General features: G+C 39.0%; 66 protein-coding genes and 1 pseudogene (1 of these 67 cut by a window edge). 41 read left to right on the forward strand and 26 right to left on the reverse strand.

Annotation, left to right across the window (positions count from 1 at the left end):
- The first annotated feature begins 189 nt into the window (after window positions 1-189).
- The 3 genes from FPV17_RS06525 (at window position 190) to FPV17_RS22375 (ending at window position 1,765) form a co-directional block, all read left to right on the forward strand.
- Window positions 190-1,329: an AimR family lysis-lysogeny pheromone receptor gene (locus tag FPV17_RS06525; protein ID WP_144558557.1), complete on the forward strand. Its 1,140-nt coding sequence runs from the start codon at window positions 190-192 to the stop codon at window positions 1,327-1,329.
- A gap of 4 nt (window positions 1,330-1,333) precedes the next feature.
- Window positions 1,334-1,480 (forward strand): hypothetical protein, encoded by a 147-nt coding sequence (locus tag FPV17_RS21795; protein ID WP_186370745.1) that lies wholly within the window; start codon window positions 1,334-1,336, stop codon window positions 1,478-1,480.
- 162 nt (window positions 1,481-1,642) lie between these two features.
- A complete protein-coding gene (locus FPV17_RS22375) occupies window positions 1,643-1,765 on the forward strand; it encodes a hypothetical protein (protein ID WP_281284335.1) in 123 nt (40 codons plus the stop codon).
- Between the two features lie 427 nt (window positions 1,766-2,192).
- On the opposite strand, the gene FPV17_RS06530 is transcribed toward FPV17_RS22375, so the two are convergent.
- Window positions 2,193-2,777: a DUF5067 domain-containing protein gene (locus tag FPV17_RS06530; protein ID WP_035393190.1), complete on the reverse strand. Its 585-nt coding sequence runs from the start codon at window positions 2,775-2,777 to the stop codon at window positions 2,193-2,195.
- A gap of 221 nt (window positions 2,778-2,998) precedes the next feature.
- Here FPV17_RS06530 and FPV17_RS06535 point away from each other — a divergent pair, with 221 nt between their 5' ends.
- Together FPV17_RS06535 and FPV17_RS06540 are read left to right on the forward strand one after the other, a co-directional pair.
- Entirely contained in the window at window positions 2,999-3,178 is a 180-nt protein-coding gene (locus tag FPV17_RS06535; protein ID WP_035393187.1) for a hypothetical protein, read from the forward strand.
- Window positions 3,179-3,217: 39 nt separating this feature from the next.
- Window positions 3,218-3,397 carry a hypothetical protein gene (locus FPV17_RS06540; RefSeq protein ID WP_035393185.1) on the forward strand — a complete coding sequence of 60 codons (180 nt, stop codon included), beginning with the start codon at window positions 3,218-3,220 and terminating at the stop codon, window positions 3,395-3,397.
- A 71-nt stretch (window positions 3,398-3,468) separates the two neighbouring features.
- Here FPV17_RS06540 and map read toward each other — a convergent pair whose 3' ends face one another.
- Both map and FPV17_RS22505 read right to left on the reverse strand, forming a co-directional pair.
- Entirely contained in the window at window positions 3,469-4,209 is a 741-nt protein-coding gene (map, locus tag FPV17_RS06545) for a type I methionyl aminopeptidase (RefSeq protein WP_144558558.1), read from the reverse strand.
- A gap of 134 nt (window positions 4,210-4,343) precedes the next feature.
- Entirely contained in the window at window positions 4,344-4,448 is a 105-nt protein-coding gene (locus tag FPV17_RS22505) for an SHOCT domain-containing protein (protein WP_367614636.1), read from the reverse strand.
- 103 nt (window positions 4,449-4,551) lie between these two features.
- On the opposite strand from FPV17_RS22505, the gene FPV17_RS06555 reads away from it, so the two are divergent.
- The 4 genes from FPV17_RS06555 to FPV17_RS06570 are packed head-to-tail and all read left to right on the forward strand — an operon-like array spanning window position 4,552 to window position 8,691.
- Window positions 4,552-5,361 carry a class I fructose-bisphosphate aldolase gene (locus tag FPV17_RS06555; protein ID WP_060705193.1) on the forward strand — a complete coding sequence of 270 codons (810 nt, stop codon included), beginning with the start codon at window positions 4,552-4,554 and terminating at the stop codon, window positions 5,359-5,361.
- A gap of 31 nt (window positions 5,362-5,392) precedes the next feature.
- On the forward strand, window positions 5,393-6,913 hold the full coding sequence (locus tag FPV17_RS06560; RefSeq protein ID WP_246117146.1) for an FGGY-family carbohydrate kinase: 1,521 nt from the start codon (window positions 5,393-5,395) through the stop codon (window positions 6,911-6,913).
- The gene (locus tag FPV17_RS06565; RefSeq protein WP_144558559.1) at window positions 6,910-7,665 is read left to right on the forward strand and encodes an SDR family NAD(P)-dependent oxidoreductase; all 756 of its coding nucleotides are present in this window, start codon (window positions 6,910-6,912) and stop codon (window positions 7,663-7,665) included. Before FPV17_RS06560 ends, FPV17_RS06565 begins: the two co-directional genes overlap by 4 nt.
- Window positions 7,666-7,686: 21 nt before the next feature.
- Window positions 7,687-8,691, forward strand: a complete 1,005-nt coding sequence (locus FPV17_RS06570) for a 2-hydroxyacid dehydrogenase (RefSeq protein ID WP_144558560.1) — start codon at window positions 7,687-7,689, stop codon at window positions 8,689-8,691.
- A 112-nt stretch (window positions 8,692-8,803) separates the two neighbouring features.
- Here FPV17_RS06570 and FPV17_RS06575 read toward each other — a convergent pair whose 3' ends face one another.
- The 3 genes from FPV17_RS06575 to FPV17_RS06580 form a co-directional block, all read right to left on the reverse strand.
- Entirely contained in the window at window positions 8,804-9,622 is an 819-nt protein-coding gene (locus tag FPV17_RS06575) for a phosphotransferase (protein WP_035393172.1), read from the reverse strand.
- A 221-nt stretch (window positions 9,623-9,843) separates the two neighbouring features.
- Window positions 9,844-10,014, reverse strand: coding sequence for a hypothetical protein (locus tag FPV17_RS21800; protein ID WP_158318498.1), 171 nt, complete (start codon window positions 10,012-10,014; stop codon window positions 9,844-9,846).
- A gap of 91 nt (window positions 10,015-10,105) precedes the next feature.
- Window positions 10,106-10,486 (reverse strand): hypothetical protein, encoded by a 381-nt coding sequence (locus FPV17_RS06580; RefSeq protein WP_144558561.1) that lies wholly within the window; start codon window positions 10,484-10,486, stop codon window positions 10,106-10,108.
- A gap of 121 nt (window positions 10,487-10,607) precedes the next feature.
- On the opposite strand from FPV17_RS06580, the gene exaC reads away from it, so the two are divergent.
- Both exaC and FPV17_RS06590 read left to right on the forward strand, forming a co-directional pair.
- Window positions 10,608-12,125 (forward strand): acetaldehyde dehydrogenase ExaC, encoded by a 1,518-nt coding sequence (gene exaC, locus FPV17_RS06585; RefSeq protein ID WP_144558562.1) that lies wholly within the window; start codon window positions 10,608-10,610, stop codon window positions 12,123-12,125.
- A 27-nt stretch (window positions 12,126-12,152) separates the two neighbouring features.
- Entirely contained in the window at window positions 12,153-12,503 is a 351-nt protein-coding gene (locus FPV17_RS06590) for a DUF779 domain-containing protein (protein ID WP_060705199.1), read from the forward strand.
- A gap of 22 nt (window positions 12,504-12,525) precedes the next feature.
- On the opposite strand, the gene FPV17_RS06595 is transcribed toward FPV17_RS06590, so the two are convergent.
- From FPV17_RS06595 to FPV17_RS06610, 4 genes are all read right to left on the reverse strand, one after another.
- Entirely contained in the window at window positions 12,526-13,449 is a 924-nt protein-coding gene (locus tag FPV17_RS06595; protein ID WP_144558563.1) for a class F sortase, read from the reverse strand.
- A 224-nt stretch (window positions 13,450-13,673) separates the two neighbouring features.
- Window positions 13,674-15,017, reverse strand: a complete 1,344-nt coding sequence (locus FPV17_RS06600) for a copper amine oxidase (RefSeq protein ID WP_186370746.1) — start codon at window positions 15,015-15,017, stop codon at window positions 13,674-13,676.
- Between the two features lie 128 nt (window positions 15,018-15,145).
- Window positions 15,146-15,919 carry an anti-sigma factor gene (locus FPV17_RS06605; protein WP_035393167.1) on the reverse strand — a complete coding sequence of 258 codons (774 nt, stop codon included), beginning with the start codon at window positions 15,917-15,919 and terminating at the stop codon, window positions 15,146-15,148.
- Entirely contained in the window at window positions 15,912-16,481 is a 570-nt protein-coding gene (locus FPV17_RS06610) for an RNA polymerase sigma factor (RefSeq protein ID WP_367614630.1), read from the reverse strand. The genes FPV17_RS06605 and FPV17_RS06610 overlap by 8 nt, the downstream gene beginning before the upstream one ends.
- Before the next feature lie 271 nt (window positions 16,482-16,752).
- Here FPV17_RS06610 and FPV17_RS06615 point away from each other — a divergent pair, with 271 nt between their 5' ends.
- Window positions 16,753-18,225 (forward strand): protein adenylyltransferase SelO, encoded by a 1,473-nt coding sequence (locus FPV17_RS06615; RefSeq protein WP_246117147.1) that lies wholly within the window; start codon window positions 16,753-16,755, stop codon window positions 18,223-18,225.
- 21 nt (window positions 18,226-18,246) lie between these two features.
- Here the strand turns inward: FPV17_RS06615 and FPV17_RS06620 are convergent, their stop codons facing one another.
- The gene (locus FPV17_RS06620) at window positions 18,247-18,546 is read right to left on the reverse strand and encodes a hypothetical protein (protein WP_035393165.1); all 300 of its coding nucleotides are present in this window, start codon (window positions 18,544-18,546) and stop codon (window positions 18,247-18,249) included.
- A gap of 187 nt (window positions 18,547-18,733) precedes the next feature.
- Here FPV17_RS06620 and FPV17_RS06625 point away from each other — a divergent pair, with 187 nt between their 5' ends.
- From FPV17_RS06625 to FPV17_RS21805, 5 genes are all read left to right on the forward strand, one after another.
- Window positions 18,734-19,144 (forward strand): hypothetical protein, encoded by a 411-nt coding sequence (locus tag FPV17_RS06625; RefSeq protein WP_035393164.1) that lies wholly within the window; start codon window positions 18,734-18,736, stop codon window positions 19,142-19,144.
- A 202-nt stretch (window positions 19,145-19,346) separates the two neighbouring features.
- On the forward strand, window positions 19,347-20,687 hold the full coding sequence (locus FPV17_RS06630; protein ID WP_144558564.1) for a hypothetical protein: 1,341 nt from the start codon (window positions 19,347-19,349) through the stop codon (window positions 20,685-20,687).
- A gap of 42 nt (window positions 20,688-20,729) precedes the next feature.
- Window positions 20,730-21,377, forward strand: a complete 648-nt coding sequence (locus FPV17_RS06635; protein ID WP_035393161.1) for a TVP38/TMEM64 family protein — start codon at window positions 20,730-20,732, stop codon at window positions 21,375-21,377.
- Complete coding sequence (locus FPV17_RS06640) at window positions 21,374-21,826, forward strand: GNAT family N-acetyltransferase (RefSeq protein ID WP_035393160.1); 453 nt, start codon at window positions 21,374-21,376, stop codon at window positions 21,824-21,826. Before FPV17_RS06635 ends, FPV17_RS06640 begins: the two co-directional genes overlap by 4 nt.
- 74 nt (window positions 21,827-21,900) lie before the next feature.
- Window positions 21,901-22,074, forward strand: coding sequence for a hypothetical protein (locus FPV17_RS21805; RefSeq protein ID WP_158331936.1), 174 nt, complete (start codon window positions 21,901-21,903; stop codon window positions 22,072-22,074).
- 20 nt (window positions 22,075-22,094) lie between these two features.
- Here the strand turns inward: FPV17_RS21805 and FPV17_RS06645 are convergent, their stop codons facing one another.
- From FPV17_RS06645 to FPV17_RS06655, 3 genes are read right to left on the reverse strand one after another with little or no spacing between them, the layout of a single operon-like run.
- Complete coding sequence (locus FPV17_RS06645; RefSeq protein ID WP_144558565.1) at window positions 22,095-23,573, reverse strand: tripartite tricarboxylate transporter permease; 1,479 nt, start codon at window positions 23,571-23,573, stop codon at window positions 22,095-22,097.
- Window positions 23,574-23,603: 30 nt separating this feature from the next.
- Entirely contained in the window at window positions 23,604-24,032 is a 429-nt protein-coding gene (locus FPV17_RS06650; RefSeq protein WP_035393159.1) for a tripartite tricarboxylate transporter TctB family protein, read from the reverse strand.
- A gap of 25 nt (window positions 24,033-24,057) precedes the next feature.
- The gene (locus FPV17_RS06655; RefSeq protein WP_035393157.1) at window positions 24,058-25,065 is read right to left on the reverse strand and encodes a tripartite tricarboxylate transporter substrate binding protein; all 1,008 of its coding nucleotides are present in this window, start codon (window positions 25,063-25,065) and stop codon (window positions 24,058-24,060) included.
- Window positions 25,066-25,321: 256 nt separating this feature from the next.
- Between FPV17_RS06655 and FPV17_RS06660 the strand changes: the two genes are divergently transcribed.
- From FPV17_RS06660 to aroD, 3 genes are all read left to right on the forward strand, one after another.
- Complete coding sequence (locus tag FPV17_RS06660; RefSeq protein ID WP_144558566.1) at window positions 25,322-26,155, forward strand: sugar phosphate isomerase/epimerase family protein; 834 nt, start codon at window positions 25,322-25,324, stop codon at window positions 26,153-26,155.
- Between the two features lie 123 nt (window positions 26,156-26,278).
- Window positions 26,279-27,007, forward strand: coding sequence for an IclR family transcriptional regulator (locus tag FPV17_RS06665; protein ID WP_035393156.1), 729 nt, complete (start codon window positions 26,279-26,281; stop codon window positions 27,005-27,007).
- A gap of 60 nt (window positions 27,008-27,067) precedes the next feature.
- Entirely contained in the window at window positions 27,068-27,832 is a 765-nt protein-coding gene (aroD, locus tag FPV17_RS06670) for a type I 3-dehydroquinate dehydratase (protein ID WP_144558567.1), read from the forward strand.
- 39 nt (window positions 27,833-27,871) lie between these two features.
- On the opposite strand, the gene FPV17_RS06675 is transcribed toward aroD, so the two are convergent.
- Window positions 27,872-28,204: a winged helix-turn-helix transcriptional regulator gene (locus tag FPV17_RS06675; RefSeq protein ID WP_144558568.1), complete on the reverse strand. Its 333-nt coding sequence runs from the start codon at window positions 28,202-28,204 to the stop codon at window positions 27,872-27,874.
- Window positions 28,205-28,333: 129 nt separating this feature from the next.
- On the opposite strand from FPV17_RS06675, the gene FPV17_RS06680 reads away from it, so the two are divergent.
- Both FPV17_RS06680 and FPV17_RS06685 read left to right on the forward strand, forming a co-directional pair.
- On the forward strand, window positions 28,334-29,392 hold the full coding sequence (locus FPV17_RS06680; RefSeq protein ID WP_144558569.1) for an LLM class flavin-dependent oxidoreductase: 1,059 nt from the start codon (window positions 28,334-28,336) through the stop codon (window positions 29,390-29,392).
- On the forward strand, window positions 29,389-29,955 hold the full coding sequence (locus FPV17_RS06685) for an NADPH-dependent FMN reductase (RefSeq protein WP_144558570.1): 567 nt from the start codon (window positions 29,389-29,391) through the stop codon (window positions 29,953-29,955). Before FPV17_RS06680 ends, FPV17_RS06685 begins: the two co-directional genes overlap by 4 nt.
- Window positions 29,956-29,981: 26 nt before the next feature.
- Here FPV17_RS06685 and pdxR read toward each other — a convergent pair whose 3' ends face one another.
- Window positions 29,982-31,385, reverse strand: coding sequence for a MocR-like pyridoxine biosynthesis transcription factor PdxR (pdxR, locus tag FPV17_RS06690; RefSeq protein WP_144558571.1), 1,404 nt, complete (start codon window positions 31,383-31,385; stop codon window positions 29,982-29,984).
- Between the two features lie 120 nt (window positions 31,386-31,505).
- Between pdxR and pdxS the strand changes: the two genes are divergently transcribed.
- The gene (gene pdxS, locus FPV17_RS06695) at window positions 31,506-32,393 is read left to right on the forward strand and encodes a pyridoxal 5'-phosphate synthase lyase subunit PdxS (protein ID WP_144558572.1); all 888 of its coding nucleotides are present in this window, start codon (window positions 31,506-31,508) and stop codon (window positions 32,391-32,393) included.
- A gap of 1 nt (window position 32,394) precedes the next feature.
- Window positions 32,395-32,970, forward strand: coding sequence for a pyridoxal 5'-phosphate synthase glutaminase subunit PdxT (gene pdxT, locus FPV17_RS06700; RefSeq protein ID WP_144560432.1), 576 nt, complete (start codon window positions 32,395-32,397; stop codon window positions 32,968-32,970).
- A 74-nt stretch (window positions 32,971-33,044) separates the two neighbouring features.
- Here pdxT and FPV17_RS06705 read toward each other — a convergent pair whose 3' ends face one another.
- Together FPV17_RS06705 and FPV17_RS06710 are read right to left on the reverse strand one after the other, a co-directional pair.
- On the reverse strand, window positions 33,045-34,541 hold the full coding sequence (locus tag FPV17_RS06705) for a glycosyltransferase family 2 protein (protein ID WP_035393152.1): 1,497 nt from the start codon (window positions 34,539-34,541) through the stop codon (window positions 33,045-33,047).
- Between the two features lie 289 nt (window positions 34,542-34,830).
- On the reverse strand, window positions 34,831-36,129 hold the full coding sequence (locus FPV17_RS06710) for a helix-turn-helix domain-containing protein (RefSeq protein ID WP_144558573.1): 1,299 nt from the start codon (window positions 36,127-36,129) through the stop codon (window positions 34,831-34,833).
- A gap of 154 nt (window positions 36,130-36,283) precedes the next feature.
- On the opposite strand from FPV17_RS06710, the gene FPV17_RS06715 reads away from it, so the two are divergent.
- Window positions 36,284-37,570, forward strand: coding sequence for an MFS transporter (locus tag FPV17_RS06715; protein ID WP_035393150.1), 1,287 nt, complete (start codon window positions 36,284-36,286; stop codon window positions 37,568-37,570).
- 81 nt (window positions 37,571-37,651) lie between these two features.
- Here FPV17_RS06715 and FPV17_RS06720 read toward each other — a convergent pair whose 3' ends face one another.
- Window positions 37,652-38,833 (reverse strand): MFS transporter, encoded by a 1,182-nt coding sequence (locus FPV17_RS06720; RefSeq protein ID WP_144558574.1) that lies wholly within the window; start codon window positions 38,831-38,833, stop codon window positions 37,652-37,654.
- Window positions 38,834-38,962: 129 nt separating this feature from the next.
- Between FPV17_RS06720 and FPV17_RS06725 the strand changes: the two genes are divergently transcribed.
- From FPV17_RS06725 to FPV17_RS06735, 3 genes are all read left to right on the forward strand, one after another.
- A complete protein-coding gene (locus FPV17_RS06725) occupies window positions 38,963-39,721 on the forward strand; it encodes a TrmB family transcriptional regulator (RefSeq protein WP_035393329.1) in 759 nt (252 codons plus the stop codon).
- Between the two features lie 308 nt (window positions 39,722-40,029).
- On the forward strand, window positions 40,030-40,488 hold the full coding sequence (locus tag FPV17_RS06730) for an NUDIX hydrolase (protein ID WP_035393149.1): 459 nt from the start codon (window positions 40,030-40,032) through the stop codon (window positions 40,486-40,488).
- Between the two features lie 84 nt (window positions 40,489-40,572).
- Complete coding sequence (locus tag FPV17_RS06735; RefSeq protein ID WP_060705218.1) at window positions 40,573-40,974, forward strand: hypothetical protein; 402 nt, start codon at window positions 40,573-40,575, stop codon at window positions 40,972-40,974.
- A gap of 183 nt (window positions 40,975-41,157) precedes the next feature.
- Here the strand turns inward: FPV17_RS06735 and FPV17_RS06740 are convergent, their stop codons facing one another.
- Window positions 41,158-41,343, reverse strand: a complete 186-nt coding sequence (locus FPV17_RS06740) for a hypothetical protein (protein ID WP_035396743.1) — start codon at window positions 41,341-41,343, stop codon at window positions 41,158-41,160.
- A 122-nt stretch (window positions 41,344-41,465) separates the two neighbouring features.
- Between FPV17_RS06740 and FPV17_RS06745 the strand changes: the two genes are divergently transcribed.
- Both FPV17_RS06745 and FPV17_RS06750 read left to right on the forward strand, forming a co-directional pair.
- On the forward strand, window positions 41,466-41,834 hold the full coding sequence (locus FPV17_RS06745) for a CidA/LrgA family protein (protein ID WP_060705219.1): 369 nt from the start codon (window positions 41,466-41,468) through the stop codon (window positions 41,832-41,834).
- Complete coding sequence (locus FPV17_RS06750; protein ID WP_144558575.1) at window positions 41,831-42,517, forward strand: LrgB family protein; 687 nt, start codon at window positions 41,831-41,833, stop codon at window positions 42,515-42,517. The genes FPV17_RS06745 and FPV17_RS06750 overlap by 4 nt, the downstream gene beginning before the upstream one ends.
- 73 nt (window positions 42,518-42,590) lie before the next feature.
- Here FPV17_RS06750 and FPV17_RS06755 read toward each other — a convergent pair whose 3' ends face one another.
- A complete protein-coding gene (locus FPV17_RS06755) occupies window positions 42,591-42,824 on the reverse strand; it encodes a hypothetical protein (RefSeq protein WP_035396741.1) in 234 nt (77 codons plus the stop codon).
- Between the two features lie 67 nt (window positions 42,825-42,891).
- The gene (locus FPV17_RS06760) at window positions 42,892-43,365 is read right to left on the reverse strand and encodes a GNAT family N-acetyltransferase (RefSeq protein ID WP_144558576.1); all 474 of its coding nucleotides are present in this window, start codon (window positions 43,363-43,365) and stop codon (window positions 42,892-42,894) included.
- A 142-nt stretch (window positions 43,366-43,507) separates the two neighbouring features.
- Here FPV17_RS06760 and FPV17_RS06765 point away from each other — a divergent pair, with 142 nt between their 5' ends.
- Together FPV17_RS06765 and FPV17_RS06770 are read left to right on the forward strand one after the other, a co-directional pair.
- Window positions 43,508-44,491 carry an HD domain-containing protein gene (locus tag FPV17_RS06765; protein ID WP_144558577.1) on the forward strand — a complete coding sequence of 328 codons (984 nt, stop codon included), beginning with the start codon at window positions 43,508-43,510 and terminating at the stop codon, window positions 44,489-44,491.
- A pseudogene (locus FPV17_RS06770) lies at window positions 44,488-45,412 on the forward strand (pyridoxal-phosphate dependent enzyme). The gene FPV17_RS06765 and the pseudogene FPV17_RS06770 overlap by 4 nt, the downstream one beginning before the upstream one ends.
- Window positions 45,413-45,457: 45 nt before the next feature.
- Here the strand turns inward: FPV17_RS06770 and FPV17_RS06775 are convergent.
- On the reverse strand, window positions 45,458-46,378 hold the full coding sequence (locus FPV17_RS06775) for a patatin-like phospholipase family protein (protein ID WP_144558578.1): 921 nt from the start codon (window positions 46,376-46,378) through the stop codon (window positions 45,458-45,460).
- Between the two features lie 215 nt (window positions 46,379-46,593).
- On the opposite strand from FPV17_RS06775, the gene FPV17_RS06780 reads away from it, so the two are divergent.
- On the forward strand, window positions 46,594-47,103 hold the full coding sequence (locus FPV17_RS06780) for a YhcN/YlaJ family sporulation lipoprotein (protein ID WP_186370747.1): 510 nt from the start codon (window positions 46,594-46,596) through the stop codon (window positions 47,101-47,103).
- Between the two features lie 63 nt (window positions 47,104-47,166).
- Here FPV17_RS06780 and FPV17_RS06785 read toward each other — a convergent pair whose 3' ends face one another.
- Window positions 47,167-48,018 carry a LysR family transcriptional regulator gene (locus FPV17_RS06785; protein WP_035396736.1) on the reverse strand — a complete coding sequence of 284 codons (852 nt, stop codon included), beginning with the start codon at window positions 48,016-48,018 and terminating at the stop codon, window positions 47,167-47,169.
- A 304-nt stretch (window positions 48,019-48,322) separates the two neighbouring features.
- Between FPV17_RS06785 and serS the strand changes: the two genes are divergently transcribed.
- Both serS and FPV17_RS06795 read left to right on the forward strand, forming a co-directional pair.
- Entirely contained in the window at window positions 48,323-49,600 is a 1,278-nt protein-coding gene (gene serS, locus FPV17_RS06790; RefSeq protein WP_144558580.1) for a serine--tRNA ligase, read from the forward strand.
- Window positions 49,601-49,678: 78 nt separating this feature from the next.
- Window positions 49,679-50,221, forward strand: coding sequence for a GNAT family N-acetyltransferase (locus tag FPV17_RS06795; protein ID WP_052008143.1), 543 nt, complete (start codon window positions 49,679-49,681; stop codon window positions 50,219-50,221).
- Window positions 50,222-50,321: 100 nt separating this feature from the next.
- Here FPV17_RS06795 and FPV17_RS06800 read toward each other — a convergent pair whose 3' ends face one another.
- Window positions 50,322-51,332 (reverse strand): LLM class flavin-dependent oxidoreductase, encoded by a 1,011-nt coding sequence (locus tag FPV17_RS06800; RefSeq protein ID WP_144558581.1) that lies wholly within the window; start codon window positions 51,330-51,332, stop codon window positions 50,322-50,324.
- 166 nt (window positions 51,333-51,498) lie between these two features.
- Between FPV17_RS06800 and FPV17_RS06805 the strand changes: the two genes are divergently transcribed.
- From FPV17_RS06805 to FPV17_RS06830, 6 genes are read left to right on the forward strand one after another with little or no spacing between them, the layout of a single operon-like run.
- Window positions 51,499-52,035 carry a sigma-70 family RNA polymerase sigma factor gene (locus tag FPV17_RS06805; protein ID WP_035396735.1) on the forward strand — a complete coding sequence of 179 codons (537 nt, stop codon included), beginning with the start codon at window positions 51,499-51,501 and terminating at the stop codon, window positions 52,033-52,035.
- On the forward strand, window positions 52,016-52,309 hold the full coding sequence (locus tag FPV17_RS06810) for a YxlC family protein (RefSeq protein ID WP_144558582.1): 294 nt from the start codon (window positions 52,016-52,018) through the stop codon (window positions 52,307-52,309). The genes FPV17_RS06805 and FPV17_RS06810 overlap by 20 nt, the downstream gene beginning before the upstream one ends.
- Complete coding sequence (locus FPV17_RS06815) at window positions 52,299-52,529, forward strand: hypothetical protein (RefSeq protein WP_052008142.1); 231 nt, start codon at window positions 52,299-52,301, stop codon at window positions 52,527-52,529. The genes FPV17_RS06810 and FPV17_RS06815 overlap by 11 nt, the downstream gene beginning before the upstream one ends.
- A gap of 1 nt (window position 52,530) precedes the next feature.
- A complete protein-coding gene (locus FPV17_RS06820) occupies window positions 52,531-52,737 on the forward strand; it encodes a PLDc N-terminal domain-containing protein (protein WP_052008141.1) in 207 nt (68 codons plus the stop codon).
- Window positions 52,727-53,608, forward strand: a complete 882-nt coding sequence (locus tag FPV17_RS06825) for an ABC transporter ATP-binding protein (RefSeq protein WP_144558583.1) — start codon at window positions 52,727-52,729, stop codon at window positions 53,606-53,608. Before FPV17_RS06820 ends, FPV17_RS06825 begins: the two co-directional genes overlap by 11 nt.
- Complete coding sequence (locus tag FPV17_RS06830; protein WP_052008138.1) at window positions 53,605-54,375, forward strand: ABC transporter permease; 771 nt, start codon at window positions 53,605-53,607, stop codon at window positions 54,373-54,375. Before FPV17_RS06825 ends, FPV17_RS06830 begins: the two co-directional genes overlap by 4 nt.
- Before the next feature lie 23 nt (window positions 54,376-54,398).
- On the opposite strand, the gene FPV17_RS06835 is transcribed toward FPV17_RS06830, so the two are convergent.
- Window positions 54,399-55,207 carry the end of a PAS domain-containing sensor histidine kinase gene (locus FPV17_RS06835; RefSeq protein WP_144558584.1) on the reverse strand. Its footprint extends 820 nt past the window's final position, so 809 of the gene's 1,629 nt are visible here — the last part of the coding sequence; the start codon falls outside the window, past its right edge; the stop codon is at window positions 54,399-54,401.

The raw sequence follows: 55,207 nt of genomic DNA on the forward strand, positions 1-55,207 counted from the left end.
TTTTTATAAGTTTTTTATTAAAAAAACAACACTTCTAACATGTTTCGACATTTTTTATATAAAATCTCGTTTATAATTTTCCCAATATCGAATTTAAGAAGAATATTGTAGAATAAAAGGAAGCGAATCTATATGCGATTAACTTACAGAAAATAAAAATTCTTTAAAATTGTAAGTGGGGTGAATAGAATGACTGTGAAAACCAAAGCCACATTAGAGTCTGCTTTGTATTTACATGAAATAGTAAAAGGGTACATGAACGAAAAGAATATTGCCCAAGTGGACATATCAAACGCAATAGATCTTCCACAAGTCTACATATCTAGATTTTTGAAAGCTGCTGGTAAAAATGATTTAGAGTTTGCAACAGTTATAGCAATTGTCCGTTTCTTGGCACCTAGTAATTTCCTTGAAATAATGGACAATTATTGTATCAAACTTGAAAAGCCATTGGGAATAATGAATGCGCTTGAATTCGCATCTAATTATAAACGTGCGGATTTAACAGACAATCTAATCGCAATGCACAGTGATAAAAAAGGCGAGATTAAAGATTGGTTAGATGTATATGATTTAAATAGAAGAAAACCCCATATGACAACATCAGAAATTGTTGAGAGTTGCAAGAGTCTTTATGGAAAAGTATCTTCAATAGAAATGAAAATCAAGCTAGATTTAATAGAGACTGTCTCTACCTATAGAAATGATTATAGGATCTTATTACAGATGGCTGATCGATTAGAACCGAAGTTGGATAAGGTTAGAGGTAGTTTTATTAAAGATTCATTTAAGGTTAAACTGTACGTTTTTTTTGCTAATGCTCACCTCTATTTTAACAATAACGTAGATAAGGCAAGGTATTACGCAGATTTTGTGATAAATAGTAATGTAGCCCCTCTTTACTTAGTTGCTTCTGCACATTTAACTACCGGTCATTCTCACATGTTTACAGATCGTGATAAGAGTATTAAACAAATTGATAGAGCTGCACTATTGTTTAAAGGATCACATCACGATTCCTTCTCTGAAGAGTTAAAAACGAATGATATTCCGTTTGTCTTAAATTATCATAAAATAATTATCGAAACTCCTCTAAAGGGCGAGGAACTAGCTCATCAATATATTGTAAGAGGAGAGTTAGATAAAGCTAGTGAAGTATTAAATGAAACCGGGAATGATAATCCTTTTACTTCATTATATAAAGGGATGGTAACCAAAGACATACAACACCTATTGAACGGGCACGCGCAAATTGTGAAAATGGGAATGTTGTTCTATAAAACAATATTTGAACGGGAAATAAATAATTTACTTAATGAAAGGAGGTGATTTGATGAAGAAATTAAAAGGAATGGTGGCTATCGTAGTTGTATTAGCAACGGTTTTAATTCCGACGGTTAATGATCAATACGAACTAGTTAAAGTCGATGAAAAAGTTGAAAAGCGTGGCGGTCCATCACACCCAATTATTGATACTTAAGATATTACAATTAATAGCAGGCGTCATTAGACGCCTTGTTGACATATGGTTGAGAACTTATCTTAATCGTATGTGAGCACGTTGAGCAGTTGGACAAGTGAAACAAATAAAAGGTATATCGTGATAAAACAATAAATGACAGGGCGGATCGGAGTGTTACAGATGAGAACTACTATTGAGAGTTATGATGTTCCAAGGGGAGTTGTGATTGCTACAGATGATGTTTTAATTATAGGAAAAGGAAATAAAACCAGTCAAACTAATAGAAAGAAAGACTGGTTTTGACCACATGACCACGTTACGACCACGCAGTTTAAATCATAATGTTGTATTGGCATACAAAAAGAATCAAATAATTGATAGTGGGAGTCCTTAATACATAACAGGCAGGATCAAAAATATTCAATTGGTAACAAATAGAATCATCAAGGTACAAAATGTTAACTCAATACAAATCATGTGGAGTGTGTGGCGGTTTTAACATTGATTTAACAGGATGTTACGTGAGCTATTAAAAAAAGAAAGACAAACAGAATGAAAAAAGAGAGCTTCCTCATAAGGTAGCTCTCTTTTTTACATCGTTAAGTAGAAAGAGGGGACAACTGCATTTACGTACAGTGTAGTAGGAAATAATCGTTTTAAAACGGTTCAAAACCCTAAACGATAGTACATAAAAGACACCCGCTCATTTGAGCGGGTGTAAATAATTTCGTTATTCTGTTGTTTCAACAACACGTTCGAAAGAGCTATCTCCATAAGTAAATTCTTTTAACGTTACTGGCTCACCTGGGTATAAGATTTCAAAACCAATTACTGCATCAACAGTAGCGCCTGGTTTAACGTTTGTATCGCCCATTTCAACTAATTCCGTTTTGTAGTCTTCAGGATATAGGCCATTTGAACCCATTAACGTTTCCACAGTCGTGTCTGTTTCTTGTTCAGCGGTAATGCCTTGGGATATCCAAGGGCTTACTGCATCTTCACTATTATTCGTAAAGGTTAATTCAACTGCCAAGATTTGTGTACTTGCATCATATTGGCTATCTAATTGCTCAATTTCTTTAATTTCATAGACAAATTCGCCGGTATCGAGTGTAGTGTCATTGGTTGCGCTATCATTTTCTTCTTGTGTATCTTCTTCAGTTTCGTCAGCATCTTCAGTGCTCTCGTCTGAAGTCTCTGTACTGTCCGCAGATGTTTCCTCTACTGGATCCGTTGTTGTTTCTTCGTTTCCATCCCCACATGCACTTAATACAACTAAACTCACTAAAGCGCTAGATAATAAAAGCTTTTTCATAAATAAAACCCCTTTTTATGTAATGAGTCTCTATTATAAAGGTCTTATTTCTGTAGATATATAGCTTCGACATAATTAGACGATCGCCGAATAAATGTTTAAGTTTTCTGTAATTTTGTAGGTGATGAATCTTTAAAAATTTGTTCATACTGATTGATTTTTTATAAAGTTCTTCTCTTTAAGAAGTAGAAAGCGCTCTACTTAAGCGAAGGGGGTTTAAGATGTTAAGCATTCAACAGAATGGAAACAATACGGCAGATGTATACAAAGGATTAACGATTGTAGCTCGATTCATTCGTCAGAAAAATGGGCAAGTTGCTGTAAAGGTTCTAACAGATGGTCATGATGAAATGACGGATAATGAGCAGAAGGCTTTATTAATTGTGAAAGAAAGAATTTAGTAGGAATTATGCTAGGGGAGCTAAAGATAGGAGGAGCATATGCCTGTACTCATGTTTTGCAACAAATGTGGAACACCAAAGAAATTGTCCGAATATGTGTTAAGTCAATATGTAACAAAAGCGCCTCATATTTATTGTGATCAATGCGATTCTACTAATTCAGTTACAGAGGAATTAAGGCAATACGCCTTTCAAGTAAAGGAGAGTGACAACTGGTAACAATGAACATGGTGGCAGGACACGAAGAAAAACAGAGAGTGTTAGTGCTCTCTGTTAAGGTCGACAATGGTTTACAAAGTGGTTATGATAGGACCTGCTTTTGTTAGAATAATGGTGTGTTCATATTGAGCAACATAACTATTTTTTGTTGCGAATGTCCAACCGTCGTTCTTTTGAAATACTTCTTCTTCAGAAGTGGATATAAATGGCTCAAAGGCAATAACCATGCCATCTTTAAGAAGTTCGTCATCCCAAGTGTCGTTGTAATTGTAAATATGATCAGGTGATTCATGAATCGCACGACCAATACCGTGTCCGGTCAAATTTTTTATGACTGTAAAACCGTTTGCTTGAGCTGTTTGATTGACGATTTTACCTAATCTGCTTTTCTTGGAACCAGGGACCGCTTTTTTTAACCCTTCTTCAAATGCCTGCTTAGCTACGCTACATAGTTTCTCTAACTGTTTGTTGCCTCTTCCAACTACAAACGATATTCCTGTGTCTGCAAAATAGCCGTTTTTCGATCCAGACACATCAATGTTAACCAAATCTCCTTCACGAATAACGCGGCTACCAGGTATGCCATGCGCCACTTCATCGTTGACGCTGATACACGTAAAGCCAGGAAATTGATATTCACTTTTCGGTGCCGAAACAGCACCTTCCTTTTCAAAGTAAGTGCCAGCAAGTCGATCGAGCTCTTTCGTTGAAATTCCGGGAATTGTTTGATGAACAAGCTCGTCTCTTATAGAGGCGACAATGCGGCCTATCTCTTTTAATCCGTTAAAATCTTCTTCTGTTTTTGCGATCATTTAATGTCATCACCTAATTTTAGAATATATCACGTAAATCGTTCATGTAAATTCTATCATAAAAGGAGGCTCTATACTGTTTAGAGTATAGAGATAACGCGCTAAAAAAAGAACCTTACAAAAAGGTTCAGCAGTTAGTAACGGTTTGTTCGAAGTAATTGAGCTTTTTGTGCTTCAAATTCTTCTAGTGTAATGGCTTCCATATCAAGTAATTCTTTTAGCTTCAGTTTGACAAAAATATTTACCTGTCCCTTTCATTGTGCTCTTGACATCAATTTGTCCAGTTTATTAAGATCAACACATTGATTTGAAGTCGCACTATTTCAAAAACTGGAGGGGGAAATGACAAAGAAGCGTAGGCTAGCTAGAGTATTTGCCCAAGATGGAAAGTCTTTAACATTGGCTTTAGACGGTTCTTATTTTTCGTCAAAAATAGAAGGGATTGACAAGGTAATTCCACTCATTCCTACGTTCGTTAAACATGGACTTGATGCAGTCCTCGCTACATACGGAATGGTCAAACGTTATCCAGACGCATTTCAAGATGTTGGGATGATGTTGAGAGCAGATATGTCAACAAATGTATTTGATGCTTCTGTTCCTGATACAACCACTGTATTAAGTGTTAAAGAGGCACTGCGTCTTAGTGCAGATGGAGTAATTGTCATGACGTTTCCAGGTGCTCATAATGAAAAGCATACGCATCAAGCTGTGCGAGAATTAGCGAGTCAAGCAGATGAATGGAACGTTCCCTTGATAGTGGAGTCACTGCCATATGGGTATGCAGTAACAACGGAATCTTCGAACCATGCACCTATTCTTGCAGCTGCGGCAAATATGGCGGTTGAGTTAGGGGCGGATGTAATTAAAACCCGCTATTCAGGTGAACTGGATGATCGGCTAATTGCTCAATATGCCAAAGTTCCGGTGCTTGCCTTAGGCGGACCAAAAACAGATGATGTGAAGGCATATTTATCATTTGTCAACCACTGTTTGGCAAACGGTGCCAAGGGTGTAGCGGTCGGACGAAACATTGTTCAAAATAAGTCTCCTGTTGCCATGGTGGCAGCGCTAAATGCGCTTATTCATAAAAGAGATTCAGTAGAGAGTGCGTACCAGCTATATCAAACCATGTACTTAGAAACCATGTAGTCGTTATCATAACGTTTTAAGGAGGATAATGATGAAATATGTATTGGGCATTGATAATGGCGGTACGATGACGAAAGCTACGCTGTTCTCATTGAAAGGAGAAGAAGTTGTAACAGCGGTAAGGAAGACAGAGATGTTAACGCCAAGACCTTATCATACAGAGAGAGATTGTGAAGAACTTTGGCAAGCCAATCTTGCTGTTATTCGTGAGGTTCTGACCCGCTCGGCGATAGCAGCTGTTGAACTATTAGGTATTTCTATTACAGGGCATGGGAATGGCTTATACGCTATGAATAAAGCAGGAGAGACGACGTATAACGGAATCATATCTACAGACCAAAGAGCTCAAAAGTACGTTCATCAATGGAGAGCGGACCCTCGCTATGACAAGGAAATCCTACCGAAGACGATGCAATCGGTTTGGGCAGGTCAGCCAGTCGCATTGTTAGCTTGGTTGAAAGAAAACGAAAGAGACGTCTATGCGAAAACAGATTATATTTTCATGGTGAAAGATTACATTCGATATAAGTTGACGGGAGAAGCTTTTTTTGAACAAACCGATGCCTCAGGTACAAGTCTTCTTAATGTTCGTGACCGACGTTATGACAAAGAGCTATTAGCATTTTTCGGGATAGAGGACGCATTGGAGAAATTGCCGCCTTTACGAGGTTCTACAGATTGTTGCGGTACGATTACAGGAGAAGTCGCTGAGCTCACTGGATTACAAGCTGGAACACCGGTTGCTGGTGGGATGTTTGACATTTCCGCTTCTGCTATTGCATCTGGTTTAGTAACGGAAGATCATTTATGTATTGTTGCTGGTACTTGGAGTATTAATGAGTACATTACAAAAAAGCCAGTAGTCGATAAACGTTTATTTATGACGTCTATTTATTGTATGGATGGATACTGGTTAACAACTGAAGCCAGTCCAACCTCAGCGAGTAATTTAGAGTGGTATATCAATCAATGCATGCCGTTGGAAAAAAATGAAGCGGAGGCAAAGAATCAATCGATTTACCCTCTTTGCAATGAGCTTGTTTCTCAAACAGAACCAGAAGAAAGTGAGCTACTGTTTTTGCCATTTTTATTTGGCTCAAATGCAGTATCTCATGCCAGTTCCTGCTTTATTGGACTGTTGAGCTGGCACCAGCGAGCACACCTCTTACGTGCCATTTATGAAGGTGTAGTTTTTAGTCATATGGCGCATGTTGAGCGCTTGCTTCAATTTAGGGAAAAGCCAACGGTCGTTCGGCTTGCAGGTGGAGTAACAAAATCAGATGTTTGGGTTCAACTGTTTGCAGATGTCTTGCAGTTACCGGTAGAGGTTATTAATGTACAAGAGCATGGAACACTTGGAACGGCTATGTGTGCGGCTGTGATGGCTGGTGAATATGAGTCTATTCAACAAGCTTCTGAAGCTATGGTTCAAGTGAAAACAACCATTCAGCCCAATCAAGTAAAAGCCACTATTTACGAACAAAAATTTAAGCGCTACCAAGAGACGGTTGAGAAGATGGCGGATGTTTGGGCGTTAGGAGTAAAACAATGAATCTAGGCTTACAAGGAAAGCATGCCATTGTTACTGGTGGTTCAAGAGGGGTTGGAAGAGAAATGGCTTTATGTTTAGCGGATGAAGGAGCGAAGGTAACAATAACCTACCATGGACATAAGGAAAAAGCAGACGAAGTTGTAAAAGCGATTAGAGAGAAGGGTCAAGTGGCCAACGCTGTGCAAATGGATCTTGCTGACACAAAAAGCATCGAAGAGACGGTTGAACAGGCATTTTATTTCGGAGTTGTTCACATTTTAATAAACAATGCTGCTGTTTGGCCAACTCGTTACATTAAAGACATGTCTTTACATGAGTGGAATGAAACCTTACAAACGAATTTAACAAGTGTTTTTTTATTAAGCCAGCTGTTTGTTCAACACTGTGTGCATCAAAAGCGTCCAGGAACACTGTTAAATATTATTTCTCAAGCGGCCTTTCATGGTTCAACTACAGGGCATGCTCATTATGCCGCAAGCAAATCTGGCATACTAGGATTTGCTAAATCGTTAGCGAGAGAACATGCAAAAGATAGAATTACTGTAAATAATCTCGCATTAGGCATTGTGGAAACAGACATGATTCGAAAATCTTTACAAAAAAAAGAAGAGTATTATTTGAATAGAATTCCCATTGGTCGTGTAGCTCAACCACGAGAAATGGCAGAGATTGCAACCTTTTTAGTATCAGAAAAAGCCAATTATGTAACCGGTTCAACGTTTGATGCTACAGGTGGAATGTTAATGCATTAACAACGTCTAAGGGGTGGAGATATGAAATGTTTGGCTATTGCTGATTTGTTAATCTCCGAGCATGTAATGAAGGAAGGGCTAGCTAGTCTTGAACAAAAAGGCATTGAATTAACCATACGTAAGTGGCACCATGATCAAGTAGAGGACTTACAAAAGGATAATGTATTAATTGAACAAAAAGGCTCTGACGCTGTTTCATTGCCAAATTCCATTACTTATGACATCGATCAATATGACATCATTTTAACGCAGTTCGCACCTTTGAACCGTTCCGTTCTTGCAGCAGCACAAAACGTATCTCTCATCGGTGTGCTACGAGGAGGGGTTGAAAATATTGATGTAGTGGAAGCAGAAGCAAGAGGCATCAAAATATTAAATGCATCAGGTCGAAATGCACGAAGCGTAGCAGAATTTACGGTTGGAATGATTATTGCAGAGATGCGAAACATCGGTCGTTCTCATGCTTCGATCATGAAAGGAAATTGGCAAAAAGACTTTGCCAACCAGGACCACATCCCAGAATTAGGGCGGCGAACAGTCGGGATCATCGGGTTTGGTCACATCGGTCAGCTTGTGGCAAACTATTTAAGTGGATTTGGCACAAAGATTATATTTTATGACCCATATTTTAATGGTGAAACAACGTGTACCCAAGTGGAGTTAATAGAATTGTTAAAGGCTTCTGATGTCGTCAGTTTACATGGTCGGCTAACAGCAGAAACAAAGGGGATGTTAGGCTATGAACAGTTTGAGCAAATGAAACAGACGGCGATCTTAATTAATACCGCTCGTTCTGGCCTTGTAAAAGAAGGGGAGCTGATAAGAGCTTTGCAAGAAAACGTCATAGCTGGTGCAGCTCTAGATACGTTTGACTATGAGCCTTTAACAAAAGACAGTCGTTTTCTCGCACTAGATAATGTCACATTAACCGCCCATTTAGCAGGGAGCACGGTTGATGCGTTTCGGCACTCGCCTATATTACTAGCAGAACGAATTTGTTCCTACTTAGATAGCGATAATGTATGAGTTGACCAAAATAATTACGTCATTTTCAGATACCCTGCGCGTTGATAGGACGAAGATTTAAATGGAAAGTTTTGCGTCATAATAACGATTAAGCTTCTTTAAGGTTTCTTATCTATGATTCTAACGTTACACTTACTGCTTTTATCCATTTAGGGATGTTTTTTTCAAATAAAGGTAGATGTTTTAAACGGTTTAAATTATTAAGTTCTCTGAGCGATATAAACAAAGTGTCCCACAAAATAGACTCTTCTATAAGATTGTAACTTGTGATTATTTGAGATGGTTCATGTGAAAATAACAAGAAGAGTGTCTTATCATAATTCTTTGAACGTATCCCTGCCCACTCCCAATCAATAAAGGTGATTTCGGTGGTAGAGTAAAGAATGTTCATCGGTAATAAATCTCCATGAGAAAACACAAGTTTAGTGTTGGCTGGCGTTGTCTTTAAAAGCGATGTTAGCTTTTGTTTGATAGATGTTGCTAGGAAATCCTGAACATTAAAGATGTAGCGTTCCATTTTTTCTTGTCTGTTATCATTAAAATTCCATTTTGCGGGGATGGGGATATTAGAGATGGTGTTTATTTTCTCTATAATTAGTTTTAAATTTACTGAGTCTTTTAAGCAATATGCGTCCCTTTTAGTAGCTAATGGAAAATCTTTTAAATAAGCGATTATAAACATACTTAATGAAGAGTCTTCAAAGCACCAAATAATAGGAGGAATGTTGTCGAGATGGTTTTTTAAATAGTTATAAACAAAAATTTCATGTTCAATTAATTTAAAAGACTCTAAATCTTCATGTCGAGAAGCTTTTATAAAAAATTGATCGTTATGAAACGTTATACGATGCTTGTTTTTTAATTCATCACCTATAAAATTGATTTCTTTGTATGTGAAAAAGGTATTTAAATGCGAGGGAAGTGAAACCATTAAGTCGAACCTCCTGTGACATAAAAAGGTGAGTGCACTCGCGACAGTGTTTCTACGCGTGAAAAAGAGTGTTAAAACAATTCATGAAGACCCAAGTCGTCTTTAGAAGCAACTCTTATGATAAAAAGTTTTTGACAAAAGCGCTTTTAGAGAAAAAAACTAGAATACGTTACATTCTAGTTTGTGTAGACATATGTATGGTTCTTTCACAGGCTTATTACTTATTGTTCATTTATTTTGGCAACGGACCAAGGGTGACGAGGGTTTAATGTATTAAGCTTTTTTGCATATTCAAGGGCATTTTCAAATTCTACAAATACCCGATCAGTCACAGAATGGATGTTTTTTAAAATAAAAGTCTGTCCGTCTACAAGTCTTTTTAGGTGATACATTACTATTCCTCCTCAAACGATTAGGATACATCTATTATACACGCTTTAGCGCAATTACGTATATGCAAAAATCATGTAAAGGATGCGAAATTTATGGGAGATTTTTATTCTTTATAAAGCGGTAAAGTGACTGTGTTATCAATCGAGTCATTAGTTGTCCAAATAGGATGGGTAGGGCAGATAACAGAATGACGACATTCATGGTAAAGGGGTTAAACCAACTATCATTAGGAGGAATAATAAAGAGCTGTGCAAGGATAATGGAGCCAACAATCATAAAGCTATGCATAAGAAAGAAAACACGCAACGAGGCCCGTATGGATAAAACGCCCGCCAAAATCGACCAGATAACAAGAAACCCGTTAATAAAGGAGTACGATATATCGGCACCATGATTTCGCATAGTGGTTTCATAAAAATGAAACAAAAAAGGACCCGGAATCAGCGTCATACAGAACCATAAGATTTTCATAAATCAAATCACTCCTTCATATTAACAATAGTTTATCAAATGTTTTGACTCTATTCTGTACAAAAGGTAAAATACAGTTATATTGTAAGCGCTTACTTTATTTGAAAGAGGAGGAATAAGAATGATTTATGCAAACCCAAATCAAGAAGGTTCACTCGTTTCATTTAAGCAAACGTACGATAATTTTATTAATGGTGAATGGATAGCCCCTGTAAAGGGTCAATATTTTGATAACGTTACGCCGGTAACTGGTGACGTATTCTGTACTTTAGCTCGCTCCACATCGGAGGATATTGAGCTAGCACTTGATGCTGCGCACGAGGCGAAAGATCGATGGGGCAAAACTCCGCCTGCTGAACGGGCGAATCTCTTAAATAAAATTGCTGATCGGATTGAAGAAAATAGTGAGATGCTTGCAGTAGCAGAGACGTGGGACAATGGAAAAGCAGTTCGTGAAACATTAGCGGCTGATATACCGTTAATGGTCGATCATTTTCGTTACTTTGCCGCGACGATTCGAGCACAGGAAGGTAGTTTAAGTCAGCTTGATGAAGATACGGTCGCTTATCACTTCCATGAGCCATTAGGTGTAGTTGGTCAAATTATCCCTTGGAATTTCCCATTATTAATGGCAACGTGGAAGCTCGCGCCAGCTTTAGCTGCAGGAAACTGTGTTGTTTTAAAACCGGCAGAACAGACCCCTGCCTCAATCATGGTGTTACTTGAATTAATTGAAGACCTCTTGCCAAAGGGGGTTGTGAATGTTGTGAACGGTTTTGGGGTAGAAGCAGGAAAACCGCTTGCGTCGAATCCGCGTATTGCGAAAATTGCTTTTACTGGGGAGACAACAACTGGGCGTTTAATTATGCAGTACGCGTCACAAAATATCATTCCAGTAACCCTTGAATTAGGTGGTAAGTCGCCAAATATCTTCTTTAAAGATATTATGGATGAAGACGATGAGTTTTTAGATAAAGCAGTAGAGGGTTTTGTTATGTTCGCCTTAAATCAAGGTGAGGTATGCACATGTCCATCTAGAGCGTTAATTCATGAATCCATCTATGATGCTTTTATGGAACGAGCGCTCAAACGAGTGAACGAAATCAAAATTGGCAATCCACTTGATACAGAAACAATGATGGGAGCTCAGGCGTCTTCTGAACAAATGGAAAAAATCCTCTCCTACATTGATATTGGCAAGCAAGAAGGTGCTGAAGTCTTAACAGGTGGGGAGCAAAATAAAGTTGATGGTAGTGAAAACGGTTATTACATTCAGCCAACCGTCTTTAAAGGAACAAATAACATGCGTATTTTCCAAGAAGAGATCTTTGGACCGGTCGTCTCAGTGACAACCTTTAAATCAGATGAAGAGGCGTTAGACATTGCCAATGACACACTGTATGGGTTAGGTGCAGGTGTTTGGACGAGGAATATGAATCAAGCTTACCGCTTAGGGAGAAATATTGAAGCGGGACGAGTTTGGACGAATTGTTATCATGCCTATCCTGCTCACGCTGCATTCGGAGGGTATAAAAATTCAGGTATTGGTCGGGAAAATCATAAAATGATGCTGGACCATTATCAGCAGACAAAGAACTTGCTTGTCAGCTATGGCACGAGTCCAATGGGGCTTTTCTAATTCGTTTAATGAAGAGGAGATGAGCGCGTGGTTGAGAAAGTCACAGCAACAGAAACAGCAATCGCCTTTTTAGAACAATTAAAAGAAAAGCATGGTCCCCTTATGTTTCATCAGTCAGGTGGGTGTTGTGATGGCAGTTCGCCGATGTGTTATCCAGAAGGAGAGTTTCTTGTCGGAGATAGTGATATCCTACTTGGTACGATTGCCGGTACACCTTTTTATATGAGCAAAGTTCAGTACGACTATTGGAAACATACGCAGATTATTGTTGATGTTGTTGATGGTCGTGGCGGGATGTTTTCAGTAGAAGGACCAGAAGGAAAGCGGTTTTTAACGAGATCAAGAGTATTTACCAATGAAGAGCGAGCAACTTTATAAAGACTCAAAAAAGGAGATCGTTTTAGGCGTCTCCTTTTTCTTGTGCTTGTTTGGATTCATTCCCAAAATAATCAACAGTTTTGACGGTATAGCGGGCGTTGCCTTTTTCAATTAAAAATGATTTTCGTTCTTGTTGTGAAACACTCGCTACAAGCGTTTCTTTTCCGTTCTCACTTACTTCATACACACGATAGCCTGCAATGTAATCATCTCGAACGGCATACCACGATAATAAGTTTCCTTGAACGGTTAATTCTGTCGGTTCGTCAGGCGGATTTTCGCTATCTGTTTCTTCTACTAACGAAGTATACACAACAAGTCGTTCATCATGATTACCGCTCTGTCGATCAAATGTGCCGGTACACGTAATTAAATTTAGTTGCTTGTGATTGGTAGAACCAAAAATTTCTGTTAGTGGTGCATCGTTATAAGGATATTTTTCTATACGATCAACAGTGAATTCTAATTCTTCTCCGTTATCATCTGTGACAAAGATCGATTGATTTTCTTCTAAATCACCTAAATAAAAAAATACTGCAGGTCCATTCTTATCATCAACATGCCCCGCCAGCACAGCATTACCACGTCCACCTGGCTTTGTTCCTGGTTCGTACCAGCCGACATCTGTTCCATTGTCAGGAACGCCCATTTGACCATTTTCTAAAAGACCTACTTCTGTAATAGGCGCTTCAACATCCAATGCAGGGATTCTTAATTTAGAAGGGAAAAGCTCGCTTTGTTTGTTTAATTCATGATAAGCCTCTTCAATCTTGTCAGCATTGATCGCGAATTCTTCTGCAATTGTTTGTTCCTGATCAAGGTGGACAGGTGGCTCTATTTCATTTTGTGTAACAGGTGAAGAAGAGGAAGATTCTTCAGCAGAGGTGCTACAACCGATAAGTGTGAGCAGGGAAAGAAAGAGTACAAGAAGTGGTCTAATTTGCACGACAGATCATCCTCCTTAAAAAATGTAAAAAGCGTTAACGACGATGCTTTCGCTACAGCACTAGAACAACATCACTCATTGCTCTAGAGCAATGAGTGAGTTTACTAGTAAAACAGGAAGCCTTAAATTTTGCTGAAGAGACTTCAGACACATGCTATTTACGTAAAGCGCCGTCGAACGCGTTTTTTATCCGTTCTTGAGCCAACATTTACTCATTTAAATTATTAAGCATTCGTACGAAATTTACGTACTCCAAAATAACCAGTGAATGCGACTGTAGCTCCTGCTAGAATCCATGCCATCCATTGTAGAGAAATACCTTGCTGGCTTCCACCCATACCTGTTTGTGGCATTTCAGGCATTGCAGCTTCCTCTTCAAACAGATCCGGGTTTTGCTCAACAATGGCACCAGCTAAGCCTGAACCAATGTCGAATGTAAAGGCATAGCCTTCTCTGAATGTTTCAAATGATCCAGCATAGTCACCTTCTGTATAACGGTCAAAGGTTGTAAATACTTGATCTTCGTGCATGTTAACAAGTTCTGTAGCATCAGCTGCTGGTAAAATGCCTTCAGTTGCTGCGTCTAGAAATGTACCGAACTCATCAGCAAATGTACTTAGCTTGTTTTTTGCAGCCTCTTTTGCTTCATCATCTTCATTTTTTACAGCATTTACGTATTCACTTTGAGCTAAAATGTGATTTCCTTGCCAAATTTGTTCGAATTGCTCGCCGCCTTCATCACCGTATACAGACGCAATAGTTGCTTTTAAGTCGGCTGTATTTTCATCCTCTGCCCAGCTAACGAAATCGAAATCTTCGCTATCTTTAAATTCTTTTGACATAGAAAGGGTTGCTAAGGCAAAATGTTCGGCAACAAGATTACTTAAATCAGATCGTAAGTTTCCAGCGTCTGTTAAAGGTGTTGTTCCTTCAAACATCTCTGGGTTTTGTTCAACGATGGCATTTGATAATGCAGCACTGATATCAAACATATGTGATAGGCCTTCACGGTACGTCATGTAGGCTGTTTCATAATCGCCTTCCACGTACGCATTAAACGCATTTTCTACTTGTTGTTCATGAATGTCTAATACTTCAATAGCTGCATCACTTGGAAGTGCGCCTTCTGTTGCGCCTTCAAGAAATTCACCAAACTCTACGTAAAATTCATCAATCATTTTAGAAGCTTCTTCCTGTGCTTCTGTATCGCCATCTTTTACTGCTTGAACATAATCAGCGGTGTATTCATTATGTCCTGAGAAGATGCGGTCAAATTCTTCAGCGCCTTCATCGCCATATAATGATGCGATAGCAGGTTTCATATCCGCTGCATTTTGCATAAGTGCTTCTTGTGCGGCTTCAGCGCCATCGTCACCATCATATTGCTTTTGCATAGAAAGAACAGCAAGGGCAAAGTGTTCAGATAAAAGGTGGTCGAGTGTTCCTCTTAATTCAACTGCTGGTGTCGTTACTTGTGACATGCTTTCTTGTGCTTGAGCTCCTTGGACAAATGATGGGGCAATTAATGATGCACCTAGTACGGGTATTAATGCTTTTTTTATTTTCATTTTGAAACACTCCTTTTTGTTTTGATTTCACTAAGCTAACGCAAGAGATGTCAAAATGGATCACTTTTTTTTAAAAAACTTTTTTTGCATAAAAAAACCTGCCACACGTATTGAGTGGCAGGAGGCAATTATAATTCTTCTACTAGCACAATGTCGCCTTCAGGTGTCTCGCTTGTTTCATCAGGTTCTATTGTAATCGCAATGGTATCGTAACCCATCTCTGGATCAATGTCGAATGTAGAGATACCGCTCCCGTCTTCGGCTGGAGTAAATGTACCAGCTCGATATGGTTCACCATCTTTTAACAACCATACTTGGTATACTTGTGTATCCTCTGGTTGAGAGAGTTGTTCGGCTTCAACGACTAGTTGTTGATAATGATCTTTATTGACAAACGAAGCTGTAGCTTGAAATGGAATCGTCTCTGCTGCTGGTTGTAAGTTTAACCGTTGAACCAAAGAATCAACGGTTATGCTTGGTTCGATTGCTACATCATCAGGTTCACCAAGTTGACTCACTGTATAGATATTCCCAATTAAAGAAAGGAAGAGCGCCGCAGCCATTGCTGGGATAAGCCAATTTGCTTTCTTTTTTCTTTTTTGTATATGTTGTTCTTGTTTGTTTGTTGTAGATCCTACTGCAATTGGTTTCTTACCGTCTGAGGATTGAGATTCAACTGGCGCTTTTTCTGCAAACGCAGCTGAAAGTATCCGTTCTTTCATTTCAGGTGGAGGTTCAACTGGATCTACATCAAACCCTAAGTCATCCGTAAGCGCTCTGATTTCATTTAATTCTTCTTCGCATGTTGAACAAGTTTTAAAGTGAGCTTCAAATTCTTTCGTTTCTGTATCAGTCAACTGTCCGTTAACGTAGTCAATTAAATGAGTACACTTATCACTCATGAATGATCCCTCCATTCTGTTCTATGTCTTGGATCGTAGTTTTCAGATGTTTTAAAGCAAGCCGTAACCTTCCTTTTACTGTACCTAAGGGAAGATTACACGAATCAGCAATTTTTTGCTGTGATAAGCCTTGATAATAAAATAAGGTAATAACTTTTTGTTGTTCTGGTTTTAATTGACTGATGGCTTTTTTTACGACAGCGCGTTTTTCTTTCCATTCAACTTGATCCTCTACACTTGGACCAGGGTCTTCTGTCATTTCTTTCGTTGCGGTTTCTGAAGCGATTTCTCGCTTTTTTCGGTGATGGTCAATAACTGTATTACGTGTCATAGTGAGTAACCAGCTAGAGAATTTACCTTTTGTTTCATCATAAGAACTCTTCTGTGTCCACACTTTTATAAAGACTTCTTGAACAATTTCTTCTGCTAATTGTTTCTCTTGCGTCATTTTGAAGCTAAAAGAAAAGAGAAGTTTGCTGTACTTGTCATACATCTGTTCAAGGGCTTCTTTTTCTCCGCGCCTAAGCTTTTTATAAAGCTGTACATCATGTTCGGACATCATATTCTCCTTTTTTACTTGATCTCGATTTAGGAACATAAAAATCGGAATAATAGCTCTTTGCTGATTTTACATGTATTTGTCGAGAAAAGCCAAATAAAAAGGCATGGAAAGCTTTCTTATAAAGAGAACGTACGAATCAATGGTTTGGATCACTTTTTACGAAAAAAAGGTTTACTTTTTTGTATGACGGGTAATTTATTTAGTTCAACTTGATTGGCAGTAGAGGTTATGGTTAGATGGCATTATACAACGTATTTAAAAAGGGGACAAGATGATGAAGGAGTCTCAGAAAATAAAAGAGTGGCCATTAGAAGATAGTTATCGAACGTTACCAGCTACTTTTTATAGTCTTCAACAAACAAATCCCGTACCGAAGCCAGAAGTGGTTATCTTTAATCATAAATTAGCAAAAGAGCGATCGATTGATGAGACGATCCCAAGCACAGACATGGGACTTGATTGGCTAGCGGGAAATCGGATTCCACATCGAAGCGAAGGAATTGCGCAAGCGTATGCTGGTCATCAGTTTGGTCAATTTACCATGCTTGGCGATGGTCGAGCTTTGCTGCTTGGAGAACACGTAACACCAAAAGGTGAGCGTTATGATGTCCAATTAAAAGGGTCTGGAAGAACAACTTTTTCACGCGGGGGAGATGGTCGGGCAGCACTCGGTCCTATGCTAAGAGAATACTTGGTGAGTGAGGGAATGAATGGTTTAGGCATTCCAACAACGCGGAGTCTTTCTGTGGTGAAAACAGGTCAGGTAGTGCAACGGGAAACGCGTTTGCCAGGTGCTGTGTTGACAAGAATAGCGAAAAGCCATATTCGGGTTGGTACGTTTCAATATGCAGCTGCACGAGGGGACGTTTCTGACCTTAAAGCCTTAGCAGATTATACCATCTATCGGCATGAGCATGCTGTTAGCGAGGAAAAGAATCCGTATCTTGCTTTCTTATGTCAGGTAATTGATAAACAAGCGCACTTAATAGCGAATTGGCAATTGGTTGGTTTCGTTCATGGTGTTATGAATACAGATAATATGGCTATTAGTGGCGAAACCATAGACTATGGGCCGTGCGCATTTCTTGATCAGTACGATCCAATGAGAACATTTAGCTCTATTGACAGACAAGGGCGTTACGCATATGGAAACCAGCCCTATATGGCAAATTGGAATCTCGCTAGATTAGCAGAAGCGCTCATTCCTTTATTAGCAAATAATAAAGAAACTGCCGTCCAGTTGGCTCAACAAGCAATTGAAACCTTTACACCGTTGTATACAAGCTACTGGTTAAAGGGGATGAGAAAAAAAGTAGGCCTTATTGATAATGAACAGAAAGAAGATCGCTCACTAATTGATAGGTTGCTCAAAATGATGGCTGAACATAAGCTCGATTATACGCTCACGTTTAGACAATTAAGTACAGAGGGAACGCTTCCTGCATCTGTCGAAAACGAAGAACACTGTCAGGCATGGAAAAAAGAGTGGGAGAACCGCGTGGATCAACAGTCAAGGAGTAGGAGTGACATTCAAAACCAAATGCTAAGTGTAAATCCTTTTATCATTCCTCGAAATGAACACGTGGAACAAGTGTTAGAAGCTGTTGAAAACAATAACGACAACACATTACTACGTGCTTTCGTTAAAGCGATTCAAGATCCATACAAAGAGACTGAGACATCAAAAAGGTTTGCGCAAGTATCGAAAAGCAAGACACCATATATCACGTACTGTGGCACCTAAGCGTTAGCGAGGTGCTTTTCTTTATAGAGGATTAAAGAAAATGCCATAAAGAAGATCGAGTACAAGAAGTAAGGCAAGGCTTCCATATGCATATGTTCTTTTTAAGCCTAAGTAATAGCACTTAATGGTCTTCGGTATAAGGGCAACAATGAATGTAATGGCGCGAATAAGTGCAATCGTTGTAAAGATTGTCTGATCTAGCAAGCCGAAATGAAACGTAAGTAGAAAGCTAACAATCATTGTTATGAAAAAAGGAACCCAAGCAATGACTTCAATTCGCCACCAAATTTCGCTTTTACTCGTTGAGTGGTACTCCTCCATCCTCATTTCACCTCCTATTAATTTATAGCCTTAATTTCCAGTGTTAAACACTCGGAATGGTTATGAAGTCTGCAAAAAACGAAGAACGTTGACACGTTATTAGAGGTTTCGTCGACAAGGCAGGAGAAACAATGGTGAGAGGGAATAGGCTAATGAAAGGAAGAAGACGGATAAAGGCGGTGTGGTCATGAATGTTCAATCAACACATGAAGCGCAACAATGTCTGGAAGGATTTTTACAAATAAAGACGACGTTACATTCAGAGACAGAAGAGGATTGGATCTTTCGAGCTGGAGATGGCAAATTGTATAACATTCGAAAATATGATGGTGCTACCTTTTGCAACAAACGCCTTATTGTCCTACTTGCGCTAAATGAACATGAAGCAAGTTGGTCTCGTCTTATTCTTTCATTACTAAAGCAGTTTCCAGATGGAGTAGAATTCCTTGAAGATGATCCAAACTCATTTTATTTTGCGGCTTATCAAATAAAGGGGAAAAAACGTTTAAGGGCAACGATTCAATACAGTAAAGCGAATGGGTCTATTCGTATGTTAGAAGTAGAACAGTGGAACAAACGACGCGAATATGCCGGTTAATAATTGGGAAGAGGATTTTTTGAAATCACGTAGAAAACCTATGTAGGAGAGGAGAATGACTGCACCCATTCTCTTCTTTTTTTTGAGGAGAGTCATCGTCAATCTACTGAATAAATGCATAACTTCCATATATTCTTTTAAAAGATGGTATACTTTTACTTAGATTCTTAACAGGCGAAAGTAGGAGAGTGCCATTTTTTATTTGTACCTTAGTTTAATCTTACTGCACGTCACAAGTGAATTTTACGACCACATTGTCATTCAAAGTATCATCGGTAGCTTGGCCATTGTAATCATTGGATTGAACTTTTTTAAAGTGAAACGTTTATATTTTTGGGCAGGAACGACTTTCTTTTTTGTTGGTCTCATTTGTGCTTTTCTTTATGTTCCTCAAGAAAGAGCGTTTCTTTCCTTATTTGGTTCGATGACAAGCTTATTAGCTTTATTATTTGTATTGCCATATATGAGTACGATTATCGCGGTTGGAAAATACGATCGAGCTCTTGGTCAAATGATTCGTAAGCCACCACAACTAACAATGGTTCGATTATATCGACGTACATCATTGATGACCTATATGTTGACGTTGTTTTTGAATGTAGCAACAGTTCCAGTAGTTGTTTCAACGGTCAGAGCCCAAGTGTCTCAGTTAAAGGATGCATTCATTCAACGTTTTTTTGCACATAGTATTTTACGTGCGTATGGACTCGTGCTCCTATGGAGTCCAACGGAAGTTCTTGTTGCTTCAACAATTGATATGACTGGAACGAGTTACTTGCTGTTGTTTCCAACCCTGCTAGCAATTAGTATTTTGTTTATCTCACTTGACTGGTTTATACATAATCGACAATTACAGCATATTGATTTAAAAGCAGCTGTTGAGGGAACCCATAACCCGGCGCAGTTAAGAAAGAAATTACTAGAACTAGGGTTTGCCATTACTTGCTTTATCGTCGTTCTTTTAACCTTAAATACGCTTATTCCTCAATCGTTTCTATTTTCGGTTACAGTATTAATTATTCCATTTACATTTTTATGGGCATTTTTCATTAAAAAAGGAAACCGTTTTTTGCTTTTAAGCTCTGCATATGTAAAAGGAAACACCACTCAGCTCCATGGATTGTTCTTTTTATTTTTGGCGGCTGGCTTTTTTGTAGAAGTGTTTCCATACACGACGTTATTTGATCAAATGGATTTGTTTTTCTCCTATGTTTACGAGACTGGTCCTATTCTATTATTCTATCTCCTTATTGCCTTATGTATCTTTAGTTTTGCATTAATTGGATTTCATCCTTTAATATCTATTGCTATCTTTTCACCTTTTTTAGCTGAGGCGATGGTTGTGCATCCATATGGCGTGAGTGTACTTTTAATTGGAGTGGGATTGAGTACAGTCATGATTGGACCATTTAATATAACGCCTACCATCTTAGCAATGCAATTGCAGGCAAATCCGTATTCAATCATTCAGAAAAATTTATTGTTTGCATTTGGCTACCTGTTGTTTATTGTAGCTGTGGCAACGGTGTTTAGCGTCTTCTAATTCTCTTAATAAAAGAAAAACAAGTAAGGAAAGTAGAGTGCCATGATCATAAAAGTAGCCACAGCCATTCTAATCATCCTATCAATCGTTCTAGTCGCTCAGTCAAGTTGGGTATCAGAGTTACGAACAGGTGAGGGTCTTGAAACAAGTGAGTTATTTCAACAATCAATGCCGTTTTTATTATCCCTGTCTTTTGTCTTATTGCTGGTTCAGAGCATTTTAACCGTTATTCCTCTAGCTTTAATCCTGATTTTTAACTATCTCTTATTAGGATTTTGGCTTGCTTATGCGTGGAGTCTTGGTACAAGCATTATAGCCAGTTTATTATCCTTTTGTTTGTACCGTTACTGGTTACAACATGTCTTTCAGCAGAAAGTTCGAAAAAATTGGGTTCAAGCTATTGAGAAGAACGGTTTTTGGGTTGTGTTAACAAGTCGGCTTGTTCCTGTAATGCCTTCAAGCCTCATTAACGTAGCTGCCGGAAGTAGTCGTATAACAGTAAAAACCTTTCTCTTTGCAACTTTTATCGGCAACGGCCTTTATTTAATGGCACTCTTTTTGTTAATGGAGGGTTTTATTGCCGGAGGAACGGAATGGTTCCTTTTAATAGGTGTTGTGTTGTTATTTTGCACGATCGCTGTTAAGAAAAAATGGACAAAACGAATGAAAAGTGGAGTGAACGAACAATGATAATTAGAAAGTTACATCAAGATGAAGCCGTACCGTATGATCTATTGTTGTTAGCAGATCCTAACAAAAAAATTGTTGATAGCTATATGAAGCAAGGTCTTTGCTATGTGTGTGAACAAAAGGGCGAACATATTGGTTGCTATGTAATAATTCAAACGAGGCCAGAGACCATTGAAATTGTCAATGTAGCTGTAAAGGAAGCGTTACACGGTAATGGATTTGGAAAAGCGCTTGTACAACATGCCATTGAAACGGCGAAACAAGCTGGTTATAAAACGGTCGAAATCGGAACATCTAACTCGGGGATACACCAAATAGCCCTTTATCAAAAATGTGGATTTCGGTTGGAATGGATTGATCGTGGTTTCTTTTTACGACATTATGAGGAAGCGATTTGGGAGAACGGTATACAAGCAGTGGATATGGTTAGAATGGCGATTTACTTATAATTAAAATTTATGGTTTAAAGTAAGAGAAAGGCAGGTATGATAGAGTAGTAGAGAGTCAGAAAGAAGGTTATACAATGATTGTAAGGGAGATCGAGCTATTTGAGCGTGAATTAACCATCTTAAAAAAAGAAAAGCAAAATAAATTGCTCTATGCCTGCTACCGAGCAGAAATTGATAGTCAAATTAACTTATTAAAAGAAGCCGTTTATTTCTACAAATGTGCTAAGCAAAAAACAAGCCGTAAATGATACGGGCTTGTTTGTTTTTTTTATTGGATTGTTTTACGAACGTTTTTTATCGTAGATAGAAGCATAGTGACAAACAGAATACTTAATACAAGGCTGATAGGTGAAGTCACATAGCCAAGAAAGAACGTACCTAGGTCGTGGTGAGCAGTAATCATCGCTGCACGATACGATTGATCAATTAAGGGTCCAAGCACAATGCCTAAAACAAGGGGCGCAAGAGGAAAGCCAAACAACCGTAAGACAAAACCTAACAAGCCAAATCCGATCATCCAATAAACATCAATCATTGTGTTGTTAATAGAGTAAGCTCCAACAACGATAAGAACAAGGATAACCGGCATAAGAATACCTTTTGGAATTGAAATCACCTTTTTAAATAAATGGATGCCAGTCATCCCAAATATAAGTAGAAAAAGGTTCGCTAAAAATAAAGAACCGCAAATGACCCAAAATAAATCAGGAGAGTTCGTAATAAGCAACGGTCCTGGATCGAGTCCATGTACAATGAGTGCACCGATGATGACAGCTGTAACCGCATCGCCTGGTATACCTAGTGTTAGCATAGGAACAAATGCACCACCAATCGCGGCATTATTAGCTGTTTCAGGAGCTATTACCCCTTCGTATGCGCCTGTTCCAAATGGCCGACTTGGTTTTTTCGTGCTACGTTTAGCGTGGTCATAACCAAGTAAAGCTGCAATTTCGCCTCCAACACCAGGCAATACACCAGCTAATGCCCCAATCACAGAAGTTCGAAGTGTAAGGGGCAAGAACTTGATTACCATCGCTAAGGGTGGAATGATTTTTCCAACGACGTTATCCTTATGATCTTTCGTTGTTTTTTGAGACAATTGATAGAGAACCTCCGCAAAACCGAATAGACCAAGTATGGCAATAATGACATTAATACCGCTTTGAAGTTCCAATATACCAAACGTTAGCCTGGGGCTAGCCGAAATCAAATCAAGTCCAACTAAACCGATAAAGACACCGAAACAAGCAAGGAAAATAGATTTAATAAACGCACCTTGACTCATTGTACCGACTAACAATAAACCGAGTAAAGCGAGCAATAAATAGTCTCTATGAGCGAAATAAAGTGCAATGTCAGATAATACAGGAGTGGCGAATACGAGCAGAAGTAAACCGACCATTCCTCCAACAATGGATAAGATTGTAGAAAGTCCTATGGCTAACCCTGCTTCACCCTTTTGTGCAAGTGGGTAACCATCAAAGGAAGTAGCAATTTGAGCGGGACCACCTGGCATGTTTAAAAGAATGGCCGGGCGAGCACCTCCATAGACCCCCCCGACATATACCCCAACAATTAGAGCAAGTGCAGATAATGTGTCCCATGAATACGTTAGAGATAAAAGCAAAACAGTGGCCATTGTAACAGAGAGACCAGGAATAGCCCCAACATAGATACCAGCAAATGTTCCTAATGCTACGAGAAGAAGAAGCTGATAGTCAAATAGCGGCATAAGAAATTGTTCCATAACGTTCCTCTTTTCTAAAGCGAATTAAAATTAAGGGAAAACAATTTGAAAAACAGTTTGAAAGACAAACACTATAACAACGACCAGGCCGAATGAAAGAAGGAAGCTTTTCCATAAAGAGAGGGTACGGAAAAACAGAAAGCTTATAGATAAAAACAATAGAGTGGCGATGCTAAATGGAACATAGGGAATAAGAATAATATAAACAAAAACGAGACCAATAAAGCCAAAAAAGTAAAATGAATTTGAAAGTTCGTATGTAACGTGTTCTGAAGATTTAAAGTGCTGATACGCTAGTATACAAGAAAAAACAACCATTAAAAAAGACAGGACGAGTGGTAAAAACCGCCCTGATGATAGAAATTCATCATAAACAGGTATGCGCATTGCTTGTGTAACGAAAAGAACGCTAACTGCAATCCAACCTATGTAGAAATAAAATGCCGGGGACTTAATCAAAAGGATTCTTCCTTTCTTTCCGTGTTTAATTACTCGGGATGGGAATATTGTAGTTGCTTGGATGCTCTGCAAAGCCAGATTGGTAAAGGAACCAGTTTGTTCTTGACTCCCATTCCTCCTGATAGTCAAGCGCCTCATCACCAGTAAGGCCGAGCGGAATCATTTTTTTACTTTCAATAAACGATTGAAATTCCTCAGTATGAAAAGCCTCTGTAAAACTATCTCTAAGCTCCTCAATAATAGGTTCGGGTGTTCCTTTTTTTACGTATGCACCGTAATATGCACCCCAGGGAAGATGTTCTAAATAGTCAGGTGCTACTTCACCAAGGGCAGGCCAATCACCAAACTCTTCTAAGCGGGTATCATTGATAATTCCTAACACTCTCACTTTATCAGCGAGAATGTAATTGTAAGCGGACGGTAATGAAACAATCGATGCCTCAATTTGTTTGCCCATTAAACCTGTGATGGAAGCACCTTCTCCTTTGTAAGGCACCATTGCAAAATCAAGCCCTAACATGCTTGTGACAACACCTGAAGTGCCAACAGGTCCCGTTGTAGCCATTAGAATTTTACCTGGATTTGCTTCCGCCTGCTCAATCAAATCATCCAATGTTTGGAAAGGCGAGTCTGGGTGGACAATAACAACTGGAACGGTTCTAGTAAACAACATCAATGGTTCGTAGTCATGATAACTTAAATCAGATATTCCTGTTGTACGATATAAATTAGGATTTTCTGCGCCGAACAAAATTTTATACCCGTTTGCTGGATCCTTATGTACATCGTAAGCAGCAATTGAACCAGCGCCACCTTCAACATTTTGCAGGACGATAGATTCACCTAAAATAGGCTCAGTATACTGGCTAATCACACGAGCGATGGAATCGGCTCCTCCGCCTGGTCCAAATGGAATAACACCAGTGATTGAACGAGATGGATAGCTTTCCGAATCCGTCCCAGTTGTAGCAGAGTTGCAAGAAGTTAAAAACATAATAAGTAAAGGGAGCACTATTAACTTTTTAGGAAACATACAATCACCTCCATATTATATAGAAAGCGTTTTCAAAAAGTTCCGTTAAATGGAATAAGAATATTGTAGAGCGGAAATACGTAAGTGAATTGTAGCAGAGAAAAAAGAACTTGTCATTGTTTTTTTGCAATTCAGCAAAAAAACAATTCACAAAGAAGATAAGAGGAAAGTAGTTGACAAGTGGATAAGAGTATCGCTAGAATTTGAACCAAGAAATACTTGTATACTAGTATTAATATTTAAAAGGAGGATAATGATGAATCATCCATTTTCACTAGCTCACCTCACGGCTTTAGAGTGTGCACCACCAGAGTTAACCTATTTAGCGGCACAAGCTGGTTACGATTTTGTTAGTATTCGTCCTATCTATATGGGATTGCCTAATGAACCAAACTATGATTTAGCAAACAACAAAGCAATGTTTAAAGAAACGAAACTAGCGCTACAACAAACGGGGTTAAGTGTATATGATATAGAATTGGCTCGAATTAATGATGACATTGATCCGCTTATCTATGAGCCTGCGTTTGAAGTGGCGGCAGAACTTGGAGCAAAACACGTTTTAAGTAGCATTTGGACAGACGATACAGAGCTTGGTCGTGAAAAGTTTGCTCAGTTATGTGATATAGCAAGGCCATACGGACTAACTATTAATTTGGAATCAGTACCAATTGCATCTGTGAGAACGCTTAAGGGAGCCATTCATGTATTAGAAGATGTAAAAAGAGAAAATGTAGGACTAATGATTGATGCCCACCACTTTCATCGAGCTCATGATTGTGTGGATGATATCAAATCAATTCCAAAAGAATGGCTTCATTATTTTCATTTATGTGATGCACAAAAGGAAATTCCAACAAGCAAAGAAGAGATGACACGTATTTTACGAGAAGAGAGATTGTATATAGGTGAAGGTGGCCTTCCCTTAAAAGGTATGTTAACGTGTTTACCTGATGATATGGTTTTTTCACTTGAGATGCCCAATAGACAAAGAACGAAAGAGTTAGGGACGTTTGAGTATATAAAGCAATGTTTAGCATCTGCAAAAACATTTATTGAGAAAGGAAATACGCATGCAGTAAAAAAATAACTTGTATACTAGTGTTTTATAAAATTTCGTGGTATGATTTCAGAAATGTGAAATCTGTTGTGGTACACTCTTTTTAACAAAACGATTAGTTAATAATTGTTGAAAAGGTGGAGACTTAGAGTAATGGAAAAACGTGATTCATTACGAACTGTTCGACGAGCATTATCCATACTAGATTGTTTTTCGTTCCAAAATCAGGAGCTTTCTTTAACACAAATCGCAACTGAAATTGAATTAGCAAAGTCGACAACAACTCGATTGCTAACAAGTCTTGAGACAGAAATGCTTGTACAGAGAGATGAGAAAACAGGGAAGTATAAGCTAGGTACCAAATTAATTTATTTAGGTCAAATTGCAAAAGATGCTTATCAGTTGAAAGATGTTATGGCACCACTTATGAAGCAACTTCGAGATGAGACGTTAGAAACCGTGAATTTGTATACAGTTGACCGAGGAAAACGAGTATGTATCTTACAATTTGAAGGGTATCAGCCTCTTCGTCATGCTGTTCGAATTGGCGAATTACTACCGCTTCATGCAGGAGCAGGGGGAAAGGTCTTACTTGCTTATCAGTCTGAACAACGAAAGCAAAAATCGGTAGAGGGTTTAACGACAGTCGAACAAAACGAACGGTTAGCTGACCTTCAACGAATTAAGGAATCAGGCATAGCTATTAGCATAGAAGAACGTGAAATTGGTCTAGCGGCAGTTGCAGTAGCTGTTCCGAATCGTGATGGGAGTGTAACCCATTGTTTATCCATCTCTGGTCTTGTTCAGCGGTTCTCAAAAGAAAAGATTAAAGAATTTGAGCAACGTTTAAAAGACGTACGAGCACAAGTTGAGCGTGATTAAACATAACGAATTAAGAAAGCGTTTACGATAAAGAGACGTAACGTCAATAAGGAGAAGAGTATGTCAACAATTATAAAGAAAATGGAAGCTGAACACATTCAACGTCCACTAATCTGCGCCCCTCTTGTAGGGAAAACGTTCGCGGCTATTAAAGAGGAACTCTTCGTTATTACAAAGAAACAGCCAGGGCTCATTGAGTGGCGTGTTGATTTTTTCGAAGAGCTTCACAAGACAGAATCTGTTATTGAAACAGGGAAATGGATAAAGGAGAACGCTAAGGGGATACCGGTGCTATTTACAAGACGTTCTACTCGTGAAGGCGGAGAACCCATTTCTTTAAATGAGGAACAAGTAACTGATTTGTACGTCAGTGTCATGAAAGCAGATGTGATTGATGCCGTCGATGTGGAATTAAGTTGCCCGAAAGAAGCGAAAGAAACGATCCTTTCACTGGCAAAGGAGAAAGAAATACAAACGGTGATGTCGTTTCACGATTTCTCAAAGACACCTGAAAAAGAAGCGTTACTGGCTGTTTTAAAACAAGCACAAGAAGAAGGTGGAGACGTAGGGAAAATTGCATTAATGCCACAATCACTTCATGATGTGTTAATTGTTGCTGAAGTGACAGAAGAAGCAAATCGAGAATTAACGATTCCCATCATCACAATGTCAATGGGTCCTAAAGGAGCCCTTTCTCGCTTATTTGGCGGTGCTTTCGGTTCTGCCGTTAGTTTTGCTGTCGGTCAAGCAGCTTCTGCACCAGGACAAATCGCAATTGATCAACTTGAAAGGGTACTCGATGTAATCGACGGGAGTCAAGTGTAAGAGAAAAGCACGTTTCCTTCTATAGGAAACATGCTTTTTTTATTTATGCGATTGTTTGTACAGTAAGTGGTTTTGCCCCCAAGTGTGCATGGCCGTAAAAATGGGCTCTAACGTCTTCCCGTATGTGCTAATGCTATATTCAACTTTTGGCGGAATTTCTGTATAAACGTGTCGCTCAATAATGTCTTCTTCTTCTAATTCTCTAAGCTGTTGTGTGAGTACTTTTGGGGTTATGTTCGGTATCGCTCGTTGAAACTCACCAAAACGTGTCGTGCCATTGGCTATTAAATGAAGTAAGATGAGCAGTTTCCACTTGCCGACAAAAATCTCCAACGCCTGATTTACTTGGCATTGGTCAGGTATAATGTTCATAAAATGACTCCTTTAGTATACTTTTGTATACCTTCTTTCGTTAAAGTACGTACTTTTAAATGTGTTTATCATAAGGCAAAATAAAAGAAGATACAAACAATGTAACTTAATGAATTTAGGAGGATTTCCATGAATCGCATAAAAAACGAAAATGGTTTGGAATTTGGTATTTATACGCTAGGAGATCATCTTCCGAATCCACATACGGGAAAACGTATTTCTGCTCAGCAACGCATTCATGAAATTATTGAATTTGCTAAGCTTGCAGATGAAGCTGGCTTAGATTTTTTTAGTGTTGGTGAAAGTCATCAAGCTTACTTTGCGACGCAGGCACATTCTGTTGTACTTGCGGCAATCGCGCAGGCAACAAAAAACATAAAAATAGGTAGTTCTTCTACGATTATTAGTACATCTGATCCAGTTCGTGTATATGAAGACTTTGCAACGATTGATTTAATTTCTAATGGACGAGCGGAAATTATTGCAGGTAGAGCTTCACGCGTAGGTTTATACGAGCTTCTTGGTTATGATTTGCGCAACTACGAGGAATTATTTGAAGAGAAATTCGACTTACTGAACAAAATTAACAAAGAAGAGCGCGTTACATGGGATGGTGAATTTCGAGCATCCCTTAGAGATGCAGAGGTTTTACCTCGACCATTAGAAGGGAAAATGCCAATTTGGCGTGCTGTTGGTGGTACCCCAGCAAGTGCTATAAAAGCAGGTATTGCTGGTGTGCCGATGTTTCTTGCTCACTTGGCTGGTCCGACAGAAGCGTTTAAACGTTCAATTGATGCGTACCGCGGTGCATTAACGGAAAGTGGCTATAACCCAGCTGAATTCCCAATCGCCACAGCTGGACTTTTCTATGCAGCAGAAACGACGCAAGAAGCTCAGCGTGCCTATTATCCTTGTGTGAACGAAGGGATAAAATTAACGAACGGATCAGGCTTCTCAAAACGAGCATTTGCACAAGGAGAGGATGTACGAGACGTATTAAATGTCGGCAGTCCTCAGCAAATTATTGAAAAGATTCTTTACCAATACGAATTGTTTGGCCATCAACGTTACATTGCTCAGCTTGATTTCGGTGGAGTGCCATTTGAAGAATTAAAGAAAAACTTAGAGTTAATTGCAACAGATATTCTACCAGCTATTCGGAAATATACAAAGGGGGAAACGGCGTGAAAATCGTTGCGTTATCTGGATCGGTTGTCGGATCAAAAACAAGAACCATTATGAATGAGGTCGTTCGTCACATACATGCCTATGATGAGGCAACGGACGTCACGCTAATCGATTTGGCTGAACAGAACATTCACTATAGTGACGGTCGACAGTTTATTGATTATACGGGAGATACTGGATATGTGGCACGTACGATTATGGATGCGGACGCGCTAATTATTGGAACCCCTATATTTCAAGCGTCTATCCCTGGTGCGTTGAAAAATGTATTTGATTTGCTTCCTGTTAATGCTTTCGAGAATAAAATAGTAAGTATTGTTGTAACAGCTGGTAGCTCAAAGCACTATTTAGTGGCAGAGCAACAGCTCAAGCCTATTTTGAGCTATATGAAAGCACAACTTGTTCAGACCATTGTTTTTGCAGAAGAAAGAGATTTCCAGCAAAAACAATTAGTGAATGATGATGTACGATTCCGTATTGAACGTCTTGTTGAAGACACACACCTTTTAACAAGAACATTTGAAAAGATACGAGAAGAAGCAGAAGATGCATATGGTTTTTAAATAAGAGGTTGGCGAAAGCCAGCCTCTTATTTCGTGTATTTCCATGCTTGAAGGACTGTCGTAACAGCTTCTTCCAGTTGTTCCTCTGGAATACTGGCAAAGCCAAGCACAATACGGGGATGCTGAGAAACTTGTTGTTCAATCGTATAGTGCGAGAGCGGATAAACCTTTACTTGCACATCGTTTGCAGCTTGAACAAGTTCTTCTTCACTCATACCGTTTTTAATCACAACGACAATATGGAGTCCAGAGCGCTCACCAATAATTGATAATTGATTTTCATACGGCTTCATGGCTTGTAAGACAATGTCACGCTTCCGACGGTATAGTTTTCGCATACGGTTTACATGCTTTTCAAAATCCCCAGCTCGCATAAACAATGTGAGTACATGTTGATCAATTCGAGACACTGTAGAATGATGAAACGAAAACAGATCGTTATACCGCGGTACTAATGTTTGTGGTAACACCATATAACTTAGCCGAGCAGATGGAATAAGGGACTTTGAAAAACTGCCAACATAAATTACTTTATGATGCTTATCCATACTTTGAAGAGACGGAATGGTTTTACCACTATAGCGAAATTCACTATCATAGTCATCTTCAATGATAAAACGGTCAGTTTTTTCTTCTGCCCATTTTAACAGTTGTTGACGTCGATTGACAGATAAAACCGCTCCATAAGGAAAGTGGTGTGAAGGCGTTGTGTACATAATCGTAACAGGTGATTGAGTGAGTGCCTGTACATCTACACCTTCTTCATCAACAGTAAACGGATAAAAATCGTGTGGATGATGTCGCAATAGCTTGCGCATAAGTTGATATCCAGGGTCTTCTATCCCATAAACACTTTTCTTACCAAATAAGAGAAAGAGTTGCTGCACTAATGTCTCCATCCCAGCGCCGATAACAATTTGATCCCATGTGCACTGGACGCCACGGGAATGATAAAGGTAATTGGCAATCTCTTGCCGAAACACTTGGTCGCCGGAAGCATTTCCAAGTAAAAGTAATTGTTGATTTGATGGATCGACGACTTGACGTACATATTTGCGCCACTTATCAAATGGGAAGTAACGTGTATCGATATGCGTAGGATGAAAGTTGAATCGAATAGGTGACAATTCCGTTACGCTAGTTGTTGTATACTTGGAAGAAACAGGTGCATAGTCAAGCTGTTCGTATGCCTGCACAAAAAAACCTTTCCGTGGCAGCACTTCTACATATCCTTCTGCAACGAGCTGGTTATACGTGGACTCCACGGTATTCTGGCTTACTTTTAAGAATTCGGCAAGCTTTCGTTTTGATGGTAGTTTCGTACCATGATCAATTCGTCCAGCTGTAATTTCTTTTTTTACGTGCAAATAAAGTTGCTCGTAAAGAGGTGTCGTAGCCTCTCGGTCTAAATGTACCCATAGTAAATCCATTTTATCGTCCCTCTTATCTGAACCCATTATTTTTTTAAAAACTGGCACTTACAATACAGTCAGTTTCTTTTTATACTATGAAATAAATCTGAAAAATGCAATCAAAAAGGAGTGGGCAAGATGGAACGTATGTTAGGGACAGATCGAGTCAAACAAGGAATGGCGCAAATGCAAAAAGGTGGCGTCATCATGGACGTTGTTAATGCAGAGCAAGCAAAAATTGCGGAGGAAGCAGGAGCAGTTGCTGTTATGGCATTAGAGCGTGTACCGTCTGATATACGTGCAGCAGGTGGTGTGGCTCGTATGGCTGATCCAACAATTACAGAACAGGTGCTTCAAGCTGTATCCATTCCTGTTATGGCAAAAGCGCGTATCGGTCATATTGTAGAAGCACGAGTTCTTGAGGCAATGGGTGTAGATTACATTGATGAAAGTGAAGTGTTAACACCAGCAGATGAAGTCTATCATTTGAATAAACGCGACTTTACTGTACCATTCGTATGTGGCGCTCGTGACCTCGGCGAAGCTGCGCGTCGGATTGGTGAAGGGGCATCTATGATTCGTACAAAAGGAGAACCAGGTACAGGGAATATTGTAGAAGCTGTTCGTCATATGAGGAAAATGCAGGCTCAAATGAAACAAGTGATTCACATGTCAACTGATGAATTGATGACAGAAGCGAAAAATATTGGTGCTCCTTATGAAATTCTGCTTCAAATCAAAGAATCTGGTCAATTTCCGGTTGTGAATTTTGCTGCTGGTGGAGTGGCAACACCTGCCGATGCAGCATTAATGATGGAGCTTGGCGCAGATGGGGTGTTCGTTGGTTCAGGTATATTCAAATCAGAATCACCGGAAAAGTTCGCTCGCGCGATTGTAGAAGCGACAACGCACTACAAAGATTATGATTTAATCGCACGACTTTCAAAGAATTTAGGAACGGCTATGAAAGGGCTAGATATTTCAACGATTGCGCCAGAAGAACGTATGCAGGATCGTGGCTGGTAGTATGGTGAAAGTTGGGGTACTTGCTCTCCAAGGTGCGGTGAGCGAGCACATTAAGATGATAGAAGAAAACGGTGCTACTGGTATTGCTGTAAAGCGGGTGGAGCAGCTTGAAGCAATTGATGGTCTCATTATTCCTGGTGGGGAGTCAACAACGATGCGGCGCCTGATTGACAACGATCATTTTTTTGAGCCATTAAAAGCATTTGGTAAAAAGGGAAGGCCTGTTTTTGGTACATGTGCGGGCATGATCTTAATGGCTCGCTCCCTTACCGATCAAAAAGAAGGCCATTTAGGGTTTATTAATATGGTCGTCGAACGCAATGCATTTGGGCGACAACGAGAAAGTTTTGAAGCCCATTTATCTGTGATGGGCATTTCAGAATATGTAGAAGCGGTCTTTATTCGCGCACCTCTTGTTCAGGAGATAGGAAAAGAGGTTGAGGTTGTAAGTGAATACGATGATGAAATTGTAGCGGTTCGACAAGGTCCCTTTCTTGCATGCTCATTCCATCCGGAGTTAACAGATGACCCAAGGATGCATCAGCTCTTTATTCAAATGGTAAAAGAACATAAATAGAAGCCTAGTTTACTAGGCCTCTTTTTTTATAATATGTTTACAGTGTATTAAGTAAGATAAGAATAAAAATAAATTTAGGCACGAATTGGTTTTCTTAATGTCCAGAGCTGATGAATCATAATGATTGTTACAAGAATCGTAAGGTAAGTTAACACTTGCCAACCGAGTTCAAGATAGGGAGTAACGATATCTTGAATCGTTCGGTTTGTAAAAAAAGAGCGGTAATAAACTGAGACGAAAATAAAAAGAGAGAGTAAAAGGATCACGAGACTCATGCCTTCCACCAATTTACTTTTTGTCTGTCCTTTTTCGGCACTATACTGGTTGTGCCAGCCATCTTTTTTGTTTTTCGAAAGACGATCCTTCCACACCTGAATGAATGTCATAAGGTTAGCCCAGAGATAGATTTCACTTGAGATAAGCGTTATCGCTAGCAACACATCGATTGGGCGTCGCATAGGGGTTTTTAAAGCTAAAATTAAATTTAATAATGAAGCCACGACAACAGGAATAATCCATAACCAACTCCATTGAAATTGATCTGTCATTAAAGCTAAAGGAATTAAAATGATTAACAGGATTCTGATGAGTAAATCAAGCAATCGTCGAAGCTGAGAGCCCCACATCCGGAATATATGTGAGCTTGACACATTTAACTCTCGATTGGTTAATAGCTCTACAGTACCTGACGACCATTTAATGCGTTGTTGACGGAACGTGTGATAAGATCTCATAGAGTCAACAAAGCATCGTGCCGACGGGCTTATTAACGTTTTCCACTTTGCTCGCTGAAGTTGCCATGTTAACAACATATCTTCAACGTCACTGTCATCTTGCCACGGCCCATCTAAATTATTGCGATTAACAACGTCTTGCAAGGCTTCGGGTCGAAACAATGTACCTTGCCCGCCTAACACGTAAGTACTTCCACCTTGATATTGCAAGGTGAGCAACCAGCTCGTCATATCTTGTTTTTGCTGGTGCGTCCACCATCTTGCTATCGGCCCTCCATATAATCCGCTTTCTAACTTTTGCTCATAATAAGGGTCATCTAAAGACAAAAGACTTTTTTTCCTAGGCATACGCATTGTGTATTTTGCCATGACGCCGCCAATATTACGGGCGCTCATAAGATCGTCCCAAAGTTGCTTTAGTGCCCCTGGAGCAAGACGACTATCGGCATCCATACCTAAAATCGCTTTTATAGATTGATTGTATTTTTCTTGATAGCTCGACACATGGTATTCATATAAGCTTAGAGGATCACCATATAAACTTTTCCATGCGGCGTTTAATGCGCCAACTTTTCGCTGACTATTGTTCTCGGTTTTTAAAATAATGACAGTTAATTTTAAATCCTCACCTGCTTGAATTGCTCTTTCAATGGTCCGATCAGTACAATTATCTGCAATGACAATGATATCAAGCAATACATGTGCTGGTAGTACTTGATCAGCTAGTCCTTCTAAGCAATCTCGAATGGACTTTTCTTCATTATGTGCAGGAATGAAAGCAACAATCCTTGGCCTCATAAATGCGCCATTCATTACTGGGACATACTTTTTAACCATAGCACACCCCGCCTATTATCCTGTTTCAATATCTTGATTGAGATATTAAAAGGTTCTTTGTGCCTAAATTGTAGCTGATTTCAAATGAATTAAGCAATAAGAATTTTTATTTAACGTATAAATAGGTAAAAAGTATTGTTTTTGTGTCTGGGAACAGAAATGTAACCCAATAAAGGAGGCGGAATAAGTGTCTATAGAAGTGAATTTGTCTGTAATACGTTTCATTTGTTACAGTACATAGCTATCATCGCATGATCAACCTAAAAAAGAAGCTGGGTAGACCAACTTCTTACACCTCCTTAAAAATATCATCGTACGTTTGCAAGATAAACGATTTATGATAGTCGATTGCATAGTTTTGTTTCAGGATGCTTTCCTTTGCTTTTGTTGCATGAACGCGGGCTTTTTCATCCTCGCCTAATTTTGCGTAACATAATGCTTTATAGGCATCTGCCGTTGTGAGCATTGATAAATCCAGCACATGGATACGGAATGGGTATTCATTGATAGACGGTAAATAGTGAAGCGATTCCTTGTAGCGTTTAAGTTCATATAAGGCTTGCCCATAAATGTGTTGAAATAGAATTCTTAAAGTATCGTCTTTTCTTACAAAATTTTTTCTATCATTAATTACTTCTAGCGCTTTGGTAGGGTTGTTTTCAAACATGATCGCTACTATGGCTTTATTAAGGGTATGGATACTTTTTAAATAATCATCCTCCAACAATTCTGTTAATAGATGATGCTTATGCAAATAGTAATTGACTTCTTTTTCGTCTTTGGCTAGCATTGCGAAATGGATAGCAAAGCGGTAGTATTGATCTACCTTGTAAAATTGTCGTTTTTCTATTGCAAACGTGAGTGATTCCTTTAACCGTTTTCTCCCTAAATTTGATTTTCCCATGATCATAAGCAACGCTACCTCTTGGAAATTCCACTTGGATAAGGTGAGAGGATCAAAGTCTTTTATCTGATCAGCGTATGCCGCTTGCTTCTTAGTAAATAGCTCTATTGCTTTTTCATATTCTAATTCAAAAGTGAGGTATTCAATATAGTCAAGCGCGGTATTTGCGGCTTCGTCTAGAAAAGAAAGTTCAATAAAACGTTGTTCGGCATTTTCAAAATAAGTGCGCCAATTATTTTCATCAACTGTAGAGTTAACCGTTTTCTTTTCTAATAAAAAAAGACCGGTATCTGTTTGATGGATAGATTGGCTTTTATAAAAATACGCCTTCCCTAAGTCCCGAACGAACTGTGCAGCTTCATACGTATGTGGCAACGTCATTCCTGCAAAAGGGGTAAGGAGGGAAGCAACGTCATCGTAACGATGATTGGTTAATAAAGCTTTTAATTGGATAATTAATGATCTTAAATCTGCTTCAGTAATGACATTCACATCTGCTAATAACGATTGAGGGTCTGTCTCAAGGGCTTCAGCAATGTGAGTAAGGCTTTCCATAGAAGGTTGGGCCTTATTGTTTTCTATTAAACTTAACATGCCTTTTGTTAAACGCCCTTCAGCCACTTCTGCAAGGGTTTTTCCACGTTGCTTGCGTAATTGCCGGATTCGTTCTCCTAATGTGCTCATATCGGATCGCCTTTCTTTCCGTGTTTCATATCATTATAAAAGATTGAGAATAAAAATAAAAGTTTAATATTATTAAACTTTTGCGTTGCTCTTTTTCATTTTATCTGTATATAATAAGTTTAATTAAATTAAACTTATTAGAGGAGTGCTTGGAATGGATGTAAAATTAAAGCGTGCAACGTATCATTTATGGACTTTTGCGTTTAGTAAGTTTATCTCGTCGTTTGGAAATAGTATTTATGTTTTTGCAATGAGTTTATTTATTTTAACAATGACAGGTTCTGCAATGAATTTCGCCATTAATATGATTTGTACTATTTTACCGCGGACGATTCTTGCTCCATTCGCTGGTTATATAGCGGATCGTTTTCCGAAAAAAGGAGTCGTTCTATCGTCTCAAGTGGTTTCTCTTTTAATCGTTTCGGGACTACTCGCTTATACGATAACGAGTGGTTTATCGGTTATCGCCATTTATGCAACAACTGCTTTGCTTACCATTTCGCAAATGTTTACTGGGGTTGCGTTTACTTCTTCTATTACGCGGCTGGTAGATGAGGCACGTATTCAAAAAGCAACAGCGATTAATCAGATGGTCGTCTCATCTTCAACGATTGGGGGGCCGATTATTGGAGGGATGCTTTTTGCCTTTTCGCCTATTCAAGTGTTTTTAGTGATTTTCATTATTGCGTTTTTCCTTGCTGTTTGCGTGGAAGCGACAATGGATTTTACACTTTATGGGTCTGAGCGAACAAAGGAAGAGAAGAAGGAGAACATGTGGCAAGGAATGAAAGCGGGGTTTCTCTTTATTCATCAGCAACCAATTATTCGGACAATCGTTGGAATGGCGTTAGTTGTCAATTTTTTTACTGGGGCTCTTTTAATTGGCATGCCGTTTATTCTCGTTGAAACCTTGCAAATCGACACTCGCCATTTTGGCATCATTGAAGGGATCTTAGCAGGAGGGGCATTACTTGGAGGACTCTATTTTTCAATAAAGAAAGATGTGGTATTTCCGTTAATGAATGTAAAGCAAGGTCTACTTGCTTTTTCGTGTTTAATGACGCTATTCGTATTACCGTTAATAGTCTTTATTCCTTACAATGGGATAGTGATTTTTTATAGTATGGTTATGCTACTTATTGGTTTTTCCATTACATATGTGAATACACCCATTGGTGTTTTGCTGCAAAAACGGGTAAGTGATCAATATAAAGGAAGGGTATTTGGCATTCTAGAAACAGGTGCTACTGCACTCATGCCACTTAGCTTTATCCTCTATGGATTTATGTATGATTTCTTAGGGCCAATTGGAACCCTGCTTCCTTCAGGGGTGTTACTTTTAGCTGTGACCCTTTACTTGTTGCGAAAGAAAATCATGTCATCGGCTCATCCTGAGTTACATCCTCCAAAAACAAAAATTGTAGAGAACATGTATATGTAACACATTTAACGGTTGGTGCTTCTCAAGAAATGAAGAGACACAAACGGTAATGGGTGATTTAGAAAAAAGCCAATTGATTAATTAATTGGCTTTTTTGTAGGCTAAATCAGCTTCTTGTGGTTTTGGCTGAAGAGATTTTTTCATTGAGAATCCAATTACGATGAGAGCGAGTAAAGCGAAGAGGCTGCCGACAATGGCATTCATTTCAACGGTACTTCTCTCGATGACAAGTCCGCCACTCATGGAACCAAAAGCAATACCAAAATGGAGTGCGGAGTTATTTAAACTTTGCTGAATATCAGATGTTTCTGGTGCAGAAGCAATTAAATAGCTCTGCATCGCCGGAGTAATCGCCCAGCTTAATAGACTCCAAACCATCATGACAACAATAAAAAGGGGCATAAATGCTGTAGTCAACGGTATGGAAAAGATGGCTACCGTAAAAAGAGAGATGACACCAATAATGGTTTTTTGCGGGCCGAATCGATCAGAAAGTAGGCCACCAATACCTCCGCCAATAATAGCGGCAATACCGAACAGAAGATACATCATGCTAATCCAATTTCCATCAATACCGATTGATTGTAAAAAGGGTGTTAGATAAGCATAAAGTGTTAAATGTCCTGCAAGAAATAAAAAGGACGTTAGTTGAATAAGTATAATTTTCGTGTTTTTTAATGATTTTAGTTGTTGAATGAGAGGAATACTTGGCTTTGGAGTGATTTTTTCCATAAATAGCGCAACAAATAAAATGGATAAACCTGTTAAAAGAACAATCAGGATAAATGGTGCTCGCCAACCAAAAGCATTTCCAAGCAGTAAACCAATCGGAACGCCTAAGACAAGAGAAGCGCTAACGCCCATAAAAACAATACCTATTGCACGTGCCCGGTATGGTTCACTAACAATGTTTGATGCAATGGTTACGCACAGTGAAATGAGAAGCGCTGCGCTCATTGCGGAAATCATTCGAGCGAGTAGTAAAATCCAATAGCCTGAGCTAACGACAGCAAGAATGTTCGCAAATAAAAATACCACTAATGTAATGAGTGTTAGCTTCTTTCGTTCTATTTTCGCTGTAGCGGATAAAAGAATGGGCCCTGATAACGCGAATACAAATGAAAAAATGGAAATCAGCATACCGACTTGTCCCAATGTAACGTTTAAATCGGATGCAACTAAGTGTAAAATGCCACCTAAAATAAGTTCAACAAGACCAACGACAAAAGAGACGATGGTTAGTAAGTAAACACGTTTATTCATAAAACACCTCTCGTTATTTTGTTACCACTAGAAGAGTAACATAAATGTAAATCTCTCTACAAGTGGAAATGTTTATAGAGTTTGGTCTATCCTAAAGAAAGGGATAATGAGAAAGAAAGGTTGATTAGGTTGCTACAACAATTTGGATTCACCCAATATGAGAGTCAAGTGTATACATCATTAATTACAGTCAATCAGCCTCTAGATGCTACGGCAATTGTGAAGCGGTCAGGTGTGCCGCGTTCGAAAGTATATGAGGTTATTACAAAACTGATTGAAAAAGGAGTTGTTCTCGAAGCCTTTGTGGAGAAAAAGCGGCAATATACTGGTCTTCCGATGGAGGCTTTAATAGAGAAATTAACGGCAAACTTTGAAGCAAATATTGAAGAGTTAAAGAAAATTGAAGTTGAAGAAATAGAAGTTGACGATCGGGTATGGACATTACGAGAGGATCAATCAATCTTGTCTATTATGAAAGAGCTAATGGAAGGAGCCAAACAATCCATTCATTTATCTCTTTGGGCGGACGAAATGAAAGCCTTTCTTCCTTTGCTTGAGGAAGTGTATCACAGTGGGCGGGAGGTGCACTTGCATGCGATAGGAACGATTCAAACGGTAATTCCAACTATGTCTGTTTTAATCCCAACCCATGGACACGATTCTTTAGAAAGAAGCCGGATTTTAATTGTAGATGAAAAGGAAATGGTCTTTGCTGGGATTGAAGAACACGGGTGGCAGGCCATTCGAACCCAATCGAAGCCACTCGTGACATTTTTTACGGAATTCTTTTATCACGATGTAGTGCTTACTAAAATTACCCAGCGATATCATGAGCTCATTATGACAGATGATGAGGTAAAGGACATGCTGTTAAAGTTGAAATATTAATGGGTCATCGTTAAAAGGAAAGATGGCTGTTATATTTACAGATCAAATTGAATTGGGAACAACTACACTAGGAACTATGTTTCGGACCATTCAATTAGAAGAGCCGTAAGTAACCATTAAAGAGGCATGGAATCAACAAGATCTTCACAGGTTGACAACAGAAATGCCACAAGCTTTTTAGGAGGAATTACTGGCACATAACCTTATTTTAATAAAGCGTCATTACCGAAATAGTAAATAGATGGCTGTCTCATTGGCATTAAGTGCACAAGACAGCCTTTTGTATTAACAAGAAAGGGTGTCAACAGATGGATTATATCAAGATGATTCGAAACAAAGTAGGGTCGGCTCCAATAATTCTTAATTTTGCTGGTATTTGTGTAGTGAACGAGAAGGGGCAAATTCTTCTTCAAAAAAGAGGGGATTATAACGAATGGGGATTTCCTGGGGGCGCCATGGAAATAGGTGAATCCCTTGCAGATTGTGCCAAAAGAGAAGTTTTTGAAGAGACGGGCTTACATGTTGAAATTGACTATCTTATCGGCGTATATTCAGATTATTTTACTACATATCTTAACGGTGATCGGGCTCAAACCGTTCTGCATTTCTTTAAAGGCTATCCAGTCAAAGGGAGTTTAAATGTGGATGGAGTGGAAACAGTTGAACTTGCTTTTGTTGACCCTGAGAATGCGCCGCCTCTCTTCAATCAGCAGCATATGGATTGTCTAGCCGATTATCGAAACAATATGAAAGGGAGTTTCCGTTGAAAGATTATATGGAGATCTCAAGCAATATTTTAGAATAGTGAACATAAGATAGTGATACAACACTCTTATTGGGAGGGGTGTGTCATGGCGAAAAATAAGGGGACTGGTAAAAATAATTACAACGATCCCCATGAACAATATTTGGAAAGCTTATTAGAACTATCTGAAGATATGATCTATCTAGGTACGATATTAAGTACCATATCTTCTGCGCTAGGGTTTGTCGGCGTTACGATTGCACGTGACATTTCAAGACAAAGAGATGCTTCATCAAGCGTTGATGAAGAGGCGCAAGAAGCAGCGACATTCTTTTCAGCTGAGGCAGCACAAACTGGTGGACTTCGCAGCCCAGTTGGTGATCAGCAGGAATATGCGATGTATTTGTATACACAAATGAGGCAAATGCAAGGGGAGTTAAACCGAGTGCATAAAGAGATGAAGAAGATGCAAGAGCAATTTAATCGCTGGCACCGCCCATCAAATTAGTAGCATTTACTTATATGGGGCATCACTTTATATTAAGGCATTTTTTATCGACAAACATGAACACTTTGAAGAGTCGTCTAAGCAAAGATTGCCTAACAGTAGAAGTCATTCTTCATAAAGCATTGAACTAGTAAAGGGGAGCGAGAGTGTCGTCATTGACATTCTCGCTTTTCATTTCTATTCTTATAAAAGAAATGCGAGTAAAACAACAAAAGCTAGTGCAATGGGAACGAGTAAAAAATAAAGCCAAGAAAATGTTTTAATGCTACGCTCACTGCTGTAGTTTGTATCTGTTCGGTTCATCGATACAAGCGTAAGAACAAGGCCAGCGATACAAATGCAGGCGGCGATCAGGAAGACAGGTAACATAGTAGAAGTGCCCCTTTTTAATCGAAAACATGCTATGATTCTAGCATATTCTTTTTATCAAAGCTTACCACATTGTCTTACCTAAATGAAGGAGGGAGCCTGTTACAACAGAACAGGGGATTATGAAAACTTTACAGCTTTTGCTACAGGTTCTATTTTTATATGGACTCTCCGCGTTTGGAGATTTCTTATCCCGTTGGCTGAATCTTACTATTCCAGGTTCAATCATTGGGTTTCTTTTATTGCTGTTATTATTGAGCACAAAAATAATTCCAGAAAGCTGGGTCGAGACAGGAGCCACCGCGTTATTATTCGTGTTACCCCTTTTGTTTATACCGTTTAATTTAGGGGTTATGCAATATCCGGAACTTCTATCAACGACTGGATTTCTTCTATTCCTATCTGTTATAGTCAGCACGTTGCTATCGATGATTGGAATCGGGCATTTCTGTCAATGGTATGAAAGAAGTCGAGGTGATTGGGACGAATGATGTATCCAATAATAGCTATAGCCATTGTTGCTGCAACGGTTGTCATCTATTTCTTGTTTCGGAAGCTTTACTTACGCTACCCCTATCCCATTCTGTTGCCTGTCGTGACATCGACCGTGTTTATTTTACTCATCTTACTATTATTTAATATTTCGTATGAAGACTATTTAATTGGAGGAGAATGGTTAAGTCGTTTAATGGGACCTGCTATTGTGGCATTAGCGTTTCCGTTGTACAAGCAACGCGTTCTTGTTCTACGCTATAGCGTTATGATTGGTGGCGCCGTATCCATTGGTGTTTTTTTAGGGTTCAGTACGGTGTATGGGTTGGCGCTTTTGTTTCGATTCAATGAGACCCTCGTTGCGACAGTCCTTCCAAAATCGATTACAGCACCTGTAGCAGTGGAAATCTCTGCAGCCTTACACGGATTGCCACCGTTAACAGCCACATTTGTCCTTGTGGCAGGCTTTAGCGGTATTCTCATTGGACCATGGGTCATGCAAAAAGCAGGTATAAGGAGTCTATATGGTAAAAGCATTGCACTCGGGGGTGCATCTCACGCCATGGGAATTTCTAAAGCAGCTGAGTATGGGAACATTCCTCTGTCGATGAGTTCCATTGCTATGACACTAAGTGCTATCGTTGCATCCCTTTTGATTCCTATTTTCATATGGATCTTTTAAAGAGGGTGTGTGAAAACACGCTCTTCTTTCAATTAAAAAGTTCCATTAGCTTTAGCCAATGGAACAGAAATTCCTATACTTTTTCTAACACATACGCTTTCTTAGATCGATATTCCTTTTCACCATTATCTGAAGCGTGCTCAAAGAATCCATCAAAGCTTTGAGTGACTTTGAATTCCCGTTCGGGATCAGAAAAAAGGTGATTTTCGTTTGAAGATAAAAGAACAACATCTTTTTTATTCACGAATTGATCTAAGTCTGTCGCTTTATAATGGACTCCAACATCTAATGAATTGTATGTTGCCATGTCATCTCCTCCTTAAGCGGTTTTTGTTCCTATATCCAAATGTAGGAGATATTAAACATAGCTGTTGCTATTGTAGTGCTTTCATGTACCAAGCATCACAAGAGAAGTGCTCTGTTTTAAGTAGAGGTTCATCTAGCTTCTGGAAACCATGCTTTTGGTAAAAACGATTCGCAGCATGCATCGTATGAATTGTTTCGAGATAACATGCTTCATAATATTGCTTAGCAAAGGCTAAACTTACCTCTAATAATTGCTCTGCAACACCAGTCCCTCTAGCTTCTTGTAAGGCGTACATCTTTTGTAGTTCACATATAGTAGGAAAACCAGATACACCGCCAATTCCAACACCAGCAATGATACGGCCATCTTTAACGGCTACCCAGTACTGCGTTTTATCTTTTTGATACAGCTCATAAAAACGGCTTAAATCAGGATCTGACCACGCAGTTCCTGGTTTATTTGCGCCAAATTCAATTAAACAAGTTCGAATTAATTGTTCTACATCTTGGTTGTCTTGTTCTTGAATTTCTCGAATATTCATAGCTATGCTCCTATCATTAATGGTTAAAGCTTCTTAGAAGATTATGACAACTATTGTACAGCTTTGCGACAAAAGAATGCAAGATAGAAGAAGCGAAGACATGGTTAATTATGACATAATAGAGTAAGAGGGGGTGCATTCTTTGGTCATTAACGATTCGCTCTATGGTATGTTTAAGCTTGAACCAGTTCTAGAAACATTAATAGCTAGTCCACCTGTTCAACGTCTGAAAAAAGTACATCAGGCAGGCGGTTGCTTTCTTGTGAAACCCGAATGGAACGTGACAAGGTATGAGCATTCCATTGGAGCAATGCTGCTTGTTCGTAAATTGGGTGGAGGCGTTGAAGAGCAAATAGCCGCTTTATTACACGATCTATCACATACAGCCTTTTCCCATGTAATTGATTATGTTCTAGGTAATAAGGATGAAAACTATCATGAGACTCTTTATGAAAGACTTGTAAAAGGAACAACCATACCTGATCTAATCGATCAAGCAGGTTATAACGCCCAGTCCATTTTATTTTCCAATAAAAAGTGGACGCTTCTAGAAAGGTCACTGCCTCATTTATGTGTAGATCGGATTGATTATACGTTGCGTGATCTTTATTCATATGGTGTGATTTCCTTAAAGGATGTTGATGCATTTCTTAATCAATTGGTTGTGATCGATGGGAATATCGTTTGCGAAGAATTAAGCTGGGCAGAATGGTTTGCATCTATGTATTTTAAAGAAACGGTTGAATTTTTTTTACATCCAACGAACGTTTTTGCTAATCAGCAGCTTGCGCATATCTTATCAGTAAGTTTAGAAGCAGGAATTGTGACACTCGATGACTTAGTTAAAACCGATTTTGATGTTTTGGAACAGTTACGGCTGAGTCAACATGAAACCATCCAGGCGCTGTTAACAGCGTTTGAGAAGCCGCTCTCACCGTCTCATTTTCACTTAAAAGCTAAGCATATAAAATTAAAATATAGAGTCATTGATCCGGACGTGCGGTTAGGAGCTGGATGTGTATCTGCTTCTACTCAATCTACGTTAGTGAGAGAGCTACATGCTCAAACAAAAAAAGCATCAACAACAGGTGCTATTGTGACGATTGCAGAAAGGGGAATAAGATGACCCGAGAACGGCTATTAAAAGCATTTCCTAATTTAACTAAGCTTACAGCATTAGAAGAATATCTGTGGATTAACACGTCTAAAGGAAAGAAGGCCATTACAAAAAACCATACATTATCCATGGAGGCGATTTTAGAGGCAGAAGCTCGACTAAATCGGTTTGCTCCTTATATATCCCTTGCGTTTCCAGAAACAGAACGAACGAACGGATTGTTAGAGTCGCCACTATTGGCAATCGACTCTTTTCAGCAGTCCCTTGAAGAGTATTATCAGGTTACGATTAACGGTAGTTTGTTTCTAAAAGGTGACCACTTGCTTCCAATTTCAGGTTCGATTAAAGCAAGAGGGGGCATTTATGAGGTTTTGACGATTGCGGAAAAGATCCTTATTGAGGAAAGCGTGTTCTCAAGAGAAGAGTCTTATGAGAAGTTAATAGAGTCTACATATCAAGACGTATTGTCTCGCTATACAATTGTCGTGGGTTCGACAGGGAATTTAGGACTAAGTATTGGTGTTAACGTGTTATTTTGCAGAACCAACCCACTCTCCTTGTATGCTTGTTGGAATGATGACAGGGTTACATGAAAATATTCACGTGAAAGATATAGGAATTGACAATCGAACGATTGCAGATGGACTTGCGGTAGGACGACCATCAGGCTTTGTCGGAAAGGTGATGGAACCAATTCTTGGAGGTATCTATACGGTAAATGATGAGACGATGTATAAGCTTTTAGCGATGCTCATTGATCAAGAAGAAATAGCTCTCGAGCCGTCAGCAGTTACAGCTTTATTCGGACCTGTACAGGTTGCAAATTCAGCAAAAGATGCTGTGCATCTAGCTTGGGCAACAGGTGGTAGTATGGTACCAACTAACCAAATGCAGCATGATTACGAAATAGGTAAAGCACTATTAAATTAACTCATTCTTTTTGAAAAAAGGGATACTTGTCCATAAGACGTATCCCTATTTTTGTGTTTTTTTCCTAGAACGAAGCTGTTTGTGCGCATCAAAATCCCATGTAGACAAGAAGAGTTCAGCTGCTTGATAACCAGACTCGAACAAATAATCGCTTTGCTCATCCGTTAGTAGGAAATCGGTTGCTGTGATGGAATCGGTATAAATTTGTATTGTGCGATCTCTCGTTTCATCACTTAAATGTCTCATATCATGAGCTTGCATCATCGTTTTGACAATGTTCTGTGCTAAATGTATTGGCGTTGGAATAATGGCATCCCCTTCAATTCGATCTTTCAAAAAGCGAAAGCCGAAGGTTGGGTAGCGAGGATTTTCAACATCAAACAGCCAAATCGGAAAATTACTTAGTAAGCCGCCATCAACAATATACGCCTTACTTTTGTTTGCCAGCTTCCATCTAGCAGGGCGATAAAAAAAGGGGATAGATGTACTCATTCGCACTGCTTGAGCAATCGTTACATCACTTGGTTTCATACCGTAACGGTTTAAATCGTCAGGAAAAATGATCATTTGTCCGCTACTAATATCTGATGCAATGATTTTAAGTTTTTCAGGTGGAAGATCTGCGAAGGTTCGAATGTTTTTCCTCCGTAATAGTTCTTCGAGCCACACGTCAATATAATCGTTCTTATACATACCTAAATAAAACACGAGATTAATAAAATTTCCAACAAAAGGGATGTGATTGACCCAATTCTTCCCTCGTAAATCTTTAAAATTTAATACTTTTAATTGTTCATTTATTTCTTTACTTGTATATCCTGCTGCAAGAAGAGCGGCAATAATAGCCCCTACAGAAGTTCCAGCTAATTTCTGCCATTGCACACCATGAGCTTCCATTGATTCAATTGCTCCAGCAAAAGCAATACCACGAATGCCTCCACCTTCAAAAACTGCATCGACTTTCATTGTATGCCTCCTTTCACTTCAACAAGTTAACGAAGGAACTTGTCTACTCATATTCTATGAACCAGCAGTAAAAAAAGTGTTTCATTTCCATTAAAGAGGAGTGCATTCAGCAAAAATCAAAAAAAATTAGAAAAATCTTCATGATATACATAATTTTTTTAGTAGAAAGCCAAACTAAGAGTGAAACAAAATATGAATAATGGAGTTGAATGAAAATGAAGAAATATCTATTGCATTCTTTAGCCCTTACTTTTGTTGCAACAGCGTTAGTCGCATGTGGAGGCAACGATAATAATGATATGAATTCACCAGATAATGATATGGAAATGAATGAACCTGGTGAAGATAGTGTTGAAAACCAAGGCTACGGCATGAATGATCATGGTGAACAACATATGACAGTTTCGGGTGAAGTGGCTGATAGCGTTCGTAAATTAGATGGTGTTCATCATGCAGCGGCAATCGTGATGGGAAGCCAAGCATATATTGCTGTGACAATGGATGACGAATCACATGATGTATCAGACGATATGAAGCAAAAAATTGCTGACAAAGCAATGGAAGTTGATCACAATCTTAGTGATGTTCATGTTTCTTCAAACCCTGATTTTGTGGAACGGATGAAAGGCTACGGTGACAGAATTGAGAATGGTGAACCTGTAAGTGGTTTTGCAGATGAATTTATGGAAATGGTTCATCGTATGTTTCCAACAACAAAACGATAGTAGTGAAAAGGAAAACCTACAGGTTATTATCTGTAGGTTTTTATTTAGTGTACAAATATTTATTTACCTTTGAAGCGTATGTATTAAACTTTGTTGAAGAGGTTTTAAGTAAGATTTCTTAGAAGTGAAAAGGTATAAGTCCCGAGTGAACGGACAATTAGAGAGGCGTTTGAATAGAAAATGTCGATTCCAAGGTGGTTCAACCATCAACTTTGGAATGATAGCTACCGCATGGTTTTGTGTCAAAGAATAGAGAAAGGATCGGTAAGGGAGGCTATGAATATCCCTTTTTTTCCAACCGTTTTTCTCGCATAATGTATGCCACATTTGATAAAAGCGACTTGTTTTTGGTGGAACAATTTGTGGGTATGAAAAACATTGCTCAAGCGAGAGTTCTTCACAATCAGCAAGTGGATGGTCCTCAGCTATGGCAACTTGATATTCATCATGCTTAACGAGTGTCGAGTAAAAGCCTTCATGAGAAGGATAGTCTTCAAAAATTGCAGCATCAATGTCTCCTTTTTTTAGCATCGGTATAAATTCAAGGCAGTTATCTCGTGTATATGTGCACGTGATGTTCATTTTTGAGGCTTCATATGTAAGAGTTTGGGGTAAATACGTGGACGAAATAAAAGGTGCAACACCTAAGCGAACCGCGTTTTTTGGTACAAAGCGATGGAGTTTACGCTGTAGTTCATGCCAAATGGGCTGCATCTCATTATAGAAAAGTTGTCCTGTTTCTGTTAATGTCATCCCCTCGTGTGAGCGAATAAACAACGTTTTGTTTAAAGATTTTTCTAATTCTTTTACATGTCGACTAACAGCGGGTTGGGTTAACCCCAGTCGAGTAGCGGCTTTCGAAATACTGCCTTCTTCAGAAATCGTTAGAAACGCTTCTAAATATCGAATGTCCATTTAAGTCTCCTTTTTAGTAACAGGTGTTATTGGGCTTTTGTGCCAACTTTTTTCGCGTTCAAGCTACACACACTATATCAGAAAAAGTTAGCTCAAATGTATACCCTTCTTTCCGCAAAACGAAACCACTTTTTTCTGGAAAAAAGCGTGTTTTTTAAATGAATGTATGTAAAGAGGTTGATTGTGTAAAGGAAAAGCATATTTTTACGTGTGAAAGCTATAGTGGTGTGCTAAAATGTACATAATGATTACTAGTCGTTTACAATGTATACGAGTGAGAAATTAGAATGAGAGAGGTTTACACATGTTAGATATTCAATTTATAAGGGATCATGCCGACAGAATTAAACAAACGGCAGTTCAAAAGAAGTTAAACGTCCCAGTAGATGAACTCATTGAAGTCGATCAAAAGCGACGCGAACTTATTCAGAAGATTGAAGGCTACCGAACAGAGCGCAATCAACAAACAAAAGCGATCGGTGAATTAGCAAGAGAAAAGAAAAAAGAGGAAATGGACGCAAAGAAAGAAGAAGTCCGTCTTCTGAACCAATCAATTAAAGAGTTAGAGACCGAATACCAAGAGGTTGAAACGTCTTATTTACACATAATGAATTTAATTCCGAACGTTGTCTCTGAAGATACACCTGTTGGTAACTCTGACGAAGATAATGTTGAATTAGAAAAAGTCGGGGAGATCCCACAATTTTCATTTACACCTAAAGATCACATGGAACTAGGACAGGCTCACGAAATGTTTGATGTGGAGCGAGGCGTGAAAATCGCTGGAACGCGTAATTATGTGCTAAAGAACCAAGGACTATTTTTACATAGAGCGGTTCAGCAGTTGGCTGTCGATTTATTACATGAGCGTGGTTTCTCCATTATGGACGTACCGTTAATGGCAAACGAAGAAGTATTATATAGTACAGGCTTTTTTCCAGATGGTAAAGAGCAGACGTATCATCTAGAGAAAGACAATAAGTATCTAGTAGGTACTGCGGAAGTACCCCTTGTTGGTTTTTATGGAAATGAGATTGTCGATGTTGAGGAACCAATTCGCTTAGGTGCAGTATCAAACTGTTTCCGAAGAGAAGCTGGATCTGCTGGAAGAGATGTTCGGGGTTTATACCGTGTCCATCAGTTTGCGAAGGTTGAGCAAGTTGTTCTTTGCAAGAATGATCCAGAACTAGCCGATCGTCTCTTATCAGAAATTACCGAGATTGCAAAAGAAATTTTAACCTTATTGGAACTTCCGTACCGAGTGGTGGCTGTTTGTACAGGCGATATGTCTCAAAAAAATCATAAACAATATGATATTGAAACGTGGATGCCGAGTCGTGAAAGTTATAGTGAAACCCACTCTTCTTCAAACGTAACAGATTTCCAAGCGAGACGGTCAAACATTCGTTATCGTGACGAAAATGGAAAACTTCAATACTGCTATACGTTAAATAATACGGCAGTCGCAACACCTAGAATTTTGATTCCGTTATTAGAAAATCATCAACAAGAAGATGGCTCAATTGCCATTCCTAAAGCTTTGCAGAAATATATGTACGGGAAAACTACGATTCAGCTCTAATGGTTACGTCGCCTTTAATAGGGCGACGTCCTTTTTTCTTTTATTCTTTCAGAATAATTCGGTAAATGGGGGAGTTCCGTGTATAAAAAAGACCCAACAATTCGACCGTTAAAACAAGGGGATAAAGCTTTTTTATTAAAGTGGTTAACGACAGAAGAGGTTCTTGCATTTTATGAGGGAAGAGATCGGCAATTTACAGAAGCCCTGATACAAGAAAAATTTTATGCCGATACTGAAGAAGATCGCTGGATTGGTGAAGTGGGTGGTGTGCCGATAGCGTACTTACAATCTTATCAATTAACAGTTGGAGATAAGCGAACATACGGGTATTCAGTATATCAGTCGGTATACGGAATGGATTTGTTTATCGGCGAAGTGACGTATTGGAACAAAGGCTTTGGAAGTGCTTTTATTCACCTACTTATTGCACGTATACGAGAAAAAGATGCAGCTGCAATTGTGACGGTTGATCCACGAGTTAAAAACGTACGTGCTATTGCTTGTTACAAAAAATGTGGCTTTTCAATTGTGGGAAAAGTAGAGAAACGAGAATGGCATGAAGGAAGCTATCATGATGTTTACATAATGGAAACGAAAGAAACCAACGGAATCGTTACTTGATGAAACATTCTAGACATGAAGCCTTACTCGACTCTAAACATCGTGCTTGCTCCTATTTACGACAATTTATTTCTTGGGAAATAGTAAAACCAGCAGCCAATTATTTGGTAGCTGGTTTATTTAGCAGTTCTTTCGCCATCAAACGATAAACATTGAGTCTGGATTCAAAAGAATATTGATTGCTATTAATCATAACTTCGTCAAAGCCGAACGTCTCTTTTTCCTCCAACAACTGGTTGCTTACCTCTTTAGGTGTTCCGACAAGGTGTAATGAGCGATTTTTAGCAAGAATGGCTCGATCCATTTCTGTTAAAGGATACTGTTGAGCATCTTCAGGACTAAGCGTTTGTGGTAGTCTTCCACGCATAAGAAATAATCGGGCCAAATCAATTGGTAGAGCAAGAAACTCTGCCTCATCTTTTGTTTCTGCAACTGTAACTGCATACGACACGCTAATGATTGGATCAGGCATGAAATACGATGGCTCGAAATAATGGCGGTACGTATCAAAGATCTCTTTAGACATTTCTCCGTTAAAAAATTGTGCAAATGAGTACCCCACCCCTTGCTTTCCTGCCTGTCTAGCGCTATTTCCGCTAGATCCCAATAGCCATGCTTCTGGTAACGCTACTTCGTGTGGGGAAGCAATGACTTGATTATAAAGAGGATCATTGGTTTTTTGATCATTGATCAGCTGTAACGTTGTCGCTAATTTATCGTACTGATCATCTGGTTGGTATGCTTTTCCTTGAGCAAGGGCGTGAATGGAATGATGATCCCCACCGGGAGCTCGACCAACACCAAAATCGATACGGTTTGGCGCGAGAGCACTTAATGTTTTAAAGACTTCTGCCATTTTTAAGGGCGAATAATGCATCATCATGACACCGCCTGTTCCTAGGCGGATTCGCTTCGTTTGAGCAGCTAAGTGTGCGATTGTAATTTCTGGAGCAGAGCTCGAAAAAGACGTGCCATTATGGTGTTCAGCCATCCAAAGTCGATGGTAGCCTAATTCGTCCCCTAAGGTTGCAAGTGCTTTCGTAAATTGCAGTGCATCAGTAGAGGTTGACCCTTGCGGTATGGGTGCTTGATCAAGAATGCTTAGTCTCATTTAAACGGTCTTCCTTTCGTGTTTACTGTTAAGCACTATAACATAGAACAAAATAAAACCCTATTTTACTGCTCAAAAAAAGGGTTTAAATAAAATGAACGAATTGATCTTATAAACGTATAACAGTTGTGCAGATTAGAAAGATGAAGAGCATAGGGGTGGTGTTATGGAAGAACCGCTTGAAGTATTGATTCAAAAAGCGCAGAAAGGCGAAGAAGAAGCATTAGCTGTGTTATTAACGAATCACTACGACAGTGTTTACCGTTTTTTATTAAAAGTCACTTTCGATCCTGACTATGCTGCAGATTTAACCCAGGAAACGATGACAAAGGCGATTATAGCAATAAAAAGTTACAAGATAAAAAAAGCAACATTTTCTACGTGGCTATTTCAGATTGCGACTAATGCCTTTATAGATAAAAAACGAAAGAGGAAGCATGAAGATCAGTATGTACGGATGCAACGGTTACAATGGTCGATGAAAGAAGAACCGCATGCTGAATGGCTTGATATTCAAAATGTTTTACTGAAGCTAGATAGCAAAAAGAGAGTTCCGCTCTTATTGAAGCATTATTATGGTTACAGCTACGAAGAGATTGGACGAATCTGTCAAATTCGGACTGGGACAGCAAAGTCGAGAGTGAATAGTGCGGTTGACTACATTCGAAAGGAGTTAAGGAGCGATGAAGGAATTCGACGATAAAGTGAAAGATGGATGGGCTCAACTGGATAGGAGTCAACTACATTCACCAACCAAAGAAGATATGATTGCGCTTATTCAGGAAACAAAACGAAAACAGCGACGTGAAGCCATTCTCTTCTTTGTCATAACGCTCATTCTTGTTAACATCGTTGTTTTTTCGATTGCAAGGTTACCAGCTATTTATGTAACGATGAACGTTATCTTAGTGGGATTACTTCCTGTACTTTTTGTATGGGGACTGGTGAAACGTTGGAGGGATCGTTATGAATTATGATTTACAACCATTAACCGAAGTTCCTATCTGGGCTTGGATAGCACTTGGAATACTGCTCTTAATGCAAAGTATTTATTTGTATTTTAAGAGTCAAAAGAATGGGCAGATGAAATGGTTTTGGGGTATTTGGGGTGTAACTCATTTTCCGATGCCGCTGGTTGTTTACTTTATATGGACTTATTGGTTTATACCGATCGTTAAAGGAAGAGGGGATGAGTAAGATGAATGATGTGATCGAGATCGTAAGGATGTTTATACCACTTATAGTTGTTCAACTACTACTGATGATTGTTGCCTTAATTGATCTGTACCGCCGTAATTATGTTCGAGGTGAGAAATGGGTATGGGTAATCATTATTATAGTCATTAACTTACTTGGCCCAATAGCATACTTTATCTTCGGAAGGAAGAAAAGTAATGAATATTAACGTAATTGAGCTTAGTAAAGGATCTCGAATTTGTCATGTGAACGCTCACATTGAGACAAATAACATTACGGCACTAATCGGTGAGAATGGAGCAGGAAAGACAACCCTGTTGCAGTTAATTGCTTCTTTATTAAAGCCGACATCTGGCAGAATTGAATTTGAAGGCGTGACGAAAAAAGATATCCGTTCGTACATTGGTTTTTTGCCTCAATTCCCATCTTTCCACGATTGGATGACTGGATTAGAGTATCTCACGCATGTCGGTCAATTAGTTGGCATGAAAAAACAGCATGCGGTCCGTAAAGCTACTGATCTTTTAACCCTTGTCCGCCTTGAGGATGGAAAGGAGAAGCGCATAGAATCATACTCTGGAGGAATGAAACAACGACTTGGCATTGCTCAGAGCTTAGTGAACGACCCGAAAGTGCTGTTACTAGATGAACCTGTATCAGCATTAGACCCTAAAGCTAGAACAGAAGTAATGGAACTTCTACTAACACTAAAAAAAGAGCGAACGATCATCTATTCAACTCATGTTCTTCATGATGCAGAGCAGATTAGTGATGCCTATATGTTTATGCACAAAGGCCAATTAGTCGAAACCGGTTCTCTTCATTCAAAAGGGGAAGAGTATGTGCTAGAAATTGAGACCGCAGAGTGTGAAAGGCTAGAAGCTGAACTTAAAGCTGTTTACCCAACATGGTGTATCACTAGAAGGGTAAATTATGTTGAGATAAGGATCACACCAAATCAGACGCGATACGATTTAATGCTATTATCAATTCTTGAAAAGGGTAGCTATTCATTTGATGGAATTAAAAAACGTAAAAAGACCCTCGAGGATATTTTTCGGAAAGCGGTGACGATATGAATCAGCTTACCGCGCTAATAAGAAAAGAAGCGCTTGAAAACTGGCGCAACTATAAATGTTTATGGTTGCCGACTTTGTTTGTCATCTTAGGGATGATGCAGCCATTAACGCTTTATTACATGGAAGATATGCTCGTTTTACTTGGTGGTTTGCCAGAAGGGGCGAATTTTGCAATGCCAACACTAACTGCGGAGGAAGTAGTTGTTAATACCTTGAACCAATTTTCACAAATTGGTATGTTTGCAATCGTCTTGTCTTTTATGTCGACTTATACGAATGAACGAAAAACAGGAGAAGCCTTGCTCATACTTGTGAAACCAGTGACACATTGGTCCTATTGGCTTTCAAAATGGGTTGTAGCTCTTGCTTTAGTAATAGGAAGTTTTATAGCGGGTTTATTAGCAGCACTTTACTATATTTCCCTATTGTATGGATCGATATCGTTTTCATCAATCGTGTTTACGGTACTCATCTATGGATTATGGTTAATGTTTATCGTGACTGTAACCCTTTTCATTGGAACAATCGTTAAAAGCTCAGCAGTAGTAAGTCTCCTTAGTATTTTACTAATGATGCTTGTGATGCTTTTTCCAGTTTTATTTGGAGAGGGCGCCTTGTGGACGCCTGCAGGACTTCTTGTTTTGGTAGAAGCCTTTCTTTTGAACGATCCTATAAGCTTCAAGCCCGTTTGGATCACAATGAGCCTTATCATTTTACTACTATTAGGAGGAATGAAATACTTAACAAAGAAAGAGTGGAGTATCTAAAGAAAAGTCCCTTAGGTTGACACCTAAGGGACTTCTTTCAATAACGGAAACGCAAGGTGAACGGTTGTTCCTTCTCCCACTGTACTATCGTAAAAAATGGTACCTTCATGCTGTTCAACAATTTTATGACTAACTGTCAATCCTAAGCCTGTGCCTTTTTCTTTTTGTGAAAAGAATGGCTCACCTAATCGTTCAATACGTTCCTCGCTCATACCGTGACCGTCATCCTTAATCTTGACGGTAAGCGACCCATCTCGGGCTTGCATTGTCACGATAATAGCACTGGCACTCGCTTCTATCGCATTTTTAATAACATTAATAAACAATTGCTTAAGTTGATTTTTATCCCCATATAGATAAAGAGGGTACGGCTTTTTAAATGATAAGCTACTGCCATTTGCTTTCGCTTCAGCAGATAATAGATGGATGACATCTGATAGAACGTTTGTTACATTTGTTTTCGAAAAAATGACATCGTGAGGGCGTGACAGGACGAGTAATTCACTTGCAATCATATTAATGCGTTCCAGTTCCTCTAACATAATACGATGAATAGGGTTCTCTTCCTTGCTCTCTGTTTGAAACAGTTGAACAAATCCTCGAAGTGATGTCAATGGATTGCGTATTTCATGAGCAATTCCTGCTGCTAATTCGCCAACTACGGCTAACTTTTCGGTCGTACGAAGTTTTTCCTCTGCTTCGATCATCGGTGTCATATTGTGTGCGTAACCTGTAATGCCGACAAGTTCTCCATTTATCATGATAGGTAGCGATGCGCAATTGACGATGACCTTCTTTCCAGTTCGATGCTTGATCCGAATCTCATTACATT

The sequence above is a fragment of the Shouchella miscanthi genome (assembly GCF_007725405.1).
Lineage (GTDB): Bacteria > Bacillota > Bacilli > Bacillales > Bacillaceae_D > Shouchella > Shouchella hunanensis.

Coding starts and splice junctions, on each gene's coding strand:
- FPV17_RS06715 (WP_035393150.1), top strand. CDS start 36,284: ATGGATGTAAAATTAAAGCGTGCAACGTATCATTTATGGACTTTTGCG.
- FPV17_RS06570 (WP_144558560.1), top strand. CDS start 7,687: ATGAAATGTTTGGCTATTGCTGATTTGTTAATCTCCGAGCATGTAATG.
- FPV17_RS06665 (WP_035393156.1), top strand. CDS start 26,279: ATGGAAAAACGTGATTCATTACGAACTGTTCGACGAGCATTATCCATA.
- FPV17_RS06580 (WP_144558561.1), bottom strand. CDS start 10,486: ATGAAAATCTTATGGTTCTGTATGACGCTGATTCCGGGTCCTTTTTTG.
- FPV17_RS21805 (WP_158331936.1), top strand. CDS start 21,901: ATGATTGTAAGGGAGATCGAGCTATTTGAGCGTGAATTAACCATCTTA.
- FPV17_RS06825 (WP_144558583.1), top strand. CDS start 52,727: ATGAATATTAACGTAATTGAGCTTAGTAAAGGATCTCGAATTTGTCAT.
- FPV17_RS06815 (WP_052008142.1), top strand. CDS start 52,299: ATGAATTATGATTTACAACCATTAACCGAAGTTCCTATCTGGGCTTGG.
- FPV17_RS06625 (WP_035393164.1), top strand. CDS start 18,734: ATGAATGTTCAATCAACACATGAAGCGCAACAATGTCTGGAAGGATTT.
- FPV17_RS06820 (WP_052008141.1), top strand. CDS start 52,531: ATGAATGATGTGATCGAGATCGTAAGGATGTTTATACCACTTATAGTT.
- FPV17_RS06740 (WP_035396743.1), bottom strand. CDS start 41,343: ATGTTACCTGTCTTCCTGATCGCCGCCTGCATTTGTATCGCTGGCCTT.
- FPV17_RS06645 (WP_144558565.1), bottom strand. CDS start 23,573: ATGGAACAATTTCTTATGCCGCTATTTGACTATCAGCTTCTTCTTCTC.
- serS (WP_144558580.1), top strand. CDS start 48,323: ATGTTAGATATTCAATTTATAAGGGATCATGCCGACAGAATTAAACAA.
- FPV17_RS06735 (WP_060705218.1), top strand. CDS start 40,573: ATGGCGAAAAATAAGGGGACTGGTAAAAATAATTACAACGATCCCCAT.
- FPV17_RS06600 (WP_186370746.1), bottom strand. CDS start 15,017: ATGAAAATAAAAAAAGCATTAATACCCGTACTAGGTGCATCATTAATT.
- FPV17_RS06680 (WP_144558569.1), top strand. CDS start 28,334: ATGAATCGCATAAAAAACGAAAATGGTTTGGAATTTGGTATTTATACG.
- exaC (WP_144558562.1), top strand. CDS start 10,608: ATGATTTATGCAAACCCAAATCAAGAAGGTTCACTCGTTTCATTTAAG.
- FPV17_RS21800 (WP_158318498.1), bottom strand. CDS start 10,014: ATGTATCACCTAAAAAGACTTGTAGACGGACAGACTTTTATTTTAAAA.
- FPV17_RS06610 (WP_367614630.1), bottom strand. CDS start 16,481: ATGATGTCCGAACATGATGTACAGCTTTATAAAAAGCTTAGGCGCGGA.
- FPV17_RS06805 (WP_035396735.1), top strand. CDS start 51,499: ATGGAAGAACCGCTTGAAGTATTGATTCAAAAAGCGCAGAAAGGCGAA.
- FPV17_RS06565 (WP_144558559.1), top strand. CDS start 6,910: ATGAATCTAGGCTTACAAGGAAAGCATGCCATTGTTACTGGTGGTTCA.
- FPV17_RS06560 (WP_246117146.1), top strand. CDS start 5,393: ATGAAATATGTATTGGGCATTGATAATGGCGGTACGATGACGAAAGCT.
- pdxS (WP_144558572.1), top strand. CDS start 31,506: ATGGAACGTATGTTAGGGACAGATCGAGTCAAACAAGGAATGGCGCAA.
- FPV17_RS06575 (WP_035393172.1), bottom strand. CDS start 9,622: ATGGTTTCACTTCCCTCGCATTTAAATACCTTTTTCACATACAAAGAA.
- FPV17_RS06745 (WP_060705219.1), top strand. CDS start 41,466: ATGAAAACTTTACAGCTTTTGCTACAGGTTCTATTTTTATATGGACTC.
- FPV17_RS06760 (WP_144558576.1), bottom strand. CDS start 43,365: ATGAATATTCGAGAAATTCAAGAACAAGACAACCAAGATGTAGAACAA.
- FPV17_RS06710 (WP_144558573.1), bottom strand. CDS start 36,129: ATGAGCACATTAGGAGAACGAATCCGGCAATTACGCAAGCAACGTGGA.
- FPV17_RS06730 (WP_035393149.1), top strand. CDS start 40,030: ATGGATTATATCAAGATGATTCGAAACAAAGTAGGGTCGGCTCCAATA.
- FPV17_RS06555 (WP_060705193.1), top strand. CDS start 4,552: ATGACAAAGAAGCGTAGGCTAGCTAGAGTATTTGCCCAAGATGGAAAG.
- FPV17_RS06775 (WP_144558578.1), bottom strand. CDS start 46,378: ATGAAAGTCGATGCAGTTTTTGAAGGTGGAGGCATTCGTGGTATTGCT.
- FPV17_RS06530 (WP_035393190.1), bottom strand. CDS start 2,777: ATGAAAAAGCTTTTATTATCTAGCGCTTTAGTGAGTTTAGTTGTATTA.
- FPV17_RS06720 (WP_144558574.1), bottom strand. CDS start 38,833: ATGAATAAACGTGTTTACTTACTAACCATCGTCTCTTTTGTCGTTGGT.
- FPV17_RS06780 (WP_186370747.1), top strand. CDS start 46,594: ATGAAGAAATATCTATTGCATTCTTTAGCCCTTACTTTTGTTGCAACA.
- FPV17_RS06675 (WP_144558568.1), bottom strand. CDS start 28,204: ATGAACATTATACCTGACCAATGCCAAGTAAATCAGGCGTTGGAGATT.
- FPV17_RS22375 (WP_281284335.1), top strand. CDS start 1,643: ATGAGAACTACTATTGAGAGTTATGATGTTCCAAGGGGAGTTGTGATT.
- FPV17_RS06785 (WP_035396736.1), bottom strand. CDS start 48,018: ATGGACATTCGATATTTAGAAGCGTTTCTAACGATTTCTGAAGAAGGC.
- FPV17_RS06640 (WP_035393160.1), top strand. CDS start 21,374: ATGATAATTAGAAAGTTACATCAAGATGAAGCCGTACCGTATGATCTA.
- map (WP_144558558.1), bottom strand. CDS start 4,209: ATGATCGCAAAAACAGAAGAAGATTTTAACGGATTAAAAGAGATAGGC.
- FPV17_RS06605 (WP_035393167.1), bottom strand. CDS start 15,919: ATGAGTGATAAGTGTACTCATTTAATTGACTACGTTAACGGACAGTTG.
- FPV17_RS06635 (WP_035393161.1), top strand. CDS start 20,730: ATGATCATAAAAGTAGCCACAGCCATTCTAATCATCCTATCAATCGTT.
- FPV17_RS06655 (WP_035393157.1), bottom strand. CDS start 25,065: ATGTTTCCTAAAAAGTTAATAGTGCTCCCTTTACTTATTATGTTTTTA.
- FPV17_RS06800 (WP_144558581.1), bottom strand. CDS start 51,332: ATGAGACTAAGCATTCTTGATCAAGCACCCATACCGCAAGGGTCAACC.
- FPV17_RS06660 (WP_144558566.1), top strand. CDS start 25,322: ATGAATCATCCATTTTCACTAGCTCACCTCACGGCTTTAGAGTGTGCA.
- FPV17_RS06525 (WP_144558557.1), top strand. CDS start 190: ATGACTGTGAAAACCAAAGCCACATTAGAGTCTGCTTTGTATTTACAT.
- FPV17_RS06750 (WP_144558575.1), top strand. CDS start 41,831: ATGATGTATCCAATAATAGCTATAGCCATTGTTGCTGCAACGGTTGTC.
- pdxR (WP_144558571.1), bottom strand. CDS start 31,385: ATGGATTTACTATGGGTACATTTAGACCGAGAGGCTACGACACCTCTT.
- FPV17_RS06755 (WP_035396741.1), bottom strand. CDS start 42,824: ATGGCAACATACAATTCATTAGATGTTGGAGTCCATTATAAAGCGACA.
- pdxT (WP_144560432.1), top strand. CDS start 32,395: ATGGTGAAAGTTGGGGTACTTGCTCTCCAAGGTGCGGTGAGCGAGCAC.
- FPV17_RS06535 (WP_035393187.1), top strand. CDS start 2,999: ATGTTAAGCATTCAACAGAATGGAAACAATACGGCAGATGTATACAAA.
- FPV17_RS21795 (WP_186370745.1), top strand. CDS start 1,334: ATGAAGAAATTAAAAGGAATGGTGGCTATCGTAGTTGTATTAGCAACG.
- FPV17_RS06615 (WP_246117147.1), top strand. CDS start 16,753: ATGATGAAGGAGTCTCAGAAAATAAAAGAGTGGCCATTAGAAGATAGT.
- aroD (WP_144558567.1), top strand. CDS start 27,068: ATGTCAACAATTATAAAGAAAATGGAAGCTGAACACATTCAACGTCCA.
- FPV17_RS06540 (WP_035393185.1), top strand. CDS start 3,218: ATGCCTGTACTCATGTTTTGCAACAAATGTGGAACACCAAAGAAATTG.
- FPV17_RS06810 (WP_144558582.1), top strand. CDS start 52,016: ATGAAGGAATTCGACGATAAAGTGAAAGATGGATGGGCTCAACTGGAT.
- FPV17_RS06620 (WP_035393165.1), bottom strand. CDS start 18,546: ATGGAGGAGTACCACTCAACGAGTAAAAGCGAAATTTGGTGGCGAATT.
- FPV17_RS06705 (WP_035393152.1), bottom strand. CDS start 34,541: ATGGTTAAAAAGTATGTCCCAGTAATGAATGGCGCATTTATGAGGCCA.
- FPV17_RS06830 (WP_052008138.1), top strand. CDS start 53,605: ATGAATCAGCTTACCGCGCTAATAAGAAAAGAAGCGCTTGAAAACTGG.